Source organism: Agrobacterium sp. ST15.16.024 (assembly GCF_027956545.1).
Classification (GTDB): Bacteria; Pseudomonadota; Alphaproteobacteria; order Rhizobiales; family Rhizobiaceae; genus Agrobacterium; species Agrobacterium cucumeris.
Genome location: NZ_JAQKGO010000002.1, coordinates 686,229 through 743,899, shown reverse-complemented (window position 1 = coordinate 743,899; position 57,671 = coordinate 686,229). Strand labels below are relative to the sequence as shown.

47 protein-coding genes (1 of these 47 only partly in view) are annotated in these 57,671 nt (G+C 58.6%); 33 read left to right on the top strand and 14 right to left on the bottom strand.

The genetic code is table 11. The features are described 5' to 3' along the window. Positions 1-199: 199 nt before the first annotated feature. Both hutC and PL640_RS11910 read right to left on the bottom strand, forming a co-directional pair. Positions 200-925, bottom strand: a complete 726-nt coding sequence (hutC, locus tag PL640_RS11915) for a histidine utilization repressor (RefSeq protein WP_271362074.1) — start codon at positions 923-925, stop codon at positions 200-202. A gap of 51 nt (positions 926-976) precedes the next feature. Continuing rightward, positions 977-2,323, bottom strand: a complete 1,347-nt coding sequence (locus tag PL640_RS11910; RefSeq protein ID WP_271362072.1) for a formimidoylglutamate deiminase — start codon at positions 2,321-2,323, stop codon at positions 977-979. Positions 2,324-2,437: 114 nt separating this feature from the next. Here PL640_RS11910 and hutI point away from each other — a divergent pair, with 114 nt between their 5' ends. The 5 genes from hutI to PL640_RS11885 all read left to right on the top strand — a co-directional run bounded on the left by hutI (position 2,438) and on the right by PL640_RS11885 (position 8,443). Next, complete coding sequence (gene hutI, locus PL640_RS11905; protein WP_271362070.1) at positions 2,438-3,697, top strand: imidazolonepropionase; 1,260 nt, start codon at positions 2,438-2,440, stop codon at positions 3,695-3,697. Further along, positions 3,694-5,238 (top strand): histidine ammonia-lyase, encoded by a 1,545-nt coding sequence (gene hutH / locus PL640_RS11900; RefSeq protein ID WP_065117136.1) that lies wholly within the window; start codon positions 3,694-3,696, stop codon positions 5,236-5,238. Before hutI ends, hutH begins: the two co-directional genes overlap by 4 nt. Positions 5,239-5,322: 84 nt before the next feature. Beyond that, the gene (gene hutG, locus PL640_RS11895; protein ID WP_271362067.1) at positions 5,323-6,126 is read left to right on the top strand and encodes an N-formylglutamate deformylase; all 804 of its coding nucleotides are present in this window, start codon (positions 5,323-5,325) and stop codon (positions 6,124-6,126) included. Between the two features lie 11 nt (positions 6,127-6,137). Continuing rightward, the gene (gene hutU, locus PL640_RS11890) at positions 6,138-7,811 is read left to right on the top strand and encodes a urocanate hydratase (protein WP_271362065.1); all 1,674 of its coding nucleotides are present in this window, start codon (positions 6,138-6,140) and stop codon (positions 7,809-7,811) included. A 62-nt stretch (positions 7,812-7,873) separates the two neighbouring features. Beyond that, the gene (locus PL640_RS11885; RefSeq protein ID WP_271362064.1) at positions 7,874-8,443 is read left to right on the top strand and encodes a HutD/Ves family protein; all 570 of its coding nucleotides are present in this window, start codon (positions 7,874-7,876) and stop codon (positions 8,441-8,443) included. A gap of 44 nt (positions 8,444-8,487) precedes the next feature. Here PL640_RS11885 and PL640_RS11880 read toward each other — a convergent pair whose 3' ends face one another. The 4 genes from PL640_RS11880 to PL640_RS11865 all read right to left on the bottom strand — a co-directional run bounded on the left by PL640_RS11880 (position 8,488) and on the right by PL640_RS11865 (position 13,305). Further along, positions 8,488-9,966: a M81 family metallopeptidase gene (locus PL640_RS11880; protein ID WP_271362063.1), complete on the bottom strand. Its 1,479-nt coding sequence runs from the start codon at positions 9,964-9,966 to the stop codon at positions 8,488-8,490. A 70-nt stretch (positions 9,967-10,036) separates the two neighbouring features. After that, positions 10,037-11,125, bottom strand: a complete 1,089-nt coding sequence (locus tag PL640_RS11875; protein ID WP_271362062.1) for a D-TA family PLP-dependent enzyme — start codon at positions 11,123-11,125, stop codon at positions 10,037-10,039. Between the two features lie 32 nt (positions 11,126-11,157). Next, positions 11,158-11,553 (bottom strand): RidA family protein, encoded by a 396-nt coding sequence (locus PL640_RS11870; RefSeq protein WP_142841782.1) that lies wholly within the window; start codon positions 11,551-11,553, stop codon positions 11,158-11,160. Positions 11,554-11,937: 384 nt separating this feature from the next. Next, positions 11,938-13,305 (bottom strand): FAD/NAD(P)-binding protein, encoded by a 1,368-nt coding sequence (locus PL640_RS11865; protein ID WP_271362060.1) that lies wholly within the window; start codon positions 13,303-13,305, stop codon positions 11,938-11,940. 437 nt (positions 13,306-13,742) lie between these two features. Between PL640_RS11865 and repA the strand changes: the two genes are divergently transcribed. The 6 genes from repA (at position 13,743) to PL640_RS11835 (ending at position 19,715) form a co-directional block, all read left to right on the top strand. Continuing rightward, positions 13,743-14,957 carry a plasmid partitioning protein RepA gene (gene repA, locus PL640_RS11860; RefSeq protein WP_142841745.1) on the top strand — a complete coding sequence of 405 codons (1,215 nt, stop codon included), beginning with the start codon at positions 13,743-13,745 and terminating at the stop codon, positions 14,955-14,957. Continuing rightward, positions 14,954-15,967 carry a plasmid partitioning protein RepB gene (gene repB / locus PL640_RS11855; RefSeq protein ID WP_271362059.1) on the top strand — a complete coding sequence of 338 codons (1,014 nt, stop codon included), beginning with the start codon at positions 14,954-14,956 and terminating at the stop codon, positions 15,965-15,967. Before repA ends, repB begins: the two co-directional genes overlap by 4 nt. A 185-nt stretch (positions 15,968-16,152) precedes the next feature. Further along, positions 16,153-17,430, top strand: a complete 1,278-nt coding sequence (repC, locus tag PL640_RS11850) for a plasmid replication protein RepC (RefSeq protein ID WP_271362103.1) — start codon at positions 16,153-16,155, stop codon at positions 17,428-17,430. A 478-nt stretch (positions 17,431-17,908) separates the two neighbouring features. Next, a complete protein-coding gene (locus PL640_RS11845; protein ID WP_271362058.1) occupies positions 17,909-18,121 on the top strand; it encodes a hypothetical protein in 213 nt (70 codons plus the stop codon). A 65-nt stretch (positions 18,122-18,186) separates the two neighbouring features. Next, on the top strand, positions 18,187-18,471 hold the full coding sequence (locus tag PL640_RS11840; RefSeq protein WP_271362056.1) for a hypothetical protein: 285 nt from the start codon (positions 18,187-18,189) through the stop codon (positions 18,469-18,471). Between the two features lie 44 nt (positions 18,472-18,515). Next, on the top strand, positions 18,516-19,715 hold the full coding sequence (locus PL640_RS11835) for a low temperature requirement protein A (RefSeq protein ID WP_271362054.1): 1,200 nt from the start codon (positions 18,516-18,518) through the stop codon (positions 19,713-19,715). A gap of 19 nt (positions 19,716-19,734) precedes the next feature. Here the strand turns inward: PL640_RS11835 and PL640_RS11830 are convergent, their stop codons facing one another. Next, positions 19,735-21,204, bottom strand: a complete 1,470-nt coding sequence (locus tag PL640_RS11830; protein WP_271362053.1) for a glycosyl transferase family protein — start codon at positions 21,202-21,204, stop codon at positions 19,735-19,737. A gap of 147 nt (positions 21,205-21,351) precedes the next feature. Here PL640_RS11830 and PL640_RS11825 point away from each other — a divergent pair, with 147 nt between their 5' ends. Then, positions 21,352-23,460, top strand: coding sequence for a TonB-dependent receptor plug domain-containing protein (locus PL640_RS11825; protein WP_271362051.1), 2,109 nt, complete (start codon positions 21,352-21,354; stop codon positions 23,458-23,460). Positions 23,461-23,619: 159 nt separating this feature from the next. Continuing rightward, a complete protein-coding gene (gene soxR / locus PL640_RS11820) occupies positions 23,620-24,075 on the top strand; it encodes a redox-sensitive transcriptional activator SoxR (protein WP_142841737.1) in 456 nt (151 codons plus the stop codon). 23 nt (positions 24,076-24,098) lie between these two features. On the opposite strand, the gene amyA is transcribed toward soxR, so the two are convergent. The 6 genes from amyA to PL640_RS11790 form a co-directional block, all read right to left on the bottom strand. After that, on the bottom strand, positions 24,099-25,586 hold the full coding sequence (gene amyA / locus PL640_RS11815) for an alpha-amylase (protein WP_271362049.1): 1,488 nt from the start codon (positions 25,584-25,586) through the stop codon (positions 24,099-24,101). A 111-nt stretch (positions 25,587-25,697) separates the two neighbouring features. Continuing rightward, entirely contained in the window at positions 25,698-27,428 is a 1,731-nt protein-coding gene (locus PL640_RS11810; RefSeq protein ID WP_271362048.1) for an acetyl/propionyl/methylcrotonyl-CoA carboxylase subunit alpha, read from the bottom strand. A 17-nt stretch (positions 27,429-27,445) separates the two neighbouring features. Continuing rightward, entirely contained in the window at positions 27,446-29,041 is a 1,596-nt protein-coding gene (locus PL640_RS11805; protein ID WP_271362047.1) for a 5-oxoprolinase/urea amidolyase family protein, read from the bottom strand. 7 nt (positions 29,042-29,048) lie between these two features. Continuing rightward, a complete protein-coding gene (locus PL640_RS11800; RefSeq protein WP_271362046.1) occupies positions 29,049-29,858 on the bottom strand; it encodes a putative hydro-lyase in 810 nt (269 codons plus the stop codon). A gap of 12 nt (positions 29,859-29,870) precedes the next feature. Beyond that, complete coding sequence (locus PL640_RS11795; RefSeq protein WP_271362045.1) at positions 29,871-30,638, bottom strand: LamB/YcsF family protein; 768 nt, start codon at positions 30,636-30,638, stop codon at positions 29,871-29,873. Between the two features lie 18 nt (positions 30,639-30,656). Beyond that, positions 30,657-31,913 carry an NRAMP family divalent metal transporter gene (locus tag PL640_RS11790; protein WP_142841731.1) on the bottom strand — a complete coding sequence of 419 codons (1,257 nt, stop codon included), beginning with the start codon at positions 31,911-31,913 and terminating at the stop codon, positions 30,657-30,659. A 266-nt stretch (positions 31,914-32,179) separates the two neighbouring features. Between PL640_RS11790 and PL640_RS11785 the strand changes: the two genes are divergently transcribed. The 19 genes from PL640_RS11785 to glpK all read left to right on the top strand — a co-directional run bounded on the left by PL640_RS11785 (position 32,180) and on the right by glpK (position 55,720). Further along, positions 32,180-32,845, top strand: a complete 666-nt coding sequence (locus PL640_RS11785) for a GntR family transcriptional regulator (RefSeq protein ID WP_142841730.1) — start codon at positions 32,180-32,182, stop codon at positions 32,843-32,845. Between the two features lie 99 nt (positions 32,846-32,944). Further along, positions 32,945-33,532, top strand: a complete 588-nt coding sequence (locus tag PL640_RS11780) for an ANTAR domain-containing response regulator (RefSeq protein WP_271362044.1) — start codon at positions 32,945-32,947, stop codon at positions 33,530-33,532. Positions 33,533-33,565: 33 nt separating this feature from the next. Beyond that, complete coding sequence (locus tag PL640_RS11775) at positions 33,566-34,852, top strand: CmpA/NrtA family ABC transporter substrate-binding protein (protein ID WP_271362042.1); 1,287 nt, start codon at positions 33,566-33,568, stop codon at positions 34,850-34,852. 380 nt (positions 34,853-35,232) lie between these two features. Continuing rightward, positions 35,233-36,525: a CmpA/NrtA family ABC transporter substrate-binding protein gene (locus PL640_RS11770; protein ID WP_142841728.1), complete on the top strand. Its 1,293-nt coding sequence runs from the start codon at positions 35,233-35,235 to the stop codon at positions 36,523-36,525. Between the two features lie 114 nt (positions 36,526-36,639). Next, complete coding sequence (ntrB, locus tag PL640_RS11765; protein ID WP_142841727.1) at positions 36,640-37,533, top strand: nitrate ABC transporter permease; 894 nt, start codon at positions 36,640-36,642, stop codon at positions 37,531-37,533. 13 nt (positions 37,534-37,546) lie between these two features. Then, the gene (locus tag PL640_RS11760) at positions 37,547-38,344 is read left to right on the top strand and encodes an ABC transporter ATP-binding protein (protein WP_142841726.1); all 798 of its coding nucleotides are present in this window, start codon (positions 37,547-37,549) and stop codon (positions 38,342-38,344) included. Positions 38,345-38,349: 5 nt separating this feature from the next. Next, the gene (gene nirB, locus PL640_RS11755) at positions 38,350-40,797 is read left to right on the top strand and encodes a nitrite reductase large subunit NirB (RefSeq protein WP_271362039.1); all 2,448 of its coding nucleotides are present in this window, start codon (positions 38,350-38,352) and stop codon (positions 40,795-40,797) included. A 5-nt stretch (positions 40,798-40,802) separates the two neighbouring features. Beyond that, positions 40,803-41,138, top strand: coding sequence for a nitrite reductase small subunit NirD (nirD, locus tag PL640_RS11750; protein WP_142841724.1), 336 nt, complete (start codon positions 40,803-40,805; stop codon positions 41,136-41,138). A gap of 214 nt (positions 41,139-41,352) precedes the next feature. Beyond that, on the top strand, positions 41,353-44,001 hold the full coding sequence (locus tag PL640_RS11745) for a nitrate reductase (protein WP_271362037.1): 2,649 nt from the start codon (positions 41,353-41,355) through the stop codon (positions 43,999-44,001). After that, on the top strand, positions 43,973-45,451 hold the full coding sequence (gene cysG, locus PL640_RS11740; protein WP_271362036.1) for a siroheme synthase CysG: 1,479 nt from the start codon (positions 43,973-43,975) through the stop codon (positions 45,449-45,451). The genes PL640_RS11745 and cysG overlap by 29 nt, the downstream gene beginning before the upstream one ends. 140 nt (positions 45,452-45,591) lie before the next feature. After that, positions 45,592-46,365 (top strand): DeoR/GlpR family DNA-binding transcription regulator, encoded by a 774-nt coding sequence (locus PL640_RS11735; protein ID WP_046799057.1) that lies wholly within the window; start codon positions 45,592-45,594, stop codon positions 46,363-46,365. A 107-nt stretch (positions 46,366-46,472) separates the two neighbouring features. After that, entirely contained in the window at positions 46,473-47,996 is a 1,524-nt protein-coding gene (glpD, locus tag PL640_RS11730; protein WP_271362034.1) for a glycerol-3-phosphate dehydrogenase, read from the top strand. 37 nt (positions 47,997-48,033) lie between these two features. Further along, the gene (locus PL640_RS11725; protein ID WP_271362032.1) at positions 48,034-49,104 is read left to right on the top strand and encodes an ABC transporter ATP-binding protein; all 1,071 of its coding nucleotides are present in this window, start codon (positions 48,034-48,036) and stop codon (positions 49,102-49,104) included. A 13-nt stretch (positions 49,105-49,117) separates the two neighbouring features. After that, a complete protein-coding gene (locus PL640_RS11720; protein ID WP_271362030.1) occupies positions 49,118-50,188 on the top strand; it encodes an ABC transporter ATP-binding protein in 1,071 nt (356 codons plus the stop codon). Between the two features lie 2 nt (positions 50,189-50,190). Beyond that, positions 50,191-51,057 (top strand): carbohydrate ABC transporter permease, encoded by an 867-nt coding sequence (locus tag PL640_RS11715; protein ID WP_046799053.1) that lies wholly within the window; start codon positions 50,191-50,193, stop codon positions 51,055-51,057. 39 nt (positions 51,058-51,096) lie between these two features. After that, a complete protein-coding gene (locus tag PL640_RS11710) occupies positions 51,097-51,972 on the top strand; it encodes a carbohydrate ABC transporter permease (RefSeq protein WP_371338318.1) in 876 nt (291 codons plus the stop codon). Positions 51,973-51,974: 2 nt separating this feature from the next. Further along, on the top strand, positions 51,975-52,268 hold the full coding sequence (locus PL640_RS11705; RefSeq protein ID WP_271362027.1) for a DUF2160 domain-containing protein: 294 nt from the start codon (positions 51,975-51,977) through the stop codon (positions 52,266-52,268). A gap of 75 nt (positions 52,269-52,343) precedes the next feature. Continuing rightward, positions 52,344-54,065: an ABC transporter substrate-binding protein gene (locus PL640_RS11700; protein WP_142841717.1), complete on the top strand. Its 1,722-nt coding sequence runs from the start codon at positions 52,344-52,346 to the stop codon at positions 54,063-54,065. Between the two features lie 155 nt (positions 54,066-54,220). Further along, positions 54,221-55,720 (top strand): glycerol kinase GlpK, encoded by a 1,500-nt coding sequence (gene glpK, locus PL640_RS11695; protein WP_271362024.1) that lies wholly within the window; start codon positions 54,221-54,223, stop codon positions 55,718-55,720. A 55-nt stretch (positions 55,721-55,775) separates the two neighbouring features. Here the strand turns inward: glpK and PL640_RS11690 are convergent, their stop codons facing one another. Further along, positions 55,776-56,636: a LysR family transcriptional regulator gene (locus tag PL640_RS11690; RefSeq protein ID WP_142841715.1), complete on the bottom strand. Its 861-nt coding sequence runs from the start codon at positions 56,634-56,636 to the stop codon at positions 55,776-55,778. Positions 56,637-56,735: 99 nt separating this feature from the next. Between PL640_RS11690 and PL640_RS11685 the strand changes: the two genes are divergently transcribed. Continuing rightward, positions 56,736-57,671 carry the 5' portion of a bile acid:sodium symporter family protein gene (locus PL640_RS11685; RefSeq protein WP_271362023.1) on the top strand. 84 nt of this gene lie beyond the right edge of the window, so 936 of the gene's 1,020 nt are visible here — the first part of the coding sequence; its start codon is at positions 56,736-56,738; its stop codon lies beyond the right edge, outside the window.

Sequence of the window (57,671 nt, the reverse complement as noted above, 5' to 3'; positions counted from 1 at the left end):
AGTGAGCGGACTTATAAATCCATCACCTCAAACAAGTCAACAGCACAATTCGGAAAAAATAAGAAAATCATTCAACATATTGATTTTTAAAGATAATTTGCGGAAATTCATGAAAACTGGCGGATTTCCGTGCTTTCCCGTCTGGCGCCCGACGCGGCCGCGCCCTTTCGCTTAAAGGAGGATCCCGCCTTTGCTGATCTCAGTCGGAGGAAGGACTGAAGCGGGCGACCAGGGCATGGGCATTGCCGGGATAGGAGAAGCGCACATAGGTGACGGCGCCGGAGTTGCTCCAGGTTCGCCGCTCCACCACAAGGCAGGCCTGCCTGTCAGAGATACCCAGCAGACGGGCAATTTCCTTCGAGGCTATTTCGGCGCTGATCCGGTGTTCGGCATTGCTCCACGGAACATGACCAAGCAGCCAGGGACCGGGCGCGATCTCGGTGAAGTCGGTATCAGCAGCCTCCGGCACGGCGGCCAGATTGATGAGACGCTGCTCGACGCAGAATTCCCGTATGCCTGCGAAATGGATGCAGATGATATCGAGCAAGGGTGCGCCAACGGAAACATCGAGACTTGCACGATCTTCGCTCTTTGCCGCACGCTGCGCGCATTTCAGGATTTTGAAACCGTAATCCAGACCAAGGGATTCCACCTCGGCCCTGATATCGTGAATTTCAAGAACGGCTGACTGGATCTGCGGCTGGCGAACGAAACTGCCTGATTTCTTGCGGCGTTCAATCAAACCCGCCTTGGCAAGTTGACCCATGACCTTGTTGACGGTCATGCGCGAGCAATCATAATGGGTGGCGAGATCGACCTCGAACGGCAACCGGTAACCCGGCGGCCATTCCCCCGAAACGATCCGGCCCTCGATCTCGCTGAGGATAAGCTGATGCAGGGTCTGCCCGGCCGATGCTTTCGTCACGTCCGTAATGCCTTTCCACACCGGCTCGATCTCGTTTCAGTGGAGCCCATATCAGCTATCGAGAAGTTCAGCCATGACCTTGTTGAAGCGCGCCGATATTTCACCGCGGCGGACATGGCGGCCGGCCTGCACCTGTTTTTCACCGCGCACCCAGACGGAATCGACATGGACACCGCCCGAGAATATCCACTGGTCGAGAATCTGGGATGCAGGAAGATAGGACACAGCCGAGATATCCAGTGCGACAAGATCAGCGCTTTTTCCCTTTTCTATCGCATTATGTGATGCCAGGGCCCTGCCGCCGCCTGCAAGCGCCTGCCGGAATAGTTTTTCACCGGTGGAGCCTCCGGCATCGGCAATGACGTTCCGCGCGCGTCGCGACAGACGCTGCGAATATTCGAGTGTCCGCAATTCTTCCGGCAGGGAGATGAGAATGTTGGAATCGGAGCCGACGCCATAATACCCCCCTTCCGTGATAAAATCCGGAGCGGGGAAGATGCCATCACCGAGATTCGCTTCGGTGATCGGGCAGAGGCCCGCAACAGCACCGCTTTTCGCCATGCGGCGCGTTTCGGCCTCCGTCATATGCGTGGCATGGATAAGGCACCAGCGATCATCGACCGGCGCATTCGCGAGAAGCCACTCAACCGGTCGCGCTCCTGAAAAAGCGAGCGAATCTTCGACTTCCTTTGTCTGTTCCGCCACATGAATGTGGATAGGCCCACCCTTTGCCAGCGGCTCGATGGCCGAAAGCTCTTCGCCGGTTACAGCGCGCAGGCTGTGCGGCGCGATGCCCAGCGCGGCACCCGGCAGGGATTTAACCACTGCCTGCGCGCCCTGCATCAGTCGTTCGTAACTGTCGAGTGAATGGATAAAACGTTTCTGCCCGTCGATCGGCGGCTGCCCGCCAAAACCGGAATGCGCGTAAAAGACCGGTAGCAATGTCAGGCCAATACCGGTTTGTGCGGCGGCCGCACCGATGCGTTCGGCCATTTCGGCGATATTGCCGTAATGCGAACCATCCCTGTCGTTGTGCAGATAATGAAATTCCCCGACCCTGCCGAAACCGGCTTCGAGCATTTCCATATAAAGCTGGGCGGCAACCGCCTCGACATGGTCAGGCGTCATGGAGAGCGCAAATTTATACATGACGGTGCGCCAGCTCCAGAAACTGTCATCGGCCGGCCCGCGAATTTCGGCAAGCCCGGCCATGGCCCGCTGAAAGGCATGGCTGTGGAGATTGGGCATGGCCGGAACGATGACGGCATGGCGTTCATCCTGCGGCTGAGGCGAAACGCCGGTTTCGACCGATGAAACAACGCCGCCATCGCAAACAATGCGAACGTCCTGCACCCATCCCCCGGCCATCAGTGCTGTGCCCGCGTGAATTGCCGTCATGCCACCCTCTCCTCTTTTCGTTATGGGCAAGGCCATTTCAGACATGAAATTGCGGCTTGCCAAGCCGATTATTATGTATATACATTTAAGTCATAAAGGAAAGGCGAAAAGCAAATGCCAGGGAACAAATCCGTAAAGGGAACGGCAGCGGCAGACACCACGACCTTGTGGCGCAACGCCCGGCTGGCGACTTTTGATCCAGCCATGCAAGGCATTGGTACGGTCGAAAATGCCGTTATTGCCGTGCGCGGCGGCCGCATCGCCTTTGCCGGCCCGGAAAAGGATCTGCCTGCCGATCTGGCCACAGCCGATGAGATCACCGATTGCGGCGGGCGCTGGGTCACCCCCTCCTTGATCGACTGCCATACTCATCTCGTCTTCGGTGGCAACCGGGCGATGGAATTCGAAATGCGGCTGAATGGCGCGACCTATGAAGAGATCGCCAAGGCGGGCGGCGGCATCGTTTCTTCGGTGCGCGATACGCGCGCCGTCTCGGAACACGCTCTGGTGGCTCAGGCATTGCCGCGCCTCGACACGCTGCTGGCAGAGGGCATCTCCACCATTGAAATCAAATCCGGTTATGGTCTCGATATAGAGACTGAACTGAAAATGCTGCGTGTTGCCCGCAGGCTTGAAACGCTGCGGCCGGTGCGGATCGTCACCAGCTATCTGGCAGCCCATGCGACGCCCGCCGAGTATAAGGGCCGCAACGCCGATTACATTACCGATGTCGTTCTGCCGGGGCTGGAAAGAGCCCATGCCGAAGGGCTGGTGGATGCGGTGGACGGCTTTTGCGAAGGCATCGCCTTCTCCGTCGAGGAGATCACCCGCGTCTTCGAAAAAGCACGGCAGCTTGGTCTTCCCGTCAAACTGCATGCCGAGCAGCTTTCCGATCTTGGCGGGGCAAAGCTTGCCGGCTCCTATGGCGCACTTTCGGCCGATCATCTGGAATATCTGGATGAGACAGGCGCAAAGGCGCTGGCGAAAGCGGGAACCGTGGCCGTGCTTTTGCCCGGCGCCTTTTATGCGCTCCGGGAAAAACAGGCCCCGCCGGTTCAGGCCCTGCGCGATGCGGGCGCGATAATCGCGCTGGCGACGGATTGCAATCCCGGCACTTCACCGCTGACTTCGCTGCTTTTGACCATGAATATGGGTGCCACGCTTTTCCGCATGACAGTGGAAGAGTGCCTTGCGGCGACGACGCGCAATGCCGCCAAGGCGCTTGGCCTGCTTGCGGAAACCGGCACGCTGGAGGCCGGCAAATCCGCCGACTTCACTATCTGGGATATCGAGCGCCCGGCCGAGCTTGTCTACCGCATCGGTTTCAACCCGCTCCATGCCCGCATTTTCAAGGGACAGAAGGTTTCGTCATGACCATGAAGACCATCACGCTTCACCCCGGCAATGTAGCCCTTGCCAACCTCGCCGATATCTACTGGAACAATGGCGCTGCGAAGCTCGACCCCTCATTCGACGCGGGCATAAAAAAGGCGGCGGCGCGCATAGCGGAGATCGCCGCTGGCAACGCGCCTGTCTATGGAATCAATACCGGTTTCGGAAAACTCGCTTCCATCAAGATCGATGCGGCCGATGTGGCGACGCTACAGCGGAACCTTATCCTGTCGCATTGCTGCGGCGTGGGCGCTCCGCTTCCTGAAAATGTCGTGCGGCTGATCATGGCGCTGAAGCTGATTTCACTCGGCCGCGGCGCCTCCGGTGTACGGCTGGAACTGGTGCGGCTGATCGAGGCCATGCTGGAAAAGGGCGTCATTCCGGTCATCCCGGAAAAGGGCTCGGTCGGCGCCTCGGGCGATCTTGCGCCGCTCGCCCATATGGCCGCCGTGATGATGGGCGAAGGCGAGGCTTTTTATCAAGGAGGGCTTCTGCCCGCCGGCGAAGCGCTTGCGAAAGCCGGGCTGACACCGGTCGTTCTCGCCGCCAAGGAAGGCCTGGCGCTGATCAATGGCACGCAGACCTCGACGGCGCTGGCGCTGGCCGGTCTTTTCCGTGCCCATCGCGCCGCACAGGCCGCATTGATTACCGGCGCACTTTCTACCGATGCCGCCATGGGTTCGTCGGCTCCTTTCCATCCTGATATTCACACCCTGCGCGGCCACAAGGGCCAGATTGATGCCGGTGCGGCGTTGCGTAATCTGCTGGAAGGTTCGGAAATCCGCGTCAGCCATATTGAGGGTGACGAGCGGGTGCAGGATCCCTATTGCATTCGCTGCCAACCGCAGGTGGATGGCGCCTGCCTTGATCTTCTACGGCAGGTGGCACGCACGCTGGAAATCGAAGCCAATGCGGTGACCGACAATCCGCTGGTGCTATCAGACAATTCCGTCGTATCCGGCGGCAATTTCCACGCCGAACCAGTGGCCTTTGCCGCCGACCAGACGGCACTTGCCATCTGCGAAATCGGCGCGATCGCCCAGCGACGCGTGGCACTACTGGTCGATCCGGCCCTTTCCTACGGTCTGCCCGCTTTTCTTTCCAAAAAGCCGGGTCTGAATTCCGGCCTGATGATCGCCGAAGTGACGTCCGCCGCGCTGATGAGCGAGAACAAGCAGATGGCGCATCCGGCCTCGGTGGATTCCACACCGACCTCCGCCAATCAGGAAGATCACGTGTCCATGGCCTGCCATGGTGCTCGTCGCCTGCTGCCAATGACCGAAAATCTCTTCGCCATCCTTGGGATTGAAGCCCTTTCCGCCATCCAGGGCGTGGAGTTGCGTGGACCGCTGAAAACCAGCCCGGAACTGCAAAAGGCGATTGCCGTGCTGCGTGCATCAATCCCCTCGCTGGAAGAGGACCGTTATATGGCGCCGGATCTGAAGGCGGCAGCTGAGCTGATTGCTACCGGCGCTCTGGTTTCCGTGATTTCGGATGACATTTTGCCGAAGCTGGAGGTTTGAGATGACAAGCCAATTGTTTTCCTCCGTTCCGGTCGGTGCGTTGGGGTTACCCTCTCTGCCCGGCAGTGCAGAAGGAGCTGATCAATGAAAACGCCCTTCTCGCTTCACCAAGGCACCTCGCCGATCATTCTCGGGCTGCCTCACACCGGTACGGATGTGCCGGCTGCGATTTGGGATCGCCTCAACGATAACGGCAGGATTCTCGCCGATACCGACTGGCATATCCATGAACTCTATGAAGGGCTTCTCGATAACGCGACAACCGTAAGGGCGACCTTCCACCGCTACGTCATCGATGCCAACCGCGACCCGGCCGGAGTGAGCCTTTATCCGGGCCAGAACACGACGGGACTGGTTCCGGAAACCGATTTCGACGGCAAGCCCATCTGGAACGAGGGGCAGCAACCGGATGACGCTGATATCGCCTATCGGCTGGAAACCTTCCACGCGCCCTATCATGCAGCCCTTGCAGCGGAAATCGAGCGGGTGAAGGCCATTCACGGCATCGCCATTCTCTATGATTGCCATTCGATCCGCTCGCATATCCCCTTTCTTTTTGAGGGTAAGCTGCCGGATTTCAACATCGGCACGGATATGGGCAAGACCTGCGATCCGACGATCGAAAAAATTGCCGTGGACGTGACCGCTGCCGCTGACGGTTACGACAGCATTCTGAACGGCCGCTTCAAGGGCGGCTGGACGACCCGGCATTATGGAAAACCGGAAGCCGGCGTGCACGCTATCCAGATGGAGTTGGCGCAATCCACCCATCTCGCCAGTGAGGTACCGCCTTTCGCCTATGACGCGCAAAAGGCGGAACGCCTGCGTAACCATCTCAAAACCATTCTCACGCGTATGGAAAATTTCGCGCTCGAGACGCAACGATAAGGGGAAATCACATGGATAATCCGCGCCACAATATTCGCGAAGTCCGCGCGCCGCAGGGCAATGAGCTGAACGCCAAAAGCTGGATGACGGAAGCGCCGCTGCGCATGCTGATGAACAATCTCGACCCTGATGTCGCCGAGCGGCCGCATGAGCTGGTGGTTTATGGCGGCATCGGCCGCGCCGCCCGCACTTGGGAAGATTTCGACCGCATCGTCGCGACGCTGAAGGATCTGACCGAGGACGAAACCCTCATCGTGCAGTCTGGCAAACCGGTTGGCGTATTCCGCACCCACAAAGATGCGCCGCGGGTTTTGATCGCCAATTCCAATCTCGTGCCGCATTGGGCCAACTGGGACCATTTCAACGAGCTGGATAAGAAGGGGCTGGCCATGTACGGCCAGATGACGGCCGGTTCATGGATTTACATCGGCACGCAGGGCATCGTGCAGGGTACTTATGAGACCTTCGTCGAGGCCGGCCGCCAGCACTATGGCGGCAACCTCAAGGGCAAATGGATCCTCACCGGCGGTCTTGGCGGCATGGGCGGCGCACAGCCGCTGGCCGCCGTCATGGCAGGCGCCTGCTGCCTAGCCGTCGAATGCGATGAAACCCGCGTCGATTTCCGTCTGCGCACCCGTTATGTCGATGCAAAGGCACACACGCTCGATGAGGCGCTGGCACTCATCGATCAATGGACCAAGGCAGGCGAAGCGAAATCCGTCGGCCTGATCGGCAATGCGGCAGAAATCTTCCCTGAACTGTTTCGCCGTGGCGTCCGCCCCGACATGGTCACCGACCAGACCTCGGCGCATGATCCGATCCACGGTTATCTGCCGGCCGGCTGGACCGTTGCCGAATGGCGCGCCAAGCAGGAAAGTGACCCGAAAGCAGTCGCCGCTGCCGCCCGCGCCTCGATGAAGGTCCACGTGCAGGCCATGGTCGATTTCTGGAATGCCGGTGTTCCGACGCTCGATTACGGCAACAACATCCGCCAGGTCGCCAAGGATGAAGGGCTGGAGGACGCTTTCGCCTTCCCCGGCTTCGTTCCCGCCTATATCCGTCCGCTGTTTTGCCGCGGTATCGGCCCGTTCCGCTGGGCGGCACTTTCGGGCGATCCGGAAGACATCTACAAGACTGACGCCAAGGTGAAAGAACTGCTGCCTGACAACAAGCACCTGCATAACTGGCTGGATATGGCACGCGAGCGCATCGCGTTTCAGGGCCTGCCGGCGCGTATCTGCTGGGTCGGGCTTGGCGACCGCCATCGTCTGGGCCTTGCCTTCAACGAAATGGTGAAGAACGGCGAGCTGAAAGCGCCTGTTGTCATCGGTCGCGACCATCTCGACAGCGGTTCCGTCGCCTCGCCCAACCGCGAAACCGAAGCCATGAAGGACGGTTCGGATGCCGTGTCGGACTGGCCGCTCCTGAATGCGCTGCTCAACACCGCTTCCGGCGCGACCTGGGTTTCGCTGCACCATGGCGGCGGTGTCGGCATGGGCTTCTCCCAGCATTCCGGCATGGTCATCTGCGCCGATGGCACCGACGATGCCGCTCGCCGGCTTGAGCGTGTGCTCTGGAACGACCCGGCAACCGGCGTCATGCGCCATGCCGATGCCGGTTATGAGATCGCCGTGGATTGCGCCAAGGAGCAGGGCTTGCGCCTGCCTGGCATTCTCGGCAATTGATTCGTGTTTGGCCGGAAATGCGGAAGGCGTTTCCGGCCAGCACCGTGCGGAGTTAGAAAATCATGACCCTGTTGCGCGCAAGCGATTACAAACGCATGCCCTGGAAAAATGGCGGTGGCGAAACCGTGGAAATCGCCATCTTCCCGCCAGCCGCCTCCGTGAATGATTTCGATTGGCGAATCAGCATGGCAACCGTTGCAACCGACGGACCATTTTCGATTTTTCCCGGCATAGACCGCACCCTGTCCATTCTTCAGGGCAATGGCATGGCGCTTGCGATCGCAGCCAACGAGCCACTGCTGCTGACGATGGAGAGTGCACCCCTGCCCTTTTCGGCGGATGTTCCTGTCAATGCGACATTGCCCGGCGGCCCGATCGTCGATCTGAACGTCATGACCCGCCGCTCGGCTTTCCGCCATACCGTGCAAAAGCGCTCCGGCACATTTTCCGCGACAGCAGAGGGTGTCACAACATTCATCCTCGCGCTCGATGCGCTTGTGGTCTCCAGCGGCGATGAAAAAGCCAATCTCGATCGGCTGGACAGCCTGTTGATCGAAAACAGTCGGCCTTTCACTGTCGAGCCCGATCAAAATACGGGCGCGTTTTTCCTCATTACACTTCAGCCCCTCTGAAGCGACCGCACGCCTGAAGCAGTCCCGCTTTTACTGGAAAAGTCCTAGTCCAGACCCAGCGGATCGGCCACACGTGGCCAGAGCTTGAGGCTCGCTTTGCGATAAGCGGTTTTAGCAGGATCGGTCGGATAAGAGGTCGGTGCCGCAATATAGACGATCTCCGAGGCGACAGGCGCAAAACCCGCATGGAAATGATTGGTTGACTTGACCAATAGGACGTCTTTTTTAGCGAAATCGATCCCGAGATTGGAAAAGATATCCGGCTCATAAGTTTGGGTGCGACTGGTGATGAGGATGATATCGATCTCTGTGCCAACCGGCCGGACAACGGCAGCGCGGCCAAGCGTGACGCGGCTGTTGCGGAAACTCTGCCAGCCGGCCTCAACGGTGCGCATCACTTTTATGCGGAAGTCGAGCGGCTCACCGCCCTCGGGGCTGGATTTGCCGCCGATGCGCAGATCGATCTCTGCCCCCTCGCCCGCGGCGTGACAGAAAGAGACCGCAATCGGATCCCAGATCGTTGCGACACCGATGTTATCCATGCCGCGCTCCACCATCCGCCGCAGGATATAGGTGGCATCACCCGCAACGCCACCACCCGGATTGTCCCATATATCCGACACCACGACCGGCTTGCCCGGATTGCCGCTGCGAATGGCAAGTACCTTGTCAAGGCCTGACTCCGTATCCAGCATGGGCATGGCGGTCAGTTTGCGCATGGCATAAAGTTCATGGCCGAGCTTTTCGGCCAGCGCATCGCCCTTCTCCCGGTCTCCATCTGTAACGACGACGATCCGCGTGCCCATATCCGGCACATCGCCCGCCATGAAACCGTGGATGACCGAAATCGACAGGATGCCGTCCTTGCCTTCCATCGCCTTCAAACGGTCCACATAAGACCGCATCGGCTCGCGGCTGGTCGGATAAATGGTGATCATGCGGCAATCGAACGTGGAAATGACGGGTTTAATCTCACCACGCAGGGTACGCAGCGCCAGTTCAACGACATGCTCGCCGCGTTCTTCGAAATCGGTGTGGGGAAACTCCAGGAACGCCGCCATGAGGTCGAGATTTTTAACTCTCAGCGCCGTCAGATGGCTGTGGGGGTCAAATTCCGCCGCGATCAGCACGTCGGGCCCCACCATTGCGCGCACGCGCGACAGAAAATCACCTTCCGGATCATCATAACCCTGCGCCACCATTGCGCCGTGAAGACCGAGAACGACCGCATCAACCGGCAGCGCTTCCCGGAGCTCCGCAAGGATCGTATCGCGCAGCGTTTCATAAGTCTGGCGCTGGATGAGACCTGCAGGCTCTGCCCAGCAGGACGTGCCCTCAATCACCGTAAACCCTTCCGCCTTGCCGCGACGCCGCAGGATTGGCACCGGCGAAGAGCAGAGCGTCGGTGTTTCCGGATGTTCACCCGGCCCGGCATAAAAAGCCGCGCGGAAAGCATCCATATCCGTCGGGACGGGCGAAAACGTATTGGTTTCGGTGGCGAGCGACGCCGTGAATATACGCATTTTTGTATTTCTCGTTACCGGGACTGCTTTAGGCAGTTTTCTGTCTCTTAATGTGATTAGCCGGGTAATCTTACCAGACGGTACCACGTGCGGCCACGTCTTCAACCCGGGTCACAAGGCCGTTTCGATGAAACACCATCCTGTCGAAAAGGTTGCTGACGACGCAGGTATGGTTCGGCACGACCTTGACCACATCACCGATTTCCGGCCTGCCGGACGTGCACCCGGATAGATCGACAACTGCATGTTCTTCCGAAAGCGAGATGATTTTTGCACCTTCATAACCTTCGATCAGCCCGTAATCGCTAAAACCAAGAAGATCGGAGGTCAAAGCCTTGGAACCGCAATCGAGCACGGCCCGATCGGGCGTGGGCCGCGACACAACAGTGGCAAGAACATGCATTGCCAAATCACCAGCCGCACAATGACCGGCGCGCAGCATGGCGCGGTCATTATAGACATAGGTGCCAGCCCGGTGTTCGGTTGCCGAAGGCACAAGGTGTGCGGCGTAAAAATCCGGTGAACCGCCGCTGGAGCGCACAGGGCATTCGATGCTTTTCGCCGCCAGCAGCGCCATTGTCTCGCGAATGAAACTCTCGACCTTTTCAGCGCCGCCCGGTGCCGGATAGGTCAAAATGCCTTTGAAAACGAGACCCGGAGCCGCATCGATCTTTTCCGCAAGCACCAGGGCGGCTTCCGGCGTCTGTACGCCACAGCGCTTTCCGCCGGTATCGCATTCGACAAGCACGGCGAGCGGCCTTTCCGCATCAAACTTGCGAGCAAGGCCAGCAATCGTCGCTGCACTGTCGGCGACGACACTCAACCGGCCGATACGCGCATTCAGCGCCTTTAGTCGCGACAATTTCGCTGCGCCAAGAATATTAAAGGTAATCAGGATGTCGTCGAAGCCGGCATCCGCGAAAACTTCCGCTTCGCTGACCTTCTGGCAATTGATGCCGATCGCGCCGGCCTGAAGCTGTTGCCTGGCGATAGCCGGAATCTTGTGCGTCTTGATGTGCGGCCGGAAGGCCTTGCCATGCTCATCGAGATAGGATTGCGCCTTGAGAATATTGGCCGCAAGCCGATCTTCATCGATCACCGGCATCGGCGTTGAAATCGCATCGAGTGGTGTGCCCTCTTCAGGCCAGGGATAGGTCATCATATGCTCTCAAAGCCATAAAAATCAGATAGTTAAGCCAACGGCTTATAAGCGATAACGTCCATTTCCACCTTTGCATCGACCATCAGCGGCGACTGCACGGTGGAGCGAGCCGGCGGATGATCAATGAAATATTTCTGGAAAACAGCGTTGAAGCTCGAAAAGTCGCGGGCATCGTCCAGCCAGACATTAACCTTCACCACATCGGCAAGCGTGCAATCGGCAAGCGCCAGAACATCCTTGATATTGGCTACAACCTGCTCGGTCTGGGCCACGATGCCGCCGGTCACCACTTCCCCGTCAATAGTCGGCACCTGCCCGGAAACATAGACAAAATCGCCGGCCCGAACGGCCTTGGCAAATGGTCGACGTTGGCCGCCGGCCTGATTATCAGCCGTTGCGAACCTCACCAGCTTCTGCTTTTCCATCAAAACCTCGCAAATAATTTTCATCATTATCGCACTTTCCGGAATTTATAGCCGGTTTTACGGCAAAATTCCATAAGCGATGTAAATTATTTAGCAAACTGGAGGAAACGCACCTGTCACGCCATTGCCAGCACGAAATCGCTAATCCGGCCTTACATCAGGGATGAGCGTTATTCTCGAGAAATCAACTCTTGCTACAAGAGCATTCGATAGGTTCCCATCCACCACTCCCAGGCAAGTGGTTCCGACCCGTGCCTTCAGGTTTGGAAATCAACAACTGTTCGTTCGTTAGCTATTCGCGAACTGGGAAAGTTTGCCGCGGCTAACACCAGGGATGGTCAATCCGGAGATGACCAGCGGCGAACAAATATGCCTCGAGCACAGTTACCCCTGCGCTGACACCCTGCCTGTAACGTGTTGCGCAATTTTTTGCGCCTGTACGCGAATATCCGGCACAGCGGTTATTTCCCACAAGCGGCCCGCCGTCAGGGCGCCAGCGGCGAAGAGGCCGGGCCAGCTTTGTCCATCCGCTCGCAACAGGCGGGACTCGTCGTCCACCTCAACGCCGAGACCCAGAGGATCCAGCAGAAGCACACTGTCATTTCGCATATTTTCCAAGAGGCGCGAATGCCCAATGCCCGCTCGCTCCATACCGGTGCAATTGACAACCCAGTCCACCTGCAGCTCTTTCGATATCTGCGTATGCCGGCGGCGGTAGCGCAGGGTAATACCTTCATCCTGCTCTTCAACGGAGTTCAGATAACCCGCGTGGACTTCCAGAACATCGTCCGCAAGCAGTTTCTCAAAAGCCGCATGAACCTCCGGCGCGATGCGGTGCCGGTGAATATTCCACCATGGCAGGGCATGCCGAAGAAACCTGCTTCTTTGAGCAACCGTGAGAACTTGCCAAAGCGACTGCGTTCTCGGCCGCAATCCATCCATCACCGTCCGCCATGGCGCGCCGCCCCTCACCTGTTTGCGCAAAGACTGTAACAGACGGCTAATCTCAGTGGTTTCCTCTGGTAATATCGGATCGACGGGCGGCAAAGGGGGGCTGATATGCGGATGCGGCACAAGCCCGCGCCGAGACAGAACATGGATTGGCCCCGTGTGCCCTTTTCCCCGCAGGGTCAGCACCTGATCAATCATCGTCAACCCGGAACCGAGAATACAGACGCGGTCGCCCGTCTTGACCTTCGACAGCCATCCCGGCTGCCAGCAGTGACCGATGATCCGCTGCGCCCTGCCCTCGTCATTCGCGACAGTTTGCACCGGCAAACTGGCCGCCCCGACACCCACACACAGAACAACGTTTTGCGCGCGCATGGTCTCACCGTTTTCGAGCACGAAGGTGAATCCGCCCGCATCGGCAGGGCGACAGGTGGAAGCCTTGGCCCGAATGAAATCTACCCTTGCTCTCTGTTCCCGACTTCTCAACAGGGTGGCCAATCTATCTCTCAGATAGAGACCATAATCTCCGCGCGATGCAAACAGTAGCGGATCGTCCCCTATCCCGCTTTCCTTCAGCCAGTCGACGAAATCATTCGGGCGATCAGGAAAGACACTCATACGTCCAGCCGGCACATTCAGCCGGTGATAGGGTAGTTCGGTACGATAGGCCGTTCCACGCCCAAAGTCAGACTCATCGCCAACAATAACGATCGAGGCCTTCGCTGGCAGAGAAGAGAGAAGATGGGCCGCAGTACAGATGGCAGCGAAGCCGGACCCGACGAGAGCAACATCATAGGACATTCATTCCTCCAACCTGCGACAGTATGAATAGCCACCCGGGAGCGCGCGGCCCAACGATACTCTAGTCAATGAGTAGAGATTAAACGCCTGCGAATGTCCACCCTTCACTTTTCCGCACTGCGTCTGGCCGAAAGTCGAACATCTCTATATCCGCTGCGGAAAGTTAGCCGCGGCTAACTCCGAGGGCTTTGAATCACCGATAGCAGGATAGTCGGTAATCGCTTTCACCGACCAATATTAAAGAAGTTAGCCGCGGCTAACCGTCAAACTGTCACAAAACCCAAATGTGATTCTTCCACAATGCTTTAGCGGCACTTTCGCAATCGGGAAAAAAGGCTATTGCGCCGAAAAGAGAATCGGCGCTTATATCTCAGTTGCGGAAAAAACCGCCTTTTTCGAAAAAAACCGCCACTGCGATATCGAGCGAAAGAAGACAAATGACACAGAGTGCCGACTCAAGACGTGCTGCAGGGGCCCCCGACCTGACGGGCCTTATACAACAGCATTCGGCTGCACTGTCAGCCCAATTGCAGGCGCATAATGCAAATACATTTTCACCCCACACCGAAAAGAGCATGCGACATTTCTCGCCTGCCGAAACCGCACGGCTGATTGGAATTGGCGAGGCTTATCTTCGCCAGATCGCGGCTGAGCGTCCGGAACTTGACGCGGCACAGGCCTCAGGCCGCCGCTCCTATTCCGTTGAAGACATGCATGAGATCAGAAAGCTTCTCGATCAGGGCGCACGTGGCACACGCCGCTACCTGCCCCACCGTCGTGACGGCGAAGAACTCCAGGTTATCGCCGTCATGAATTTCAAGGGCGGCTCCGGAAAGACCACAACATCAGCGCATCTGGCGCAATATCTGGCGCTGCGCGGTTATCGGGTTCTCGCAATCGATCTTGATCCGCAGGCCAGTTTATCCGCTCTCTTCGGTCATCAGCCGGAGATCGATGTCGGCCCGAATGAAACACTCTATGGCGCGATCCGCTATGACGAGGAACGTCGTCCGATCGCCGAGATCGTTCGTGGCACCTATATTCCCGGCCTTCACATCGTTCCGGGCAATCTGGAGCTCATGGAGTTCGAGCACGACACGCCTCGCGCACTGATGCGTCGCGCTCCGGGTGACACGTTGTTTTTTGCCCGCATCGGTCAGGCAATCGCCCAGGCCCAGAATTTCTATGACGTCGTCGTGATCGATTGCCCACCGCAACTCGGTTACCTGACACTTTCGGCATTGACGGCAGCTACCTCGGTTCTCGTCACCGTTCATCCGCAGATGCTGGACGTCATGTCCATGAACCAGTTTCTCGCCATGACCGGCGATCTTCTCGCCGAAATCGGCCGGGCAGGTGCGCGATCGGACTATAACTGGATGCGTTATCTCATCACCCGGTTTGAACCCAGTGACGGCCCGCAAAACCAGATGGTTGCTTTCCTGCGTTCGATCTTCGGTGAAAACGTCCTCAATCATCCGATGCTGAAGAGCACGGCTGTCTCTGACGCCGGATTGACCAACCAGACGCTTTTCGAGGTCGAGAGAACCCAGTTCACCCGCTCGACCTATGATCGCGCGCTGGAAGCCATGAACAATGTAAACGCTGAAGTCGAAGGACTGATCAAAAAAGCGTGGGGTAGGGCAGCATGAGCAGAAAGCAGATTTTCGCAAATCTCGGTACACCATCTACCGACAACAACGACGCAGCTACTGAGCGGGCGCGGCCACGCATCAGGCCCATCCTTGGTTCTCCCGATCTGGTGACTGATGTTGCCAACTCACCGGTTGGTATGATCGGCCAGTCCCTGAACGAAGTTTCTGAACGTGCAAAGCGTGCTGAAGAGATCGAAAAGCGGCTAGCCGAGGGTCTGACGATCGTTTCACTCAATCCTGCCGATATTGATCCTTCGTTCATACCGGATCGGATGCCGGCTTCCGAAGAAGCGGATGCAGGTCTGGTGGAAGCCATTCGCGAGCAGGGACAGCAGGTTCCCATTCTGGTGCGCCCGCATCCCGAGTTTCCGGGCCGCTATCAGGTTGCCTTCGGTCATCGCCGTCTGCGTGCCGTCTCGAGCCTTGGTATTCCGGTCAAGGCCGTCGTTCGCGATCTTAGTGATGAACAGCTGGTCGTAGCGCAGGGACAGGAAAACAACGAGCGTCGCGATCTCACCTATATCGAAAAGGCGCGCTTTGCCCAGAAACTGCAGATGCGGTTTCCCCGTGATACGATCATGGCGGCAATGTCGTTGCATAAAGGCGATCTTTCCAACATGCTGTCAGTCGTCGGCCGCATTCCGGAGGACCTGGTCGATCTTATCGGTCCCGCGCCCAGCGTCGGTCGCCGTAACTGGATGGATCTTGCCGATCAGCTTTCCTCGTCGCAGGTCAAGGAAGCTGCCCGCGCCTATGTCAGGGAGCCTTCCGTTGCTGCGCTTGTCTCCGAAGACAGATTCAAATCACTTCTGGATTTCCTGAAGCCCAAGGCCCAGGCGAAAAAAGCCGGTGTCTGGTCGTCGGAAACCGGTGGTCGATTGGCAAAGGTGGTTGAGAGCGACCGCAAGCTGGACATCTCAATCGACAAGAACGAAGCCCCGGAATTTGCCGAATTCGTTCTGGAACATCTGCAGGCGCTGTTTGCCGAATACCGATCCAAGCAGTGATTTTTAACTCGAACGACTAACAGGAGACGCATTACAAAAGAAAAAAGCCCCCGAACGTTGCCGCACGGAAGCCTTTCTTTGATCTAAGCAACCAAAGAATCTCATTTCCGCGAATCATAGTCAAGAGTCTTGGCATCGAATTTTTCGGTGAGCGATTTTCTTTTGCCTTGTGAAAGGTGAAAGACATGGACAGCACACATGTAACGACGCCCTTTGGGCGGCGAGCGATGTCGTTTGGCGTTCTCGCAACTCAGTTTGCCGCACAGAAAAACAGGAAAACCGAAGCGGTCGATAAATGGAAACTCTATCGTTCGGTCTGTGAAGCAAGACCATTGCTTGGCGTGACCGATCGATCGCTTGCGGTTTTGAACGCGCTTTTGAGTTTCTATCCAAAGAACGAGCTCTCCAGCGAAGCCGGTCTGGTCGTCTTCCCGTCCAATACGCAATTGTCGCTGAGAGCCCATGGCATGGCCGAACAGACGTTGCGCCGGCATCTCTCGGCTCTCGTCGAAGCCGGTCTCATTATCCGTAAAGATAGTCCAAACGGAAAACGCTACGCCCGCAAGCACAGGGGAGGGGAGATCAGCGAAGCCTATGGTTTCTCGCTGGCGCCGCTTCTTGCCCGCAAAGCGGAAATTGAAGACCTGGCTGAACGCATCATTCGCGAGCGGCTCGATCTTCAACGGCTTCGCGAAAGCATCAGCCTTTGCCGCCGTGATATCCAGAAACTCTGCGAAATGATTGCAGCCAGCGGCCGGACTGAAACAGTCGAAGGGTTTCAGACCCGCTACAATGCCGTTGCCCGCTCGCTTGGCCGCAATTCAAAACCCGCTGAACTCAAGGAAATCGCCGGTTTTCTGGCCTCGCTACGCGCAGAAGTGACCAACTATCTGGAAAATATTGAAAAATCCGAAGATTTGAGCGGCAATGACTGCCAAAATGAGCGCCTCATAAAGAATTCAGAATCCGAATCCATATCTAAACCGCAAGATTTGCGTGAACCGGCGACGGTTCCACTGGTCGCAAGCACCGCAGCTCAGCCAGCATATGCCGCACCTGCCAGTGCAAACACTTCGCCACCAACGCTCAAGCCTGTTGTTCATAAGCAATTTTTTGTTCCTGATATTGTTTTGGTTTTGAAGGCTTGCCCGGATATCTCGCTCTATGCCCCAGGCGGAGCTGTGACAGGCTGGCGCGATCTGGAGGTGGCAACCTCCGTCATCAGAACCATGTTCAACATCAGCCAGTCGGCTTATCAGGAGGCGCTTACCGCTTTCGGTCGACAGGGGACGGCGGCTATCCTTGCCTGCCTGCTGCAGAAGGCGGAGCAGATCAGTTCGCTGGGTGGATATCTCCGCAATCTGACCCGGAAGGCACAGGAGGGTGGTTTTGATCTTCAAGCCATGCTGCTGGCGCAGCTGCGCGGTCGCACGGACAAGCTGGAGGCAACCATGCGAGCGTAAAACCTGAACCGCCGGGGAAATGGCGATAGCTTGCGAAAAAGCCTGTCCGCAGGTAGATTTGCACTGTTTTCAGAACCCCAGAGAGATTCGCGGTATGGCTGCTGTTGAACACACCAGCATTCAGCCAACGAGAACTCCTATGGTTAATGCAAGGTAATGAAAGTTAAATAGCACTTAGCTTTCGTTTGCGCTTTTCAACGATTGGTTTCAATCGCTTGAGTCCGAGGTGTTTTGGTCGCGTAGCGGTACCGATTGGGTCATATACGTGTTATTTTAGGTCTCATTCCCCCGCAAAAAGCGGAAGGGTAAGCCCTTTAACAGACGTGCAAAACTGTTGCTCACGATGTTTTGGTAACGGCCAGAGGCAATCATTTTGTAGACGATTGCTGGCCGGAAATGCCGGCACAAATCGGCAGGATTGAACCTTCGGCGTCATTACGCGTTTCCGCCTGATTGTTGAAAAAGGAACGCCGCGCTCATGGTTTTCCCAGACGATATGGAGCTGGCCGTTGCTCTTTATATGGCGGACAATGCCTTGCCCCGGCACCTGGCGATTGAGAAGCTCTTGAAAGCGGAGCTCGAAGGTGCGGGCTATCTGACTGGAGGCTTGGGCCGGCCGCCTGAAATAGTCGATGGGCAGCCAAGCGCTGATTATGTGCAATATCGCAGCTATCTCGACGGAGAGGCCTGACAGCGTCGGAACAAAAACGGGTGCAGGCTGTTTATGGCGCAAATAATTACGCCAGGGATAGACCGATGTTGCCCAAGTCCATTTTTCTCGCCGCTGCCTTCATCTGCGTGACGGCGCTGCCGGTAGTTGCCCAGCCCATCGAGGTCAGCACGCTGGAGCATGATAATGCCCGGAACGTCACATTCTCTGAGGCATCTGCCGCACCCGATTATATTACGGACGTCCTGGGCAGGAAGATAAGAATGGTAGGGCCGCGCTTTTATCCAGACAGTGCGCGCGCGCTCGAGTTTCCCGGACGAACTTCGAGCCTAGATACATCTGGCGTGGACGCTGATCTCTCACAACGATGAGAGGGGCAGCGACTTTATAGTTCACGAACAGGCGCAGAAGCAGAATGGGAACTGAAACAAAGATCTCCGGGTGCACGCCGGCTGCGGAAAGCTGGATCAGGCGGGAAGGACAGGACGCTGAAAAGGCGACTTTCCCCGAGCTGTTTTTTGATCTGGTTTTTGTCTTCGCACTCATCCAGCTCTCGCATGCATTGGCAAAGGATTTCGGGCCAACGGCTGCGCTTGAGGCAGGCATTCTGATATTGTCGTTATGGTGGCTGTGGATACACACCACCTGGATCACCAATCTGCTGAATACGGAAAAGGAGCCGGTCCGGATTCTCCTCTTTGTCCTGATGTTCGGTGGGGTTCTGCTGGCCATCGCTCTGCCGGAAGCTTTTGCGGAACAGGGGTTCGTTTTCGCCCTCATCTACAGCACCATGCAGGTGGGGCGGAGCCTTTTTGCGCTCTATGCTTTCAAGGGAGAAGACCGGCAGTCGTTTCTGGTTTTCGTGCGCGTGACGATCTGGCTCGTCATATCAAGCCTGTTCTGGCTGGCCGGCGGGCTGCTCGATCTAACGGACCGTATTCTCCTGTGGGGTGTGGCATTGGCGATCGAATATGCGGGGCCGGCCTGCCGTTATGTGGTGCCGGGTGTGGCATCCAGCGACGAGGACCGGCTGCATCTTTCCGGCGAACACCTGGCGGAGCGCTGTGCTCTGTTCGTGATCATCTGCCTTGGCGAAACCATTCTCACCACCGGCCGCACGGCCACCGAATATATGAATTCGACCCTAACATTCATTGTTTTCTGCTCGGCCTTCGTCAGCACCGTAGTGATGTGGTGGATTTATTTCCATCACGGGCAGGAGGAAGCGTCCAGAAAGGCTGAGAACGCCGAAGAGAAAGCGAAGATCGCCCATAATCTTTTCAACTATGGCCACCTGCCCATCGTGGCGGGCATTATCCTGACGGCTGTGGGAGAGGATTTCAGCCTTTCCCACGCCCGGGAGGACGCAACGTTGAGGGAGGCCATCGCTATTCTTGGCGGCCCGGTTTTGTTTCTGGCCGGTAATATCGGTGTCAAGATTGCCGCCACTTACCAGCGGCCCGTCTCGCATTTTGCCGGTTTGGTGGCGCTCTGCCTGCTTTTGCCGGTGCCGGGCATACCGCTTTATATTCTGCAACTGGCAAGCACGGGCGTCCTGCTGCTCGTTGCCGTGTGGGAGTATCTGGCACTGAAAAAATCAGTCGCCAACGCCTGAGCTTTCAGGCCCCGAGCTTTCAGACATTGACGAAATTACGCGCCCGGTCGTGCCACAGCCGCAGGCTGCGGGCATAGGCCTCTTCAAATAGCATGGTCATGTCGGTGACCAGCATCAGCGCGATTGCAGCCGTGGAGATGATGGTGGTTTCCGCCCTTTCGTCTCTGGCTGCCCCCGTCCAGACTGCCCGCCAATATTCGAAGGTGGTGAACATGGTCGGCATTTCGGCGGGTGGCGTTTCGCGGGCTGGAATGACGAATTCCACATCCTTGCCTTTGGAAAGGCCAAAAATCCGGGTGCTGCGAAACGGTGTGAATTGCGCAAAATCCCGCGTATTGCCGAGAATGGCGAGGTTTTCCACCGAAAGCAGCCGCGCAGTGTCGCGGTGAAGCTCCTGGTAGGAGGGGCGGGCGACACCGATGATGGCGCTTCTGGCGCGCAGCGGATTGAGAAGATGCACGACCGTATTGAGCGGCAGGCGCATTTCCAGAATGCCGTGCAGGCCAAGCAGGCTCTGGAACTGCAGAGACAGGCCGCCAATCGGCAAATAGGCGATCCGTTCCGAGGCTGTGGCCTCGGCCGCCTGCGAAAGGGAATGGCAGAGGGGAATTCCACAGGCTTCAGCTGCAAGTTCGAGCTTGCCGCCATTTTCTCCCTGACCCACATGGCCGTGCAACAAAACGCTGTATCCCGCCATGGAAACGAGGCGGGCGGAATGCAGGAACCAGGGTGCGTCACGATGTTTGGGCGACATATAGGCCGGCCAGTCGAGATCAACGGCGGCAGGCCGCTGCCGGTCTCTTTCTATATGCTGCCACATGGCTTCAATGAAACCGGCAAGCTCCGCTGCGGTCCCACCGCGATAATGCATGGTTGCAAGCAGCGCCCCGATTTGGATCGGATCGGCATTGCCGTCGAGAATGATCGCCAGCGCATCCATCGCCTCCTCCTGGCTGAGCGGGCGGCTATTGCCGATGCCCATTGCCGAGGTCGCGATATATTTGGCAAGCCGCTGCTGCGGATCGGCATTGTGGCCAATACGGGCGAGACGATCAGCGATGTTTTCCGGTGTCGGCTGGCCTTCCAGCACAACGCTCGGGCGAAGTGAAAGCGGTGGCGCCTTCATCAGCACCGGCCGTTCCCAGCCACTTTTATTGGCAGCGGCGGGTAGTTCCGGTTTCTCCCGTGAGTAATCGATCAGGTTATCCGCTTCCGCTGCCAGCGAGCGGATCCGCAACCGCATGTTCTCGGCAAAGGGGGTCGGACGCAGGCCCTGGCCGGTGCGTAAAAACAGCTGGTCTCCGTATTTCTCCCGCAGCTGCTGCAATATGCGGCTCATCGAGGAAACAGGCATTCCCATACCGGCCGCGGCTCGGCTGACACTGCCTTCCCGCAGCAACGCGTCGAAAGCGACAAGTAATTTCAGCTGTCCAAGCCTGTCTGGCTTTGTCGGGGAAGCTGATTGTTCTTTTCTCTTGCCGGTTGTCATCTTGCGATTTTTTTACTCCGCCGCTGAGTGGAGGAGCCCTTTTTGCAATTTCTGGAATTTAGAATGGTTCGAAAACAAACGCATTGCGCCCGCACTCCCTCCTAAATAAGTGGGGTTAAATTCTCAAGTTAAATGCGGGGGCGTAACATGGAATTGAAGTACCGCGGCCGGAACAACGCTGCGACAATAATAAAGGCCGGTCTTGCGGCAGCAACGGCCGGAACGGCGCTGGGCTTTGCTCTGCCCGTTTATGCGCAGCAGGCATCCGATGGAACGACGGTTCTCCAGCAGATCGTCGTCACCGCATCCGGCTTCGAGCAGAATGTGAAGGATGCGCCTGCCAGCATCACCGTTGTCACGCGCGAGGATCTGGAAAAGGGATCCTATCGCGATCTGACAGATGCTCTGCGTGAAGTGCAGGGTGTATCTGTCACCGGCATCGCCAATGAAAAGGATATTTTCATTCGCGGATTGCCCGGCGCTTACACGCTGATTCTCGTTGACGGCAAGCGGCAGAGCACCCGCGATGCCCGCACTAACGGTAACTCCGGTTTCGAACAGAGCTTCGTGCCGCCGGTTTCGGCGATTGAGCGCATCGAGGTCGTGCGTGGACCGATGTCCTCGCTTTATGGTTCAGATGCGATGGGCGGCGTCATCAACATCATCACCCGCAAGGTCGGCGATGTCTGGTCCGGCTCCGTCACCACCGAGGGTACGGTTCAGCAGCATTCCAAATTCGGCAATAGCGGCCAGGTCTCCTGGTATGCCAATGGGCCGATCCTGAAGGACCAGCTGGGCCTGCAGGTCTGGGGCAGGGGCTTCACACGCGGCGAAGATAGCGTCCTCAACGGCACCACTGGCGCCAAGGAATATGACTTCAACGGCCGTCTGACGTTTACGCCGAATGAAGACCACGATATCTATCTCGAAGGTGGCAAGACGCGGCTTCGCCGCAGCGCCGAACCCGGTGATACGCTGGCGGCGGCGACACTCAACAGCACCTACAACACCAATACGCGTGATCATTGGTCCCTGTCGCATACCGGCCGCTGGGGGCCGACCACATCGGAATTCTCCTTCCAGCAGGACTGGTCGGAGCGCACCAATTTCACCCGCGACATCCGGACGGGACGCGTGACAGAAGATCCGCGCTCGCCGGAAGTGCGCAACAGCGTTCTTGACGGCAAGTTCACCACGCCCTTTGAATTGTTTGGCAACCACACGCTGGTTACGGGCGGTCAATATTTCGAGGCGCAGCTGACGGACCAGAATCCGGGTCGCCGTACCGGCCGCGACGAAACCTTCTCGGCAACGCAATGGGCGCTTTTTGTCGAGGATGAATGGCGCATTGTCGATAATTTCGCGCTGACGGGCGGTCTTCGTCTGGATAACCACGAAAGATACGGCAATCATTTCAGCCCGCGTCTTTACGGCGTCTGGAGTGCGACGGAGGAGCTGACCATCAAGGGCGGCATTTCCACCGGTTTCCGCGCGCCTGAAATCCGCCAGGTCGCGCCGGGTTATGCCTATACGACCGGCGGCGGTGGTTGCACCTATGGTCCGAGCGGCACTTGCGGCGTCATTATCGGTGATCCGAGCCTGGAGGCGGAAAAGAGCACGAGCTACGAAGTGGCCGCACTCTGGGACAATGGTGATGTCGCGCTTGGCGCTACCTATTTCTACACCGATTTCAAGGACAAGATTTCCAACGCGCTGGTGCTCAATCCGGATGGAACGCCTGCCCGCTGGAGCGAGGACCGCAATTATCGCCTCTGGTATAACTACAATATCGACGATGCGGTGATTCAGGGTGTGGAGCTGACCGCAACCTGGTACGCCACGCCGGAACTGACGCTGCGTGGTAACTATACCTACACACATTCCGAACAGAAAACCGGTGATTATGAAGGTTTCCCGCTGGCGCGGACACCGGAGCATATGGCCAATCTGCGGGGTGACTGGGTGACACCGATCGATGGTCTCGAAGCCTGGGCCTCGATCAACTATCACGGATCGGAAATCAATGCCGGACCGCGTATCGGCACCAATGGTACGCCGGTGACGATCAATGGTAAGGTCGGGCGCAAATATGAGGCCTACACCACCCTCGACATCGGTGCGAAATATGCGGTTGCCGAAAATGTCGATCTTAACGCTGCGGTCTACAACGTTTTCGACAAGGATGTCGGCACTGACGATTTCAACACTGTCATGGAAGGCCGACGCTTCTGGATCAGCATGACGGCGAAGTTCTGATCACGCCTTGTTTGCAGGATTTGAAGGGGCGCCCACCGGGCGCCTCTTTTTTTGACCATTCACCTATTGACCTCAACTATAGTTGAGGAATTATACCGGCTGCTCTTCAACGAGTTTCCGCGTTTCCGAGCGGAAATCGTTCCGGAAACAGGAGCCAGAATGGAAAGTACCGTGTTCAAGCACAGCCTGACGGTGGGGGAGGTTGCCCATCGTAGCGGCGTTGCGGTTTCCACCATCCATTTTTACGAAGCAAAGGGCTTGATCGAGGGCTGGCGTACTGCCGGTAATCAGCGCCGTTATCATCGCGCCGTCCTTCGGCGTATAGCCATCATCCGCATCGCCCAGCGGGCCGGTATCCAGCTCAGCATCATCAGGGATGCGATGGCGGATTTGCCACAGGATCGGGTAGCGACGGCGGCGGACTGGCGACGGTTCTCACAGTCCTGGCGGGAGATGCTTCAGCTTCGCATCAACAATCTGGTGATGCTGCGCGACCAGCTTACCGGCTGCATCGGTTGCGGTTGCCTTTCTTTGGACGATTGTCCGCTACGCAATCCGAACGATGTCCTGGCCGATGACGGCGCAGGTCCGCGCCGTCTCGTACCCGGTGAATGAGGGATATTTCCTGGCGGTTGCCCTCACTCAGCTTCGGCTGAAACCCACACGCTGACGCTGCCGCCATTGGTGGGGAAAACGCCCCTGCCGCTATCGTCGAGGGTGATTTTTTCGTCTCGATGCTCCAGAAAGTCCCGCCAGACCGTGCCTGCATGGTCCGGTCCTAGATCAATCTGCTTTTCCGCCGGTTCGCCATTCGACATCACCACAACGCAGCCCGGGGCATCGGCAGTGCCGTGGCGGATAAAGGCGATGCAGCTTGGATCATCGAGAATGTCCGTCTGCGAACCGTTGGCGAAACGGCTGCGCGCCTCAATGAGCTTCGGCAGGCATTCGATCGCTGGAATGTCGATTTTGTGCTCGTTGCCGTCATTGCCGGTGTCGGTGTAACTCGTGCCGAACAAATCCGGATAAAAGACGCAGGGAACGCCCTCTTCACGCAGCAGAATGATCGCATAGGCCAACGGTTTGAACCAGGGTTCCACCGGCGCTTCCAGTGATTGCAGCGGCTGCGTGTCATGATTGTCGACCAGCGTGACGGCATGGTCGGGAACGGCCGCTACCAGCGAGCCGTCGAAGATGCTGCGCATGTCGAAATCGCCACCCTGTTTTGCTGCGTCGTGGAAGCGATGGTGAAGGGCGACGTCAAAAAGCATCAACTGCTTGTCGACCAGTTCGAGATAGCTTTTCAGCGCGTCGATATCGGGATGCCAATATTCCGCCACGACAAAAAGATCGGGATCGACAGTCTCACGCATATGGCCGACCCAGTCGCGGAAGAACCATGCCGGAATATGTTTGGCGGCATCCAGACGGAAACCATCGACCTGCACCTGCTCGGAGAGCCATCGGCCCCAATATTTGAGCTCCTCGTAAACCGCCCGATTTCTGAACTCGACGTCAGCGCCCATCAGATAGTCGAAATTGCCGTTCTCCTGATCGACCTCTTCGTTCCACTCGCCATCGCCATATTCGTTGACGAGACGAAAAATACCGTCCTCGGTCGGCTCCTCGATGTGGTCCACACCGCTGAAGCATTTCAAATCCCAGATGAACTTGGAATGTGCGCCTTTTCGCCCGGGAAAAGTGAATTTGGTATAGGCGAGCGCCTGAAAATCCTCGTCGTCAATATCAGTGCGGTCTTCGGGATTGACGCGACGAACCCGAACTTTCTCCTTCTCATCCGCCCCCATCTTGTGGTTGAGAACCACATCATGGATGACACGGATGCCGTTTTCCTTCAGTGTCCGGCCGGCATGTTCAAGGGCGGCGCGATCACCGTATTTGGTGGCGACGGTGCCCTTCTGGTCGAATTCGCCGAGGTCAAAGAGATCGTACGTATCGTACCCGACCGAATAACCACCGGCAGCGCCTTTATAGGCCGGTGGCAGCCAGATATCGGTGATGCCCATTTTGGCAAGGCTTTCGGCCTTTTCGGCCACCTCGCTCCATAATTTCCCTCCGTCCGGATAATACCAATGGAAGAATTGAAGCAAGGTGCGTCCGGCCATATTTCCCTCACGATGGTTAGCAGGTCGCGCCATAAACGGCCCGGCGGCGAAAGGGTTCCGCCGCCGGAGATGCGCGATCTGCAATTGTGAGGCCGGCAGGTCCGACGTATATTAGCCGGCTATGTCGAGGAGGGCTGCGCCCGCCTGCAGATAGTCGCCTTCCTTGACGATCAGGCGCACTTTTCCGGCCTTGGTGGCGACAATTTGCGTCTCCATCTTCATGGCTTCCATGACGGCCAGCAGATCGCCTTCGGAAACCACATCACCGTCTTTCACCTTGAAAGATTGCAGGGTGCCGGAAACGGGGGCAATGATTTCGCCTTCCTTTTCCTTGATCGCAGCACCGGGAGCAGCCGTATTCCCGCCGCTGACGGCACCAAGCCCTGATAGCAGCAGGCTCGGCAGTCCGACGGAGACGCGCTTGCCGTCGATTTCCAGAAAGGTGCGGGTTATCGACGGATCATCGGCCGGTGCGGGGCGCTCCATGGCGTCGGGCATGGCGGCGAAATCGGTCTCGATCCAGCGGGTATGAACCTTGAAACCATCCGTGCCGATGAAATCATCCGTCTCGATCGCGGCGCGATGGAATGGCAGAACGGTGGCGATACCCTCGATGCGGAATTCCTTGAGCGCGCGGCGGGCACGACGCAGAACCTGATCGCGATCCATACCGGTAACAATGAGCTTCGCCATCAGCGAATCGAACACACCAGGCACGCTGGAGCCACTGACAACGCCGCTATCCATGCGAATGCCGGGGCCGGAGGGCGCATCGAAAACCGAGATCGAGCCGGGCGTCGGCAGAAAGCCGCGGCCGGGATCTTCGGCATTGATGCGGAATTCCATGGAGTGGCCGCGCGGTTCCGGTGTTTCAAGCACACGAAGCTTGTGGCCTTCAGCAATACGGAACTGCTCAATGACGAGATCGATGCCGGTGGTTTCTTCGGTAACGGGATGTTCCACCTGCAGGCGCGTATTGACCTCCAGGAAGGAAATCGTGCCATCGACGCCGAGCAGGAATTCGACGGTGCCGGCTCCGGAATAACCGGCTGCGGCACAGATTGCCTTGGCGGCGTCATGGATTTTCCGGCGCTGCACGTCGGACAGGAAGGGGGCAGGAGCCTCCTCGATCAGTTTCTGGTTCCGGCGCTGCAGCGAGCAGTCGCGGGTGCCGAGCACCAGCACATTGCCATGCTTGTCAGCGATAACCTGTGCCTCGATGTGGCGTGGCCGGTCGAGAAAGCGTTCCAGAAAACACTCGCCACGGCCAAAAGCGGCTGTCGCCTCGCGCACGGCGGATTCATAGAGATCGGCAATCTCCTCCATCTTCCACGCCACTTTAAGGCCGCGCCCGCCGCCGCCATGCGCCGCCTTGATCGCGACGGGCAGGCCGTACTCTTCGGCAAAGGCAGTGACTTCGGCTGCGGAAGAAACCGGGCCGTCGCTGCCGGCAACCAGCGGCGCGCCGACGCCGGTGGCGATGCGCCGCGCCTCGACCTTGTCTCCCAATGCTTCGATGACGTGAGGATCGGGACCGATCCAGATCAGTCCGGCATCGAGAACAGCTTGCGCAAATTCGGCGCGTTCGGACAGGAAGCCGTAACCGGGATGCACGGCATCGGCGCCGGCGCGTTTGGCAATTGCGATCAGCTTGGTGATATCGAGATAGGTCTCGGCAGGGCGCACGCCCTCCAGCGCATATGCCTCATCCGCCAGCCGGACGAAAAGCGCATCCTGGTCTGGATCGGCATAAACGGCGACCGATTGCAGGCCGTAATCGCGACATGCGCGGATGATGCGCACGGCGATCTCGCCGCGATTGGCAATCAGCACTTTTTTCATCGCTCTTCTCCTCGAAATTATGTGTTTTTGGTCGCGATTTCGGCGAAGGGGCCGATCGGGCGGAACTTGATTTTGGCGTTGACGGGGATTTGCCCGGCAAGATCGAGATGATATTCCGCTACCGCGCCGATGACGGGATAACCGCCGGTCAAGGGGTGATCGGCAAGGAATAGAACCGGCTGGCCGCTATGGGGAATCTGGATCGCCCCGGTCGCTGTGCCTTCGCTCGGCAATTCGGCGCTGTCCTTACGTTCCACCGCCACGTCGCCGGCAAGGCGGATGCCAACGCGGTTTGATTGCGGGGTAACCTGCCAGAGCTGGCCGGTCAGGGTCTCGATACCCTTTTGCGTGAACCAGTCGGTGCGGGGGCCGAGAACGACATCCAGTGTCACGACCTCGCCGGTTGCCGGAGGATCAAAGGCCGAAACCTCATCGATCGACACGCTAGAAAGACCAGACTTCTCGCCCTTGAGCGGCAGGATTGCACCTGTACCCACGGGTTCCGGGCCGACAACAGCCAGTGTATCCGTTGCGAAACTGCCGAGCACCGGCGCGACATCAAAACCGCCGCGCACGGCAAGATAACAGCGCATTCCCTTCGGCGGCTGGCCGAAGGCAACAATATCGCCGGGCTCGAGGGAGACCAGACCAGGGGTCTTGGCCGCGAAACTGCGATCCGCGGTAGTGATGGTAACGGGGCAGGGCGCACCGGTTATACCGATGACGGTGCGGCTTGCGCTTTTGAAGGAGAAACCGCCAAGCGTCAGTTCAAGACAGGGCGTGTTGACCGGATTGCCGACGATGCGGTTTGCGGCATTAAACGCGCCGCGATCCAGAGCGCCGGAGGCGGAAACACCCTGCCCGGTCTGGCCGAAACGGCCAAGATCCTGGAAGATGGCGGGCATCGGCGCGGTTAGCACCTCGAAATGCGGACCGTCTTTTGTCGGCGCCTTCTCGGAGCCGCGCGCGGCCGGGACGGGGATATCCACCGTTCGACCGGCCTTGTCCATGTCGAAGAACCGCACCCGATAGCCCGGCTGGAAAAGCGCGCCGGGGTCGCGGTCAATGTCCCACATCTTGACCGGCGTGGTACCGATGATCTGCCAGCCGCCGGGGCTGTTCTGCGGATAGACGCCGCTGAATGCGCCGGCCAAGGCCACCGAGCCGGCGGGAATACGGGTGCGCGGGCTTTGCCGGCGTGGCACATGCAGGGCCGGATCGCCGCCGACCAGATAACCGAAACCGGGCGCAAACCCGCAGAAGGCCACGGTGAATTCACTTTCGGTATGACGGCGAATGACTTCGTCGATGCTCATGCCGGTCAGTTCGGCAACGTCTGCGAGATCCTCGCCATTATAATGGACGGGGATTTCCACGAGATTGTCCGAAGGCGCGATTTTTGCCGAGAGATCGCGACTTGCCAGCCGCGCGGCCAGCGCTTCGGCATCGATTTTCTCAGGGCGGAAACGGATCATCAGGGTACGGGCAGCCGGCACCGTCTCTTCAATGCCTTCGACCGGATCGTTCTGAAGCGAGGCGAACAGCGCCAGCGTTTCATCGAGATCGGCGAGTTCGACAAGGATTGTGGTGAGGCTGACGGGGAGAAAACGCATCATATCCTCACGCGTGATAGGCAGTGTCGGGAATATCGGTGATGAACATGTGGCCCGGCGCATGGGTAATGGCAAAGGGAACACCCGATGCCATCACGGCGGCCTGTGGGGTCACGCCACAGGCCCAGAATACCGGAACTTCGCCCGGTTCGATCCGAACAGCATCGCCGAAATCAGGCTTTGCGAGGTCGGTGATGCCAATTTCTTCCGGCGCGCCGACATGCACGGGTGCGCCATGCACCGCCGGAAAACGTCCGGAAATGGTGGCCGCATCGGCGACGCGTGATGCCGGGATCGGCCGCATCGAAACAACCATGTTGCCCTTCAGCCGGCCGGCCGGGCGGCAGGGCCGGTTGGTGAGGTACATCGGCACATTGCTCTTGTCGGTCATGTGGCGGATTTCGATACCCGCTTCCACCATCGGCGTTTCGAAGGTGAAGCTGCAGCCGATCAGGAAGGCAACGAGATCATCGCGCTCCGCCCAGGCGGCGGTGGCATCGGCGGTTTCCTCGGCAAGCTTGCCGTCCCGCCAGATGCGGTAAAGCGGCAAGTCGGTTCTCAGATCAGCGCCGGGCGCCAGAAGCGTGGTGGGCGAGCCGGGATCGGAGACATCGAGCATCGGGCAAGGTTTTGGATTGCGCTGCGCATAGAGCAAGAAATCGAAGGCCCAGTCGCGCGGCAGCACGATCATGTTCGCCTGCGTGAAGCCGGGCGCAATGCCGGAGGTGGGGGCGACGAGGCCGTCGCGATAGGTGGCGCGAGCCTTTCGGGCGACTTCGGCGTCGGTATGGTTGAGATAGGATGTTGGTATCGTCATTGACTACCCCTTTCAGCGATCGGATGCGAAGGAGCGGATGTCGATGCCATCAGCCTCGAAACGACGGCGGATTTCCTGAGCGATGGCGACAGCGCCCGGGCTGTCGCCATGCACACAGATAGATTGCGCTTCGATTTTTATGATGCTGCCATCGATCGCCTCCAGCGTACCTTCGCGGGCAAGCTGAACCATACGGTCGGCGATTTTTGCCGCGTCATGCAATACCGCACCGGTTTCCCGGCGCGACACCAGCTGGCCTTCAGGCGTATAAGCGCGGTCGGCAAAAGCTTCAGCGACGACAGAAAGGCCCGCCTTGCGGGCTAGATCGAGGATGGGGGCATTGGCAAGGCCCATCAGGACCAGCGATGGATCGATGGCCTTGATGCCATCAATGACGGCCTGTCCCTGTTTTGCGTCATTGGCGATGCGGTTATAGAGCGCGCCATGCGGCTTGACGTAACGCACCGTGGTGCCGGCAGCGGCGGCAACGCCTTTCAGCGCGCCGATCTGGTAGATGACATCGGCAATTAGTTCTTCCGAGGTTGCGTCCAGATCGCGGCGGCCAAAGCCGACGCGGTCCGGATAGGAGACATGGGCGCCGACGACCACGCCTTTTTCGGCAGCGGCCTTGACTGTGCGGTAGATGCCGGCCGGGTCACCTGCGTGAAATCCGCAGGCGATATTGGCGCTGGAAACGATGGCAAGCATCGCCTCGTCATCACCCATGCGCCACGCGCCGTAACTTTCGCCAAGATCACTGTTGAGATCGATAGCGGCCATGTTTGCCTCCCTTTATTGTCAGTAGCCGAGCAGGCCGAAGATCGCGCCGACCGATTTATAGGCCATATACCAGGTGAGTGCGCAGGTCAGCACACCAAGTATCAGCAGCCAGCGCGGGTAATGATAACCGTGCATCAGGTCGGCGCGTTTCCATGCTGCATACATGAAGATCGAAAGGCCGATCGGCAGAACGAGACCGTTCAGGCCACCGACGAAGACGAGCATGGCCGCGGGCGGTGTGGTGATGATGATATAAGCGATCAGCGAGATGGCGATGAAGCCGACGGTAGCAAAATTGCGCTGGCGTTCCGTCATTTCCGGCTTGAAAGCCGTCAGGAAGGAAACGGAAGTATAGGCCGCGCCGATGATGCTGGTCATGGCAGAGGCGAGGAACACCGCACCGAACAGACGGTAGCCGATATTGCCGGCGGCGGCATGGAACGCCTGGCCCGCCGGGTTTGCCGCCTTGCCGGAGAGATCGATGATCACGCCGCTTGCGACGACACCGAGAATGGCAAGGAACAGGATGTAGCGCAGCACGCCTGTTATCGCGATACCGCTGAGTGCGGCGCGATTAACCGCGCTGATATTTTCAACGCCGACCATGCCCTTGTCCAGCAGGCGGTGTGCGCCGGCATAGGTGATATAGCCGCCGACGGTGCCGCCGACGATGGTGGTGATGGTGACGAAATCGATGGTATCAGGCAGGAAGGTCTGGCGGAAAGCTTCTGCCACCGGCGGGCCGGAAACATATGCCGCATAAAGGATCAGCGCGAGCTTGACGAAGGCGGCCACGAAAACGACGCGGTCCATGGCGATACCCGCCCGGCGCGACAGGAAGATGCCGATGGCTGCCAGCGCGCCGATTGCGCCGCCGATCTTCGGGTCGAGATCGATCATGGCGTTAAAGCCAAGGCCGGCCCCGCCGATATTGCCGACGTTGAAGAACAGGCCGCCGATGATGACGAGGATGGCGAGCAGATAACCCGAGCCCGGAATGGCGGCATTGGCGATGGCCGGCGCCCGCATGCGGGTGATGGTGACGATACGCCAGATATTGGCCTGCACCACAAAGTCGATCAGGATGGAAATGAGAATGGCGAATGCGAATGCGGCGCCCAGTTTAACCGTGAAATTCGCCGTCTGAGTGATGAAGCCAGGCCCTACGGCTGACATCGACATCAAGAACATGGCTGAAAGCAAGGCATATCGCTGGGTTTTTGCCTTCTGTGCCGCCGCATTCGGGTCGGCGGGCGTGGGCATTTTCTGCTCCATGGATTTTCTCCGCTCCTGTCGCAATCCGCCCCTCGCGGATGCTTTATGCGGCCGATCTTGTCCTGTTCTGCGAAATTGTCAACTTTGTTGAACAATATAAAGTTATCGTTCTTTCATTTTGTCTATTTGTTGGACGCAATGACCGCGATTTAATCACGTTTTTTTCGTGCTTTGCTAATGCTTTGTGCTATGGGCAGAACATGCCGTGTCCGAACATGCCTGTCACGGAATTCCCGATGCCGCATTGCTCTTAGGAAAGGAGCGCCATGACGGAAACGATAGAGGCTCTGCCGCTTGCGGACCGATTGGCCAAGGGTATCCGTACCCTGCTGATTTCGGGCGAGCTGATGCCGGGGCAACGCCTTTCAGAGGCAGCCTTCAGTGAACGTTTCGATGTCTCCCGCAATTCGTTGCGAGAAGCCTTCCGGCTTCTGACAAAGGACGGGTTGTTGCGCCACGAGGCCAATCGCGGCGTGTTCGTTGCCGTTCCCACCATGGCTTCGGTGATCGATATCTACCGTGTGCGGCGCATGGTGGAATGCGGCGCGCTGCGCCAGGCCTGGCACAAGCACCCGGCCATCCGGACCATGCGCGCAGCGGTCGAAGATGCCAAGGTGAAGCGTGAAACGGCTGACTGGCTGGGCGTGGGCAGTGCCAACATGAAGTTTCACGCCGCGGTGGTCGATCTCCTGGACAGCGCCCGCCTCAGCGATTTTTACGAGCGTATCGCTGCTGAGCTCAGGCTTTGTTTCGGCCTGCTGAAAGATCCCGAGCAGCTTCATTCGCCCTTTGTGGACATGAACAGCAAGATTCTATCGCTCATGGAAGAGGGCAAAGCGGCCGAGGCTGGCAACGAGATGGAAATTTATCTCAATCTCTCCGAGCGCACGGTTTTGAAGGCGCTTGAACGCGCCGTCGAACACGCATCCTGACAGGGCAGGCGGCAGGGAGAGAAAGCCCCTTGTCCCTCCATTCATTTTTGCGTCGGCAGCCGATTGCCAAGTTTGCTGCACTGCGTCATCAATGCTGACATGACGCTTCGCGACCTTACCATTCTTGTCATAGACGAAAACGCGATCCGCGCCTCCATCATCGAGGAGGGGCTGCGCGAGGCCGGCTATCATCGCGTCACCGTTATCCACGAAGTGAACGGTGTGGCGCGCACCATCGAGATGCTGCAGCCCGATGTCATCTTCATCGATCTTGAAAATCCCAACCGCGACATGATGGAGCATTTGTTCCAGCTTACCCGCACAGTCGGCCGGCCGATCGCCATGTTCGTCGATCGTTCCGACACGGCGTCTATCGAGGCGGCCGTCGAGGCGGGTGTTTCCGCCTATGTGGTGGATGGGCTGAAGAAGGAGCGGGTCAAACCCATTCTCGATATGGCGGTCAGCCGCTTTAATGCATTCAGCCGCCTGCAGCGGGAACTTGCCGAGGCGAAATCGGCGCTGGAGGAACGCAAGGTCATCGAGCGCGCCAAGGGCATCCTGATGAAGATGCGTGGCCTTTCCGAAGAGGAGGCCTTTGCGCTTTTGCGGCAAACGGCAATGAACGAGAAAAAGAAAATTTCCGAGATCGCGCAAAGCGTGGTCACCGCGGCCGGTCTATTGATGTGACAAAGACCAGCCGGACAGTGTGGAGTGAATGACATGGCGGCACCGGGAAAATTGGCCGGATCGGATAGCGTAGAGACTGGCGCGCCGGCAATTGTGAGCAGTGACCGGCAGAAAATTCTGCGTGCGGGTTTTATTCCGCTTGTCGACGCCTCCGTTCTGGTTGCGGCGGCCGAATTCGGATTTGCCGAGCGCGAAGGCCTGTCACTCGATCTCGTCAAGGACGTGTCCTGGGCGAATGTGCGCGACCGGCTGGCGTTTCGACAATTCGATATCGCCCATATGCTGTCTCCCATGCCCGTTGCCTCGATGCTCGGCCTCGGTTCCAATCCGTCACCGACGATCACGCCTTTTTCGCTCGGGCGCGGTGGCAATGCGATCACGCTTTCGACCCGGCTGTTTGGGCGGATGAAGGCATTGACGGGGCTGTCTGAAACGGCAGGAGCGCTTGAAAACGCCAAGGCCTTGAAGCGGGTGCTCGATGATATGCGGGCGCGTGGCGAAGCGCCGCCGACGCTTGGCATGACCTATCCGTTCTCCTCGCATAATTACGAGTTTCGCTACTGGCTCGCAGCCGGCGGCATTCACCCCGATCACGATGTCAAGCTGGTGGTGGTGCCGCCGCCCTTGACGTCGGATGCACTGGAGGCGGGCGCCATCGATGGCTTCTGCGTCGGAGCGCCCTGGAACATCGTCGCCGCCGAGCGCGGCGTCGGCAGGATCGTTGCGGCCAAGCAGGACCTGTGGCCGTCCGCGCCGGAAAAGGTGATCGGCATGCGGCCCGAATGGGCGGAAAGCCAGCAGGAGACGGTCGGCCGGCTGCTGACGGCGCTGGATGCGGCCGCTCGCTGGTGCGACCTTGCGGAAAATCACGACGATCTGAGCACCGCTCTTGCCGACCCTCGCTACATTGGCGCGCCTGAAGGCATCATCCGCCGGGTGCTATCAGGTGAATTCAGCATCGACAGCCAGGGTAATCGCCGGGTGATCGACAATTATTTCCTTTTCCACAGAGGCCATGCCAATTATCCGCGCCAAAGCCAGGCATTGTGGATTTACAGCCAGATGATCCGCTGGGGCCAAGCAGAATTTTCGCAAGCGGGCGTGGAAGCAGCACTTTCCGCCTATCGGCCGGATATTTATCGGGCGGCGCTGGGAGAGACCAATGCACCTGACGATGCCGATATCCGTATCGAAGGGAGGCAAGAGGGCGACCGTTTCGTGGATGGTTTCGTTTTCGATCCCGCTGACATTGAGGGCTATGTGAGCGGCTTTACGGTGCGGACATCCGCGCCATTTTCCCCGTCTTCCGGAGAGGCGTGACTGACGTTTCGTCTTGCAGGCTGCGCAAATTTCAAGCGCGGAATTTTTTGCTTTGCACAAACAGAAGACAAAAAATACACTGATTAAAATTTAATCACATCGCAAAAATATAAAAATTACTGAATAATTTCAGCGTGATAGTTTATTTTTCATAAACTGGCACGCCTCTTGCATCTTCCTGTTTGCACCGGTCAACGGCGATCGGGGCAGGCAAGGCGCGGCATAGGCGCTTTCAAAGACATAGACGTCGCAAGGTTTTGCTGCCCGGAACACCTCCCATTCCGCAGGCGCAGACACCGAGCGGCGTTTTTTTATTTTCAGGCTTTTTTCGCAAGCGAAAACGCCACCGGCAAAGGTGGCTCAATAAGGGGAACATGCGAATGAAAAAGATATTCTCGGGTGCTGTCAGCCGCCGCACGATATTGAAGACGACTGCCACCGCCGCCCTTGTCACCGCCGTGCGCACTGCCTTTCCATCCGGCGCTTTCGCCGCCACCGCAGAACCCGAGGTGAAGGGCGCGAAAATCGGCTTTATTGCGCTGACAGATGCCGCGCCGCTCGTCATCGCGGCCGAAAAGGGGCTGTTCGCCAAGCATGGCATGCCTGATGTCGAAGTTCTAAAGCAGGCCTCCTGGGGTGCAACACGCGACAATCTCGTGCTGGGCGGCGCCTCAAACGGCATCGATGGCGCGCATATTCTGACCCCGATGCCCTATCTCATGCATACCGGCAAGGTGACCCAGAACAACGTGCCGGTGCCGATGGCGCTCATCGCCCGCCTCAACCTCGACAGCCAGGGCATTTCCGTCGCCAGGGAATATGCAGATACCGGCGTTCAGCTGGATGCTTCGAAGCTGAGGGCGGCTTTCGAGAAAAAGAAGGCTGAAGGCAAGGAAATCAAGGCGGCGATGACCTTCCCCGGCGGCACGCATGATCTCTGGATTCGCTACTGGCTCGCTGCCGGCGGGATCGACCCGGACAAGGACGTCTCCACCATCGTTGTTCCGCCGCCGCAGATGGTCGCCAATATGAAGGTCGGCAACATGGACGTCTTCTGTGTGGGCGAGCCGTGGAATGAGCAACTCGTCAATCAGGGCATCGGTTTCACCGCCTGTACCACCGGCGAACTCTGGAAGGGTCATCCGGAAAAGGCGCTCGGCATGCGCGCTAACTGGGTGGAAAAGAACCCCAATGCCACCAAGGCATTACTGATGGCCGTGATGGAAGCGCAGCAATGGTGCGACGAGATGGCCAACAAGGAAGAGATGTCCACCATCCTCGGCAAGCGCCAATGGTTCAACGTGCCGCCGAAGGATGTTCTCGGCCGTCTCAAGGGCAATATCAATTACGGTAACGGCCGTGTGCTCGAAAACACCGGCCTGCAGATGAAGTTCTGGCAGGACCACGCCTCCTATCCCTTCCACAGCCATGACAGCTGGTTCATCACGGAAAATATCCGCTGGGGCAAATTTGCGCCCGATACCGACGTGAAGGCGCTGGTTGCGAAGGTCAACCGCGAGGATATCTGGCGTGATGCGGCCAAGGATCTCGGCGTAACCGATCTTCCCGCTTCCACCTCGCGTGGCAAGGAAACCTTCTTCGACGGCAAGGTCTTCGACCCGGAAAATCCGTCTGCTTATCTCGAAAGTCTTTCCATCAAGGCGGCCTCCTGAGGAGGAGACCGGGTGTCGCCCTTCATCCGCCAGTTGCCGCCGTCCACCGGCGGAGACTGAAGACCGGGTGAGGGGCGACACCCCAACCGCAATCGAAATCAAGAGGAACCGCCCATGTCCGCATTGGCCCGAAAATACAACGAAGAGCCGCAGCAGCCGGCAGCGCAAAAGGCAAATGTCGTAGCGCTTTCGCCCAAACACCCGTCGCGGATCGATCTGCGCAAATGGGGTGCGGCAGCGGCCCGCAACACCATACCGCCGCTTGTCGTCCTCGCTGTTCTGCTTGGTGTCTGGCAGCTGCTCTGTTCCGCCCCCGGCTCATCGCTGCCGCCGCCGAGCCAGGTCTTCGAGGAAAGCTACGATCTCATCGTATCGCCGTTTTTCCATAATGGTTCGCAGGATATCGGCCTTGGGCTGCGCGTGCTGGTCTCGCTGGAGCGGGTTGCCTACGGTTTCGGCCTAGCCGCCATCGCGGGCATCATCATGGGTGCCGTGATCGGCCAGTCGGTCTGGGCGATGCGTGGCCTCGACCCGATCTTTCAGGTGCTGCGCACCGTGCCGCCGCTTGCCTGGCTGCCACTTTCGCTGGCCGCTTTTCAGGACAGCAATCCGTCGGCCATTTTCGTGATCTTCATCACCTCCATCTGGCCGGTCATCATCAATACGGCGGTCGGCGTGCGCAACATTCCGCAGGATTACCGCAACGTCGCGCAGGTGCTGCGGCTCAACCAGCTCGAATTCTTCTTCAAGATCATGTTGCCTTCGGCGGCACCCTACATCTTCACCGGCCTGCGCATCGGTATTGGCCTGTCGTGGCTCGCCATCGTCGCCGCTGAAATGCTGACCGGCGGCGTCGGCATCGGTTTCTTCATCTGGGATGCGTGGAACTCCTCGCGCCTGCCCGACATCATCGTCGCACTCGCCTACATCGGTGTCGTGGGCTTCATGCTCGACAAGCTGGTGGCGGCGCTCGGCAAAGTCATCACCCGTGGCGCTGCGGCGAATTGAGAGGGCCAAAATCATGAACGCTTACCTGAAGCTCGATCACATCGACAAATATTTCGACAAGGGCGGCTCGCGTGCCGAGGTGTTAAAAGGCATCAACCTCACCATCGAAAAAGGTGAATTCGTCTCCGTCATCGGCCATTCCGGCTGCGGCAAGTCCACCATGCTGAACCTCATCGCCGGGCTGACGAAAGTTTCCGCCGGGGCGGTCCTTCTTGAAAACCGCGAAGTCAACGAACCCGGCCCGGAACGTGCCGTGGTGTTTCAGAACCACAGCCTGCTGCCCTGGCTTTCGGTTTATGAAAACGTCAATCTCGCCGTGGAGAAAGTGTTCAGCAGGACAAAAACCCGGGCCGAGCGGCATGACTGGGTCATGCGCAATCTCGATCTCGTACAAATGGGACATGCGAAGGACAAGAAACCTTCGGAAATTTCCGGCGGCATGAAGCAGCGCGTCGGCATCGCCCGCGCGCTCGCCATGGAGCCGAAGATCCTGTTGTTGGACGAGCCTTTCGGTGCGCTGGATGCGCTGACCCGCGCCCACCTTCAGGACGCGGTGATGGAAATCCATGCCCGGCTTGGCAACACCATGGTCATGATCACCCATGATGTCGATGAGGCGGTGCTGCTTTCGGACCGCATCGTGATGATGACCAACGGTCCCGCCGCCCATATCGGTGAAGTGCTTGATGTGCCGCTGGCACGCCCGCGCCACCGCATCGAGCTTGCATCCGACAAGACCTATCTCAAATGCCGCGAAGCCGTGCTGAAGTTCCTTTACGAACGTCACCGCTTTGTCGAAGCCGCGGAGTAACGACCATGACGCAAAAACTCGTCATCATCGGCAATGGCATGGCGCCGGGGCGCATGCTGGAAAACCTTTTCGAAACCGCCCCCGGCCTTTATGACGTCACTATTTTCAACGCCGAGCCGCGCGTCAATTACGACCGCATCATGCTGTCGCCGGTGCTCTCAGGCGAAAAGAGCTATGAAGACATCGTCATCCACAATGACGAATGGTATGCAGCTAACAATGTCACGCTGCACAAGGGTGCGAAAGTCACCGGCATTGACCGTGACAAGAAGACTGTGACCAGTGAAAACGGCATCACGGTCTCCTATGATCGGCTGGTCATCGCCACCGGCTCTCTGCCCTTCATCATTCCCGTTCCTGGCCATCAGCTTCCCGGCGTGCTCGCTTATCGTGATCTCGACGATGTGACGAAGATGCTGGAGATCGCCGAGGGCAAGGGCCGCGCCATCGTCATCGGCGCCGGGCTTCTGGGGCTTGAAGCGGCTTATGGCCTCAAGCGTCAGGGCATGGATGTCACCGTCATCCACCTGATGCCGACGATCATGGAGCGTCAGCTCGATCCGGCAGCGGCCTATCTCCTGGAAAAGGCGCTGAACGAACGTGGCATCGACATCATCACCAAAGCCAATACCAAATGCATTCTCGGCGAGGATAAGGTTGAAGGCATCGAGCTGGAAGACGGCCGTGTCATCAAGGGCGACATGGTGGTGATGGCGGTCGGTATCCGTCCCGCTTCGGGTCTCGCCAAGGAGGCCGGCATAGCCGTCAATCGCGGCATCGTCGTGGATGACGGCATGATGACGTCGGATGCCTCGATCTACGCGTTAGGCGAATGCGCCGAACATCGCGGCATGTGTTACGGCCTCGTTGCGCCGCTTTATGAATCGGCCCGCGTGCTGGCCGACCGGCTGTGCGGAGGTTCGGCCGAATATCATGGCTCCGTCACCAATACCAAGCTGAAGGTCACCGGCATCAACCTGTTTTCCGCCGGTGATTTTGCCGAAGGTGACGACCGCGAGGAAATCGTGCTGCGCGATGCCACGGCCGGTGTCTACAAGCGCCTGATCCTCAAGGAAAATCGCATCATCGGTGCGGTGCTATACGGCGAGACGGGTGATGGGTCGTGGTTCTTCGACCTGATGAAAAAATCGACCGATATCTCCGCCATGCGTGAAACCCTGATCTTCGGCCAGGCCTATCAGGGAGGGTCGCCGCTGGACCCTATGGCGGCCGTTGCAGCCTTGCCGGATGATGCGGAAATCTGCGGCTGCAACGGCGTTTGCAAGGGTAAGATTACCTCGACCATCACCTCCAAGGGGCTGACGTCGCTGGACGATGTACGCGCCCACACCAAGGCATCAGCCTCCTGCGGCAATTGCACCGGCCTTGTCGAGCAGCTGATGACGATAACGCTCGGCGACAGCTACAATCCCGCTGCCGTGCAGCCGATGTGCAAATGCACCGATCTCGGCCATGACGATGTGCGCCGTCTCATCAAGGCCAAGGGCCTGAAGACCATCCCGGCCGTGATGCAGGAACTGGAATGGAAAACCTCCTGCGGCTGCGCCAAATGCCGGCCGGCGCTTAATTATTATCTCGTCTGCGATTTTCCGGATGAATATGCCGACGATTACCAGTCGCGTTATATCAATGAGCGTGTCCACGCCAATATCCAGAAGGACGGCACCTATTCCGTTGTGCCACGCATGTGGGGAGGCGTCACCTCTTCCTCGGAGTTGAGGGCGATTGCGGATGTGGTCGACAAGTTCGACATACCAATGGTGAAGGTGACGGGCGGCCAGCGCATCGACCTTCTCGGTATCGAGAAGGAGGATCTGCCGGCGGTGTGGTCCGATCTCGGCAAGGCGGGTTTCATCTCCGGTCAGGCCTACGCCAAGGGGTTGCGCACGGTAAAGACCTGTGTGGGTCAGCAATGGTGCCGCTTCGGCACGCAGGATTCCACCGGCTTCGGCATCCGCATTGAAAAATTCATGTGGGGTTCGTGGACGCCTGCCAAGCTGAAGCTTGCCGTTTCCGGCTGTCCGCGCAACTGCGCCGAGGCCACCTGCAAGGATATCGGCGTCATCTGCGTCGATTCCGGTTTCGAGATCCATTTCGCCGGTGCCGCCGGTCTCGATATCAAGGGCACTGAAATTCTGGGGCTCGTCCACACTGAAGACGACGCGCTGGAGCATATCGTGGCGCTGACCCAGATGTATCGTGAACAGGCGCGCTATCTCGAGCGCATCTATAAATGGGCCAAGCGCATCGGTTACGACGAGGTTCGCCGCCAGATCATGGACGATGCCGAAAAGCGCAAAGCCTATTTCGATCGCTTCGTCTTCAGCCAGAAATTCGCGCAGGTCGATCCCTGGTCGGAACGTGTGTCCGGTCACGACAAGCATGAGTTCAGGCCCATGGCGGCAATCGGTTTCAACCAGGCAGCGGAGTGAGAACGATGGACAGCAACTGGATCGACATTGGTGACATCTCCGACATTCCATTGCGTGGCGCGCGCTGCGTGAAAACGCCGATGGGCAAAATCGCGGTGTTTCGCACGGCGGAAAATCAGGTCTTCGCCATTGAGGACCATTGCCCGCACAAGGGCGGGCCGCTGAGCCAGGGCATCGTGCATGGGGCTTCGGTGACGTGTCCCTTGCACAACTGGGTCATTTCGCTGGAAACCGGCAAGGCGCTGGGGGCGGATGAGGGCGAGGTGCGGACCATTCCGGTGCGTAATCTGGATGGGCGGCTTTCCATAGCGTTCGAAACGCTGATGATTGCGGCGGAGTGAATTGCGATGGCGGCGATGGTACCCCCCTCTGTCCTGCCGGACATCTCCCCCTCAAGGGGGGAGATCGACAAGCAGCGTGCTTCCAGCCTCATCTCTGTTGTCGGCGACTCAAGTTTTGAAATAAAGCCGGCACCGCAATTGATCTCCCCCCTTGAGGGGGAGATGTCCGGCAGGACAGAGGGGGGTAAACGCCACGCACTGAGAGGGCAAACCCATGCCCGTTGAAACAAAAACCACCTGTCCCTATTGCGGTGTCGGCTGTGGCGTCATCGCCACCGTCAATGACTCCGGCGTCGTGTCCGTCAAAGGCGATCAGGACCATCCTGCCAATTTCGGTCGGCTATGCTCCAAGGGTTCGGCTCTCGCCGAAACCGTAGACCTCGACGGACGCCTGCTCTATCCCGAGATCGCTGGCAGACGGGCGACATGGGACGAAGCACTTGACCTCGTCGCCTCCCGCTTCTCCGAAACCATCGCCGAACATGGCCCGGATTCGGTTGCCTTTTACGTCTCCGGCCAATTGCTGACGGAGGATTATTACCTCGCCAACAAGCTGATGAAAGGTTTCGTCGGTTCGGCGAATATCGATACCAATTCAAGGCTTTGCATGTCGTCTTCGGTCGCCGGCCATCGCCGCGCCTTCGGGGCCGATACGGTGCCGGGCACCTATGAGGATATGGAGCTTGCCGATCTGGTGATCCTCACCGGTTCCAACCTCGCATGGTGTCATCCGGTTCTCTACCAAAGGCTGGCGGCGGCAAAGACCGCACGGCCGGAAATGAAGGTCGTGGTCATCGATCCGCGCCGGACGATGAGCGCCGATATTGCCGATATGCATCTCGCCATCTGCCCGGATGGAGATGTGGCGCTGTTTACCGGTCTGTTGGCGCATCTTTCCGGCAGTTCCGCGATCGATAGTGCTTACGTGCAAAACCACACGGCCGGTTTCGACGCCGCCATGCAGGTCGCAAGCGAGCACAGCCTGTCGGGGATTGCCGAAGCCACCGGCCTGACCATCGCCGAACTGATTTCCTTTTACGAATTGTTCGAACGCACGGAAAAAACCGTCACCTGTTACAGCCAGGGCGTCAACCAGTCGCAAAGCGGCACAGACAAAGTCAATGCGATCATCAACTGCCACCTCGCAACCGGCCGTATCGGCAGGCCGGGCATGGGGCCGTTTTCGCTGACCGGCCAGCCTAACGCCATGGGCGGGCGCGAAGTCGGCGGTCTCGCCAACATGCTGGCGGCCCATATGGCCATCGAAAGTGCTAGGGATCGCGACCGCGTGCAGCGCTTCTGGGCCTCGCCCGCCATTGCGCAAAAGCCCGGACTGAAGGCGGTGGACATGTTCCGGGCCGTGGCCGACGGCCGCATCAAGGGGTTGTGGATCATGGCCACCAACCCCGTCGTCTCGATGCCGGATGCCGGTGCCGTCGAAGCCGCGATCAAGGCCTGTCCTTTCGTCGTGGTGTCCGATGTCATGGCCAATACCGATACGGCCCGTCATGCCCATGTGCTTTTGCCCTCACTCGGCTGGGGCGAGAAGGACGGCACGGTTACCAATTCCGAACGGCGCATTTCCCGTCAGCGCGGTTTTCTCCCTGTGCCCGGCGAAGCCAAGGCCGACTGGTGGCAAATGGCGGAAGTGGGCCGGCGCATGGGTTTCGACGCTGCTTTCGCTTATCGCCAGCCATCGGAGATTTTCGCCGAACACGCGGCCCTTTCCGGCTTTGAGAATGCGGGTAGCCGTGATTTCGATATTAGCGGGATCGAGCCGGATTCCTATGGGGAGATGCCACCCTTTCAATGGCCGAAAGCCGCCCCCGATGGGAATGCCGAAACGCGCTTTTTCGCGGATGGCCGTTTTTATCATGCCGATGGCAAGGCGCGGTTCATCGCCACAGCCTTGCCGGAGACGGGCAGAACGTCGCCCGATTATCCGCTGACGCTGAATACCGGCCGTATCCGCGATCAATGGCACACCATGACCCGTACCGGCAAAAGTGCGCGGCTGACCGCCCATATCGCCGAGCCTTTCGCCGAACTTCACCCGCGCGATGCGCAGGTGCTGGGTATCGAAAGCGCCGATCTGGTGGAACTGGAAAGCCCGCATGGCAAGGTTCTGCTGCGCGCACTGGTCAGCGAAAGGCAGGCGCGTGGATCGGTCTTTGCGCCAATGCACTGGAACGACCAGTTCGCCTCGCGGGCGCGTATCGACGTGGTTGTTGCGCCGGTTACAGACCCGCATTCCGGCCAGCCGGCTTCTAAGAACGTAGCGGTAAGGGCAAGGCGTTTTGCGGCAAAGGCCTATGGCTTCGCCATCTCCCGCACCCGACCCGATGCACCCGATTGCACCTATTGGGCCATCGCCAAGGCGGATGGCGGCTATCGCATGGAGCTGGCCTTCGAGGAAGAACCGCAGGATTGGACGCTCTGGGCGCGGCAGGTTTTCGGCATCGATGTCAGGGTCGAGCCGCTTGGTTACAGCGACCGGCAGACGGGCAATCTGCGGCTTGCCTTTTTCGATGGTGAGACCCTCTTGGCAGCGCTGTTCATCGCCAATCAGCCGGTGGCCGTCGCCCGCAACTGGGCGACATCGCAATTGACCGAGCGCCATGAGGATTTGCGCATGCGCTTTGCGCTGGTTGCCGGTCGCCCCGGTGCCGGGCGGGCCGATCCGGGTGCGACGGTCTGCTCCTGCTTTAATGTTGGGGTCAATCAGATCACCGCCGCCATCCGCGATGGCTGCCACAGCGTCGAAGCCATTGGCAAGGCGTTGAATGCCGGAACCAATTGCGGCTCGTGCCGCGCCGAAATCAGGGGGATCATCGATGGATGCCTTAAAACCGCAGCGGAATGAACCGGCGCGCATGGAAAAGCTGGCCAAATTACCGGTTTTCTGGGGGCTGGAAGGTAAACGTGTGGTGCTTGCGGGCGGGTCGGATGGGGCCGCCTGGAAAGCGGAACTGTTGCTCGCCTGCGGCGCTACGTTGCATGTCTATTGCGACAAGCAAGATTTGTCGGAGACATTCACGACCCTTATTGCAAAGAACCCGGCCTTGAGCTTTCACGACCAATCCTGGCATTCTGGCATATTCGACAATGCCGAACTGGCGCTGGCCGATTGCGAAACGGATGTGGAAGCAAAAGCCTTTTATTCCGCCGCGCGGGCGGCCGGTATTCCCGTCAATGTCATCGACAGGCCGGAATTTTGCCAGTTCCAGTTCGGCTCCATCGTCAATCGCTCGCCGGTGGTGGTATCGATTTCCACCGATGGCGCAGCCCCCATTCTGGCGCAGGCCATCCGCCGGCGCATCGAGACATTGCTGCCGCTGGCCCTGAAGGACTGGGGCGCACTTGCCCAAACGATCCGAGATCGCGTCAATCTGCGGCTCGCGCCCGGCCCGTCGCGGCGATCTTTCTGGGAAAAATTCGTCGACCGGGCCTTTACCGAAAGGCTGGATGAGAGCAGCGAAGAACGGCTGCTGACGGATATCGGAACGCAGGCAACGCGCACAGGTGCAGGGCGCGGACGCGTAACGCTCGTGGGGGCCGGGCCGGGCGATGCCGAGCTTCTGACGCTGAAAGCGGTTCGCGCCCTGCAGGCCGCCGATGTCATCTTATTCGATGATCTCGTGTCAGCGGAGGTACTGGAACTGGCGCGGCGGGAGGCGAAGCGCATGCTGGTCGGCAAGCGCGGTGGCCGGGAAAGCTGCAAGCAGGAAGACATTAATGACATGATGATCCGCCTCGCCAAGGCCGGCAAACGGGTGGTGCGGCTGAAATCCGGCGATCCGATGATTTTCGGGCGCGCCGGCGAGGAGATCGCCGCGCTGGAGGCTGAAAATATCCCGGTCGACGTCGTGCCGGGCATTACCGCCGCAAGCGCCATGGCCTCGCGCCTCGGCGTCTCCCTGACGCATCGCGACCATGCCCAGTCTGTTCGCTTCGTCACCGGTCATTCGCGACAGGGAAAGTTACCGGAGAATATCGATTGGGCATCGCTTTCCAATCCCGCCGTGACCACTGTTTTTTATATGGGCGGCCGCACCGCAGCTGATATCCAGTCCTCGCTGCTCGCCCACGGCATGCTTGCCTCGACGCCCGTTGCGGTGATGATTGCCGTCAGCCGGGCAAATGAACAGCGCTGGTGCGGTTCGCTCGCGCAACTGGCTGCGGCAGTCGAGAGACTGGGCGTGAACGAACCTATCCTGATCGGTATCGGCTATGCATTCAGTGTCGCGTCTTCGGGATTCTCCGGTATCGATATGCAGGGGGGCGCCTCAAGGATAGCTCAGAAAGCCGGCTAATGAGTTCGTGGGCAACCCCATTGCGTGTTTCAGGCATATTCGCAGACAGGTAGAACGCACCGCCACAAACCTTCCCTTGACATTGGTTTTTCGTTCGCTCTTCAATAAAACGAAAAAATTGAAAGAGGAGGGAGGGTGAAATGCTGCTCACACCGCGTCAGGATGAAATCGTTGCGCTGGCGAAAGCGAACGGGCGGGTGCTGGTCGATGAGCTGGCGGCGCGCTTTTCGGTGACCCCCCAGACAATTCGCAAGGACCTGAACGATCTCTGCGATACCAGGGTGCTGACGCGCATCCATGGCGGCGCACTTTTTCCAAGCGGCAATGAAAACGTCAAATACGAAGCGCGCCGCGCGATTGCTTCTGTTGAAAAACAGGCGATCGGAGCCGCTGCCGCTGCCCTCATTCCCAATAACTCGTCGCTTTTTATCAACATCGGCACGACGACCGAGTCGGTGGGTGAAGCTTTGGCGGACCACCACGAATTGATGGTCATCACCAACAATATCAATGTTGCCAATAGGTTGCGGGTTTTCCCGGGCATTGAAGTGGTGATTGCCGGCGGCGTGGTGCGCGGTTCCGATGGCGGCATCGTCGGTGAGGCGGCGGTCGATTTCATCCGCCAGTTCAAGGTCGATTTCGCCGTCATCGGCGTTTCGGCCATTGATGAGGACGGCGCTCTGCTGGATTTCGACTTCCGCGAGGTCAAGGTCGCGCAGGCGATCATTTCCAATGCCCGCCATGTCATTCTGGTGTCGGACTCGCTCAAATTCGAGCGGACGGCCCCGGTGCGCATCGGCCATCTTTCGCAGGTGCATACTTTTATTACCGACCATTGCCCGGTCGATTCCATCCGTTCCATCTGTGCCGATCATGACGTTCGGCTGATTGAAACCGAGGCGCGTGAGACCTGATCCAGCGCCATTGGAATTTCGTTTGACATTCGTTTTGTCTTCGAATTAGATGTCTGTGCTTTCAATATATCGATGAGGAGAGCGTCGATGAAAGCGCGGGAGAATTCATGTCTGACGAGGCAATCCACGATATTTTCGTGATCGGCGGCGGCATCAATGGCTGCGGCATTGCGCGTGATGCCGTTGGCAGGGGTTATTCCGTTGCACTTGCGGAAATGAACGATTTTGCCTCCGGCACCTCGTCCGCCGCGACCAAGCTCATCCATGGCGGTTTGCGTTATCTCGAACATTATGAGTTTCGTCTGGTGCGCGAAGCGCTGATGGAGCGCGAGGTGTTGTGGGCCATGGCGCCGCACATCATCTGGCCCATGCGTTTCGTTCTGCCGTTTCAGAAAGGTGGCGTGCGTCCGGCCTGGCTCGTGCGTCTCGGACTTTTTCTTTATGATCACCTCGGCGGCCGCAAGCTTCTGCCTGCCACCCGTTCGCTTGATCTGCGCCGCGATCCCGCCGGAAAACCGCTGAAGCCGATTTTCGCCCGCGCTTTCGAATATTCCGACGGCTGGGTGGATGATGCCCGGCTTGTGGTGCTGAACGCCCGCGATGCCGCTGATCGTGGCGCCCTGATCCTCAACCGCACGCAGGTGGTTTCCGCGCGACGCGAAGGCGCCTTCTGGCGGGTTGAAACGAAAAGTGCTGCCGGAGAAAGCGCGACCTACCGGGCACGCATGCTGGTGAATGCCGCCGGCCCCTGGGTGGACAAGGTTCTCGCTTCCACATTCGGCAAAAACAACGTGCATAATGTCCGCCTCGTGCAGGGCAGCCATATCATCGTGCGCAAGAAGTTTGCCGATCCGCGCGCCTATTTTTTCCAGAATCCGGACGGGCGCATCATCTTCGCCATCCCTTACGAACAGGACTTTACGCTGATCGGCACGACGGATCGCGACTATACCGCCGATCCCCGCGCTGTTAAGATCACTGCGGAGGAAATCAGCTATCTTTGCAGCGCGGCCAGCGAATATTTTGCCGAGCCGGTCACGCAGGACGATATCGTCTGGACCTATTCCGGCGTGCGGCCGCTGTTCGACGACGGCGCGTCGAAAGCACAGGAAGCGACCCGCGATTATGTGCTGAAAACTGATGGAGCGGAGGGCGAAGCACCTTTGCTCAATATTTTCGGCGGCAAGCTCACCACTTATCGGCGGCTTGCCGAACATGCTCTTGAAAAAATCGGCGATGCGCTGGGTGAAAAGGGCACGCCCTGGACAGCGGGTTCGCATTTGCCAGGCGGGAACTTCGGTGCCGAGGCTTACGGTGCAGAGGTTTCGGCCCTGCGGTCGCGTTATCCCTTCCTGGAAGAGCGTCATGCCGGGCGGCTCGTCCGCTGCTACGGAACGGATGCGACGGTAATGATCTGTTCTGCCACGGATGCCGCAGCGCTGGGCCATCATTTCGGTGGCACACTTTATGAGGTTGAGGTTCGCTGGCTGATGGCGCGGGAATGGGCGCTGACGGCGGAGGATATTCTGTGGCGCCGCACCAAGCAGGGGCTTTTTTTCACCCCTGAAGAGGTGCGCGGGCTGGAGGATTATATCGAAGGCATTTCAGGGGAACGCTTGAAGGCAATCTGACGATCCGATCGAAAAGCGGAGGAGGCTTTGGATCAACATGCTTGAATTGCGAAACGTCTCGAAGATGGCCGGCGGTGAATATCATATTCACCCGACCGATCTGACGTTGCAGCGCGGAAGCCTGAACGTCCTGCTTGGATCGACACTTTCGGGCAAGACGACGCTGATGCGGCTGATGGCCGGGCTGGACAAGCCGAGCGGCGGCGCGATCTTCTTTAATGGTGAGGACGTGACGGGTTGGCCGGTGCAGAAGCGCAACGTCGCCATGGTCTATCAGCAGTTCATCAACTATCCGGCGCTGAGTGTCTACGAAAACATCGCCTCGCCGATGCGGGTTGCCGGTAAAGACCAGGCAACCATTGATCGGGAGGTGAGGAAAGCCGCCGAGCTTCTGAAGCTCACGCCTTATCTCGACCGGACGCCGCTCAATCTTTCCGGTGGCCAGCAGCAGCGCACGGCGCTTGCCCGCGCCATCGTCAAGAACGCCAATCTGGTGCTGCTCGATGAGCCGTTGGCCAATCTCGATTACAAGCTGCGTGAGGAACTACGCGAGGAATTACCGCGCATTTTCGCGGAATCCGGTGCAATCTTCGTTTATGCCACCACCGAACCTTCCGAGGCGCTGCTGCTGGGTGGCAATACCGCGACGCTCAACGAGGGAAGGGTGACGCAGTTCAGCCGCACCATCGAGGTTTACCGGCATCCGGTGGATATCGTGACCGCGGAAATCTTCGCAGATCCGCCGCTTAACACCATTGAGGTCATCAAGGCCGGCAATGCTTTCACCCGTGCGGATCATGCCGTGGTCGCGGTTCCAGCCCATCTTGCCGCCATGCCGGACGGCCCGGTGACGATAGCCTTCCAGCCGCATCATCTTTTCCCTTATGCGAAGGGAGAAGCGCGGCAATCCATTCGGGCGCGAACCCTGATTTCGGAAATCGCCGGATCAGAAAGCTTCGTGCATGTGGAATTTTCGGGCCGGCGCTGGGTCATGCTGGCGCATGGCATTCACGATATCGAGCCGGACAGGGACATCGAACTGTTTCTTGATACGCGGCATTTGATGGCCTTTGACGCGAATGGCCGCGCCATCGGCAAAGCGGCTTAAAGGGAGATCGGTCATGGCTCGAATCACGCTCGATCACATCCGCCACGCCTATAACGCCAAGGCGCAGGCAGCCGGCGATTATGCCCTGAAAGAAGTGCATCACGAATGGGAGGATGGCGGGGCTTATGCGCTGCTCGGGCCTTCCGGCTGCGGCAAGACCACGCTGCTCAACATCATTTCCGGGCTGCTGCGACCGTCCGAAGGGCGTATCGCTTTCGACGGAACTGACGTGACCGATCTTGCCACCGAAGACCGCAATATCGCCCAGGTGTTCCAGTTCCCGGTCGTCTACGACACGATGACGGTCTACGACAATCTGGCCTTTCCGTTGCGCAACCGGCATGTGCCGGAAGCCGAAGTGGATCGTCGGGTGCGCGACATTCTTGAAATGACCGATCTTTCCGGCATGGCGAAACGTCATGCGCGCGGGTTGACGGCAGATCAGAAGCAGAAGATTTCGCTGGCACGCGGCCTCGTGCGTTCCGACGTCAACGCCATCCTCTTCGACGAGCCGCTGACGGTTATCGATCCGCATATGAAATGGGTGCTGCGCTCGCAGCTGAAACGGCTGCACCGGCAATCCGGCTTCACCATGGTCTACGTGACGCACGACCAGACCGAAGCGCTGACCTTCGCCGACAAGGTGGTGGTGATGTATGACGGGCAGATCGTCCAGATCGGCACGCCGGCGGAGCTTTTCGAGCGGCCAGGGCATACATTCGTTGGTTATTTCATCGGCTCGCCTGGCATGAACGTGCTGCCCGCCAGGATAGACGGCGCAACCGCTATGATCGGCGACCTCGGTGTGCCGCTTGCCGGCGTACCGAAGGTTGATGGAGCGCAGCGCATCGAGATCGGCGTTCGCCCGGAATTCATCCGGCTGGAGCGGGGCGGCATGCCGATCACCGTCGACAAGGTCGAAGATATCGGCCGGCAGAAGATCGTTCGTGCCCGGTTCGCCGGCCAGAAGCTGGCGATCGTCGTTGCCGAAGACGAGGAAATTCCGGCGGAAGCGGGTATTCGCTTCGACCCGGCCGCCATCGGCGTCTTCGCCGATTCCTGGCGTGTGAAGATGGGGGCCTGACCATGGAAAAGAGCTGGAACAACAAGGCGTGGTTCATGGTGCTGCCGGTTTTGGTACTGGTCGCCTTTTCCGCCGTCATTCCGCTGATGACCGTCGTGAACTATTCGGTGCAGGATACCTTCGGCAATAACCAGTTCTTCTGGGCGGGCACGCAATGGTTCGAAGAAATTCTGGCATCGGCCCGGTTCTGGGATGCGCTGGGGCGCAACCTGCTGTTCTCCGGCATCATCCTCGCGATTGAAATTCCGCTCGGCATTTTCATCGCGCTCAAAATGCCGAAATCCGGCATCGGCGTGCCTGTCTGCCTTGTGACGATGGCGCTGCCGCTTCTCGTGCCGTGGAACGTGGTCGGCACAATCTGGCAGGTGTTCGGGCGCAGCGATATCGGGCTGCTCGGTTATTACGCCAACCAGCTTGGGCTTGATTACAACTACGTCAATGATCCGCTCGATGCATGGATCACGGTCGTCATCATGGATGTCTGGCACTGGACGAGCCTCGTCGTGCTGCTCTGCTATGCCAGCCTCGTTTCCATTCCGGATGCCTATTACCAGGCGGCCAGGATCGATGGAGCATCGCGTTTCGCCGTATTCCGGTTCATCCAGCTGCCGAAGATGAAGCGCGTGCTGCTCATCGCCTTCCTGCTGCGCTTCATGGACAGTTTCATGATCTATACCGAGCCTTTCGTCGTCACTGGCGGCGGCCCGGGCAATTCCACCACCTTCCTGTCCATCGATCTCGTGAAGATGGCGCTCGGCCAGTTTGACCTGGGCCCTGCAGCAGCCATGTCGCTGATCTACTTCCTCATCATCCTGCTGTTGTCCTGGGTGTTCTACACCGTGATGACCAGCCACGACGCGGAGACTTGAGACATGAGCGCCTCTGATGTCACCACAAGCGTGGAACGGATGGGAAATTCCCCGGTGAAAGCTGCCTCGGCGGGATTGTCGGGCCTTGCGGCACGATCGCGCCGCCGCCATGGGCCATCGCGTTTTTCCTGGCTGGTGCCGACGATCTACATCATTCTTCTGCTGGTGCCGATCTATTGGCTCGTCAATATGAGCTTTAAGACGAATGCGGAAATCGTCTCGTCCATGACGCTTTATCCGCACCAGCCGACGCTGCAGAACTACCGGACGATCTTCACCGATTCCTCCTGGTATTCGGGCTACATCAACTCGATCATCTACGTCGTGATGAACATGGTGATCTCGGTTGCAGCGGCACTTCCGGCGGCCTATGCCTTCTCGCGTTACCGTTTTCTCGGTGACAAGCACCTGTTCTTCTGGCTTTTGACCAACCGCATGGCGCCGCCGGCGGTGTTCGCGTTACCCTTCTTCCAGCTTTATTCGGCATTCGGGCTGATCGACACGCATATTGCTGTGGCGCTGGCGCATTGCCTGTTCAACGTGCCGCTGGCGGTGTGGATCCTCGAAGGCTTCATGTCGGGCGTGCCGAAGGAAATCGACGAAACCGCCTATATTGACGGCTATTCCTTCCCGAAGTTCTTCGTGAAGATTTTCATGCCGCTCATCGCTTCCGGCATCGGTGTGGCCTGCTTCTTCAGCTTCATGTTCTCGTGGGTCGAGCTTCTGATCGCCCGTACGCTGACGACGACGGACGCCAAGCCGATCGCCGCGACGATGACGCGAACCGTGTCCGCCGCCGGCATGGATTGGGGCCTGCTTGCCGCCGCCGGTGTGCTGACACTCATTCCGGGTGCGCTGGTGATCTGGTTCGTGCGCAATTACATCGCCAAGGGCTTTGCGCTGGGGAGGGTTTGACCATGATAAAGATGCCCGATTTTACCTGGATGGCGTGGACTTGGGCTACGGCCGCATTTTTCTGCGCCATCGCCGCGCTGCTCGTCGGCATGTGGGTTTGGGAATATTTTTCGCCCGGCGGCAATCCCCGTTTCGGCCTCTTGCGCTTTGAAACCACGCGCGGCGACCGGTTGTTCATTTCGCTGCTCGGCAGCGCCTTCATTCATCTCGCATGGCTCGGGCTGGTCGGTCCGAACCTGTGGTGGGCTCTCGCTCTGTCCGTGGTCTACGCCATCGGCGTTTTCCGTTTCGTTTAGAGCAGAAAGAACGGTGCGGCGGAGGAAAACCGCACTGGAGGACTTCATGCAATCGCAACCCCTGGGAGGACTGATATGCGACGGCATCTGATGACGACGACGGCAGCCATGCTGCTGGCAATGACAGGTTCCGCTTTCGCCGGAATGGAGGAAGCAAAGCAGTTTCTGGACAAGGAAATCGGCGATATGTCGTCGCTTTCCCGTGCGGATCAGGAGAAGGAACTGCAATGGTTTATCGATGCCGCGAAACCTTTCGCCGGCATGGACATCAAGGTCGTTTCTGAATCCCTGACCACGCATGAATATGAATCGAAAGTTCTGGCGCCGGCCTTTACCGCCATTACCGGCATCAAGGTCACGCATGACATCATCCAGGAAGGTGACGTTGTCGAAAAGATCCAGACGCAGATGCAGACCGGCCAGAACCTTTATGACGGTTGGGTCAACGACAGCGATCTCATCGGTACCCATTGGCGCTACCAGCAGGTGCGCAACCTGACCGACTTCATGGCCAATGAAGGCAAGGACGTCACCAATCCTGGTCTCGACCTCAAGGATTTCATCGGCAGCGCCTTTACAACGGCACCGGACAAGAAACTCTACCAGCTTCCCGACCAGCAGTTCGCGAACCTTTACTGGTTCCGGTACGACTGGTTCAACGACGACAAGAACAAGGCCGATTTCAAGGCCAAATACGGCTACGACCTCGGCGTGCCGGTCAACTGGTCGGCTTATGAGGATATCGCCGAATTCTTCACCGGCCGCGATGTCGGCGGCAAGAAGGTCTTCGGCCATATGGACTATGGCAAGAAGGACCCGTCGCTTGGCTGGCGCTTCACCGATGCCTGGCTCTCCATGGCTGGCAACGGCGACAAGGGTCTGCCGAACGGCCTGCCGGTCGATGAATGGGGTATCAAGGTCAACGACAAGTCGCAGCCCGTCGGTTCCTGCGTGGCGCGCGGTGGTGATACCAACGGTCCGGCTTCGGTCTATTCCATCGAGAAATATCTCGAATGGCTGAAGAAATACGCGCCGCCGGAAGCACAGGGCATGACCTTCTCCGAATCCGGGCCGGTGCCGGCGCAGGGTAACATTGCCCAGCAGATCTTCTGGTACACGGCCTTCACCGCCGATATGGCCAAACCCGGCCTGCCTGTTGTGAACGAGGACGGCTCGCCGAAATGGCGCGTCGCACCTTCGCCGCATGGCGTCTACTGGAAGGACGGCATGAAGCTCGGTTATCAGGATGTGGGTTCGTGGACATTGATGAAATCCACCCCCGACGACCGCGCCAAGGCGGCTTGGCTTTACGCGCAGTTCGTGACCTCCAAGACGGTGGATGTGAAGAAGAGCCATGTGGGTCTCACCTTCATTCGTGACAGCACCATCCATCACCAGAGCTTCACGGATCGGGCTGCCAAGCTCGGCGGTCTGATCGAGTTTTATCGCTCGCCGGCCCGCGTGCAATGGTCACCAACCGGCACCAACGTTCCTGATTATCCGAAGCTGGCGCAGCTGTGGTGGCAGGCAATCGGCGATGCGTCGTCGGGTGCGAAAACCGCACAGGCAGCCATGGACTCGCTCTGCGCCGAGCAGGAAAAGGTCATGGCCCGTATCGAGCGCGCCGGTGTTCAGGGTGATATCGGCCCGAAACTGGCGGAAGAGCATGATATCGACTACTGGAACAAGGACGCCGTTTCGAAGGGCAATCTGGCTCCGCAGCTGAAGATCGCCAACGAAAAGGAAAAGCCGGTCACCGTCAATTACGACGAACTGGTCAAAAGCTGGCAGAAGTAATCTCTGCGTGACATGAAGCATTTTCAGTAAAAGTGCGTAGCGGTTTTACGTCCGGAAAATGCGTGAAAACAAAGATACAGAGTACGTCTGACGACGTGCTCTGAAACCGGGGCGGCTTTGCCGCCCCGTCATTGCGTCTGAAAGGGAGTTACATAATGGGCGGTTATATTCTGGCGATTGATCAGGGAACGACATCGACACGGTCGATGGTCTTTGATCGCGACATGCGGGTCATCGGTGTCGGACAGCGAGAATTTCCGCAACATTTCCCGACCTCGGGCTGGGTGGAACATGATGCCGAGGATATCTGGAAAAGCGTGCTTGAAACAATCCGGCTGGCGCTCGCCGATGCCGGCATCGCCGCTTCCGATATCGAGGCTATCGGCATTACCAACCAGCGCGAAACGACAGTGCTCTGGGACCGCAACACGGGTGAAGCCGTACACCGTGCCGTGGTCTGGCAGGATCGGCGCGCCGCACCCATCTGCGAGGACCTGAAACGCCGTGGCCTGGAGCCGTTGTTTTCGAAAAAGACCGGCCTGCTGCTCGATCCCTATTTTTCCGGTACCAAGCTGAAATGGATTCTGGACAGCGTCAGCGGCCTCCGCGAAAAGGCGGTGAGGGGTGACATCTGCTTCGGCACGGTCGACAGTTTCCTGATCTACCGTCTCACCGGCGGTCGTCGCCATGTGACCGACGCCACCAATGCCTCTCGGACCTTGATCTACAATATTGAGGACAATGCCTGGGATGACGAGCTGCTGTCGGTCCTCGACATTCCCCGCGCCATGCTGCCGGAGGTGCTGGATTGCGCCGCTGATTTCGGCGTGACGGACAAGGCGCTTCTAGGCGCAGAAATCCCGATCCTCGGTGTTGCCGGCGATCAGCAGGCAGCTGTCATCGGCAATGCCTGCTTCGAACCGGGCATGATGAAATCAACCTATGGCACCGGCTGCTTCGCGCTTCTCAATACCGGCACGGATCGCGTCGCTTCCACCAACCGGCTGCTTACGACGATTGCTTACCGTCTCGATGGTGTGACGACCTATGCGCTCGAAGGTTCGATCTTCATTGCCGGTGCGGCGGTGCAATGGCTGCGTGACGAGCTGGGTTTCATCTCGGTCGCCTCTGAAGTCAGCGCGCTTGCCGAAAAGGCCGATCCCAATCAGCGTGTCTATCTGGTGCCGGCCTTCACCGGCCTTGGTGCGCCCTATTGGGATGCTGATGCGCGCGGAGCGATCTTCGGCCTGACACGTGGAACAGGACCTGCGGAATTCGCACGTGCTGCGCTGGAAAGCGTTGCCTATCAGACGTTTGACCTGCTGGATGCCATGCGCAAGGACTGGGCGGGTGACAATGGCAAGACGGTGCTGAGGGTCGATGGCGGCATGGTTGCCTCTGACTGGACGATGCAGAGGCTGGCCGATGTTCTCGCCGCACCGGTAGACCGGCCGGTCTTTCTGGAGACGACCATTCTGGGCGCCGCGTGGCTCGCTGCATCGCGTGCGGGCATCTGGCCGGATCGTGAAGCCTTCGCAGCCCATTGGAAACGTGACCGCCGTTTCGCTCCTGACATGGACGAGGCGGAGCGGAAAAACGCCATCGCCGGCTGGCGTGACAGTGTCGGCCGGTGCCTTTCACGGCGGGAAAACTAGAGCATTTCCAGCAAAAGTGTGAAGCGGTTTTGCGTCCGGAAATGCGTCAGGGAAGCTATACGAAGCTGCCTGGCGCGATGCTCTTGCTGGACACGAGATCGGAAAGGGCGCGCACCAGTTTGGTATCGGTGCCCTTGCTCGGCTGAAGCACGAATTCCACGTCTTCGAGCGCCGGCAGCACATCCGCCGCAATCTCCTTGAGACCGGCGGGCGCCATGCTGCGTGGCTGCACCAGAATGCCCATGCCCGCTCTTGCAGCAGCCGTCAGCCCGCTGAGACTGCCGCAGGTGCAGACGATGCGCCAGGAGAGACCAGCGCGGTCAAGCGCTTCCTGCGCCGCCTTTCTGGTAATGCTCGGCGGCGGAAAGGCGATCAGCGGCAGGGCGTCCGGCTGGTTCAGCATGCGCTCGGGGTCACGCGCCAGCCACACCAGCGGTTCGCGATAGAGGAAGTGTCCGAGCTTGTCGCCAAGACGGCGTTTGGCCAGCACCACATCCAGTTCGCCATTATCCTGCATCTGGTAAAGCACGCCGCTCAGCGAAACCGTCAGTTCCAAATCCACCAGAGGATAAAGACGGATGAATTCTTCCAGAATGGCCGTCAGCCGGCTGGCGACGAAATCTTCGGATACACCAAGCCTCAGCCGTCCGCGCAGGCGGCTTTCGCTGAAGAGCGAAGAGACCTTGCTGTCGATGTCGAGCATATTGCGGGCATAACCGAGCAGTGCCTCGCCCTCACCGGTCAGTTTCACCTGATGGGTGCTGCGCGCAATCAGTCGACGACCAAGCGAGGCCTCCAGCCGTTGAATATGCTGGCTGACGGTGGATTGGCCGACACCCAGTCGCTCGGCGGCCAGCGTGAAGCTGCCGGTTTGCTGCAGCATGACGAAGCTGGCTAGATGTTGAAGGTTCAGCATTATCTCAAATCATGATAACTGTTAGTCTTTGAATTCGAATTCATGATTAGCGATAGTGGCTGACATTTCAAGCAAAACTGATGCCGGAAAGATTTTCCCATGACCCGCTTCTTGCCTGACCGCTTCACCATGATGTTGGTGGCCACCGTGATTTTGGCTTCCTTTCTGCCCATCAGCGGTCAGCCGGCGGAATATTTCGGCCTTGCGACGAAGCTGGCGATTGCGCTTCTGTTCTTCCTGCATGGTGCGCGACTTTCGCGGGATGTGGTGATTGCCGGCATCCTGCACTGGCGTCTGCATCTGGCGATCCTGCTCGTCACTTTCGGCCTTTTCCCGTTGCTGGGCGTGGCGATCGGTTTCATTCCCGAAAACATCCTGCCGGCGCCGCTTTATATGGGCGTGCTGTTTCTCTGTGTCCTGCCATCCACTGTGCAATCCTCCATCGCTTTCACCTCCATGGCGGGCGGAAACGTGCCGGCGGCGATCTGCTCGGCTTCGGCATCGAATATTTTCGGCATGTTCCTGACGCCATTGCTGGTTGGCCTGCTGTTTACGGTCGGCGGCCATGGCAACGGGTTTTCGCTGGACGCGTTCCTGCAAATTTTCCTGCAGCTGTTGTTGCCTTTCATCGTCGGTCAGGTGTTGCAGCCGTGGATTGGCGACTGGATCCGAGCGCGCAAAAAACTGCTGTCTCCCGTTGATCGCGGCTCGATCTTGATGGTTGTCTATCTCGCTTTTTCCGATGCTGTCATCGAGGGTATCTGGCAGACGTTTTCCCTGCGCGACATCGGCGTGGTCATTGTCATCAACATCGTGCTTCTGGCGTTTGTCCTCTGCGTGACGATGTTCGGCAGCCGGGCGCTTGGTTTCAACAAGGCGGATGAAATCACCATCACCTTCTGCGGGTCCAAGAAGAGCCTCGCCAGTGGTGTGCCCATGGCGGGCGCGATCTTTGCCGGCCAGAGCATTGGCGCTATCGTTCTGCCAATCATGCTCTTCCATCAGATTCAGCTGATGGTCTGCGCTGTGCTGGCC

Excerpts from the sequence above, each read along its gene's own strand:
- hutI (WP_271362070.1), top strand. The coding sequence starts at position 2,438 with ATGCCAGGGAACAAATCCGTAAAGGGAACGGCAGCGGCAGACACCACG.
- PL640_RS11770 (WP_142841728.1), top strand. The coding sequence starts at position 35,233 with ATGAAAAAGATATTCTCGGGTGCTGTCAGCCGCCGCACGATATTGAAG.
- PL640_RS11760 (WP_142841726.1), top strand. The coding sequence starts at position 37,547 with ATGAACGCTTACCTGAAGCTCGATCACATCGACAAATATTTCGACAAG.
- PL640_RS11720 (WP_271362030.1), top strand. The coding sequence starts at position 49,118 with ATGGCTCGAATCACGCTCGATCACATCCGCCACGCCTATAACGCCAAG.
- PL640_RS11700 (WP_142841717.1), top strand. The coding sequence starts at position 52,344 with ATGCGACGGCATCTGATGACGACGACGGCAGCCATGCTGCTGGCAATG.
- hutU (WP_271362065.1), top strand. The coding sequence starts at position 6,138 with ATGGATAATCCGCGCCACAATATTCGCGAAGTCCGCGCGCCGCAGGGC.
- PL640_RS11865 (WP_271362060.1), bottom strand. The coding sequence starts at position 13,305 with ATGTCCTATGATGTTGCTCTCGTCGGGTCCGGCTTCGCTGCCATCTGT.
- PL640_RS11805 (WP_271362047.1), bottom strand. The coding sequence starts at position 29,041 with ATGCGTTTTCTCCCCGTCAGCCTCACCACAATCCTTGTCGAACTCGCC.
- PL640_RS11880 (WP_271362063.1), bottom strand. The coding sequence starts at position 9,966 with ATGCGTATATTCACGGCGTCGCTCGCCACCGAAACCAATACGTTTTCG.
- hutG (WP_271362067.1), top strand. The coding sequence starts at position 5,323 with ATGAAAACGCCCTTCTCGCTTCACCAAGGCACCTCGCCGATCATTCTC.
- PL640_RS11775 (WP_271362042.1), top strand. The coding sequence starts at position 33,566 with ATGGCGGCACCGGGAAAATTGGCCGGATCGGATAGCGTAGAGACTGGC.
- PL640_RS11875 (WP_271362062.1), bottom strand. The coding sequence starts at position 11,125 with ATGACCTATCCCTGGCCTGAAGAGGGCACACCACTCGATGCGATTTCA.
- PL640_RS11690 (WP_142841715.1), bottom strand. The coding sequence starts at position 56,636 with ATGCTGAACCTTCAACATCTAGCCAGCTTCGTCATGCTGCAGCAAACC.
- ntrB (WP_142841727.1), top strand. The coding sequence starts at position 36,640 with ATGTCCGCATTGGCCCGAAAATACAACGAAGAGCCGCAGCAGCCGGCA.
- PL640_RS11845 (WP_271362058.1), top strand. The coding sequence starts at position 17,909 with ATGGTTTTCCCAGACGATATGGAGCTGGCCGTTGCTCTTTATATGGCG.
- glpD (WP_271362034.1), top strand. The coding sequence starts at position 46,473 with ATGTCTGACGAGGCAATCCACGATATTTTCGTGATCGGCGGCGGCATC.
- nirD (WP_142841724.1), top strand. The coding sequence starts at position 40,803 with ATGGACAGCAACTGGATCGACATTGGTGACATCTCCGACATTCCATTG.
- PL640_RS11795 (WP_271362045.1), bottom strand. The coding sequence starts at position 30,638 with ATGGCCGCTATCGATCTCAACAGTGATCTTGGCGAAAGTTACGGCGCG.
- PL640_RS11745 (WP_271362037.1), top strand. The coding sequence starts at position 41,353 with ATGCCCGTTGAAACAAAAACCACCTGTCCCTATTGCGGTGTCGGCTGT.
- hutH (WP_065117136.1), top strand. The coding sequence starts at position 3,694 with ATGACCATGAAGACCATCACGCTTCACCCCGGCAATGTAGCCCTTGCC.
- glpK (WP_271362024.1), top strand. The coding sequence starts at position 54,221 with ATGGGCGGTTATATTCTGGCGATTGATCAGGGAACGACATCGACACGG.
- soxR (WP_142841737.1), top strand. The coding sequence starts at position 23,620 with ATGGAAAGTACCGTGTTCAAGCACAGCCTGACGGTGGGGGAGGTTGCC.
- repB (WP_271362059.1), top strand. The coding sequence starts at position 14,954 with ATGAGCAGAAAGCAGATTTTCGCAAATCTCGGTACACCATCTACCGAC.
- repA (WP_142841745.1), top strand. The coding sequence starts at position 13,743 with ATGACACAGAGTGCCGACTCAAGACGTGCTGCAGGGGCCCCCGACCTG.
- PL640_RS11725 (WP_271362032.1), top strand. The coding sequence starts at position 48,034 with ATGCTTGAATTGCGAAACGTCTCGAAGATGGCCGGCGGTGAATATCAT.
- PL640_RS11785 (WP_142841730.1), top strand. The coding sequence starts at position 32,180 with ATGACGGAAACGATAGAGGCTCTGCCGCTTGCGGACCGATTGGCCAAG.
- PL640_RS11705 (WP_271362027.1), top strand. The coding sequence starts at position 51,975 with ATGATAAAGATGCCCGATTTTACCTGGATGGCGTGGACTTGGGCTACG.
- repC (WP_271362103.1), top strand. The coding sequence starts at position 16,153 with ATGGACAGCACACATGTAACGACGCCCTTTGGGCGGCGAGCGATGTCG.
- PL640_RS11790 (WP_142841731.1), bottom strand. The coding sequence starts at position 31,913 with ATGGAGCAGAAAATGCCCACGCCCGCCGACCCGAATGCGGCGGCACAG.
- PL640_RS11780 (WP_271362044.1), top strand. The coding sequence starts at position 32,945 with ATGACGCTTCGCGACCTTACCATTCTTGTCATAGACGAAAACGCGATC.
- PL640_RS11800 (WP_271362046.1), bottom strand. The coding sequence starts at position 29,858 with ATGACGATACCAACATCCTATCTCAACCATACCGACGCCGAAGTCGCC.
- cysG (WP_271362036.1), top strand. The coding sequence starts at position 43,973 with ATGGATGCCTTAAAACCGCAGCGGAATGAACCGGCGCGCATGGAAAAG.
- PL640_RS11835 (WP_271362054.1), top strand. The coding sequence starts at position 18,516 with ATGGGAACTGAAACAAAGATCTCCGGGTGCACGCCGGCTGCGGAAAGC.
- PL640_RS11870 (WP_142841782.1), bottom strand. The coding sequence starts at position 11,553 with ATGGAAAAGCAGAAGCTGGTGAGGTTCGCAACGGCTGATAATCAGGCC.
- PL640_RS11830 (WP_271362053.1), bottom strand. The coding sequence starts at position 21,204 with ATGACAACCGGCAAGAGAAAAGAACAATCAGCTTCCCCGACAAAGCCA.
- PL640_RS11735 (WP_046799057.1), top strand. The coding sequence starts at position 45,592 with ATGCTGCTCACACCGCGTCAGGATGAAATCGTTGCGCTGGCGAAAGCG.
- PL640_RS11910 (WP_271362072.1), bottom strand. The coding sequence starts at position 2,323 with ATGACGGCAATTCACGCGGGCACAGCACTGATGGCCGGGGGATGGGTG.
- PL640_RS11715 (WP_046799053.1), top strand. The coding sequence starts at position 50,191 with ATGGAAAAGAGCTGGAACAACAAGGCGTGGTTCATGGTGCTGCCGGTT.
- PL640_RS11840 (WP_271362056.1), top strand. The coding sequence starts at position 18,187 with ATGTTGCCCAAGTCCATTTTTCTCGCCGCTGCCTTCATCTGCGTGACG.
- PL640_RS11825 (WP_271362051.1), top strand. The coding sequence starts at position 21,352 with ATGGAATTGAAGTACCGCGGCCGGAACAACGCTGCGACAATAATAAAG.
- amyA (WP_271362049.1), bottom strand. The coding sequence starts at position 25,586 with ATGGCCGGACGCACCTTGCTTCAATTCTTCCATTGGTATTATCCGGAC.
- nirB (WP_271362039.1), top strand. The coding sequence starts at position 38,350 with ATGACGCAAAAACTCGTCATCATCGGCAATGGCATGGCGCCGGGGCGC.
- PL640_RS11810 (WP_271362048.1), bottom strand. The coding sequence starts at position 27,428 with ATGAAAAAAGTGCTGATTGCCAATCGCGGCGAGATCGCCGTGCGCATC.
- PL640_RS11710 (WP_371338318.1), top strand. The coding sequence starts at position 51,097 with ATGGGAAATTCCCCGGTGAAAGCTGCCTCGGCGGGATTGTCGGGCCTT.
- PL640_RS11885 (WP_271362064.1), top strand. The coding sequence starts at position 7,874 with ATGACCCTGTTGCGCGCAAGCGATTACAAACGCATGCCCTGGAAAAAT.